Raw genomic sequence first — 56404 nt, 5'->3', positions numbered from 1 at the left:
ACAGCCGCGCCATTTCGGCGGGCGGCTTGATGTGGCGCTCGCCATTCGGCTCCGCCTCATGGCCCAGCGCATCGACGGTGGTGCGGAGGCGAATGGCGCTCAGCACATCGGCCAGGCGGCGGCGATCCGGGTGGTGGTAGCGGATGTCGCCGGTCGCCAGCAGCGCATCCCCCGCAATCGCCGCGAGTTCATCCAGCCGCTGCTGGTCACGGCCGAGATAGGGGCAGGATGCTGCGAGCAGCAGCGGCAAAGCGAGCCGCCCGCGCAGCGCCGCCGCATCCGCTCGCCACTGCCGGCCATCGAACGCCGCCGGTGGAATCGCGGCGAGCACGAACCCCTCGGCGGCGGCGAACAGGTTTTCCCGATCCAGCCAGCACTCCCCTTTCGGCGCCGGCATACGGCCTTGCGAGAGCAGGCTGGTCAGCCGCCCATAGCTGGCGCGGTCGGTCGGCCAGGCGTACCAGGCGCTGCCATCGGTCAGCACCAGTCGGCAGCCCACCGCGAAGCGCAGCCCTTCCTGCTTCGCGCCCACATGGCCGCGCACCACGCCGGCCAGGCTGTTGGTGTCGCACAGCCCCAGCCCCGCCAGCCCCAGCGCCGCCGCCGTCGCCGCCAGCTCCGCCGGGTGGGAGGCGCCGTCGAGGAAGGAGAAATGCGACCGCGCCGCAAGCTCCGCATACCCGATCGTCACGGCAGATAGCCATGCAGCCGCCAGCCGGAGGCGCCGCCGCGGCACACCAGCAGCCGCGTGCCGCAGGGCAACTCCACCCGATAGGCATCGCGCCGTTCCGCGCCAGGCTTGGCGCGCCACCATTCCGGCTCCAGCCGCAGCGGTCCCTCCGCCTGCAGCACGCGCTGGGATGTGCCGCGCCAGCGCAGGCTGGCGGGCGGGGCATCCGGCAGCAGGGCCACCACCTCCAGCGGTTTTGGGCGGCGCAGGCGCAGCAAAGGCTGTTCCGGGCGGGACCAGGCGGGCGGCGGCGGCGGCGGCACCGCCTGAGGGTCCAGCGCGGCGACGCTGCGTTCCGGCCAATGGCTCGCCACCGGCGCTACGCGCTGCACGCGCAGCCGCTGGCCGAGCCGGTCCAGCAATTCCGCAAGCGCCGCCCGGTCCTGCCGCGCGCCAAGGCCGAGATTGGTCTGGGCGCCTGTTTCCATCCGGTCCGTGGCGCGGGCCTCCAGCGCCATGCGTTCGAAGCCGAGATCGGGTTGCAGCCCGCCGAGTCCCTCCGCGAACAGCCGCTTCAGATGCGCCGGGTCGCGGTTCGGCTGGCCGGTGCCGATGACGACTTCCTGCACCGCCCCATCCACCCGCCAGGCGAGCAGCGCCAGCCGCCGCGCCCCCAGCCCCGCCAGGCGCAGTTTCGCACACAGCCCGGCCAGCAGCCGATCCAGCGCGGCATCGATGGCGGGACGGGTGATCAGCGGCTCCAGCAGGTCCAGCGATTCGAACAGCTCCGGCGCCGGCTGCACCGGCTGGATGGCATGCGGGCGGCGTCCGGTGACGGCATCCAAACTATCCAACAGCGCTTTGCCAAAACGCCGCGCCAGCGGGCCGCGCGGCTGGTCCAGCAGATCCCCCACCCGCCGCAGGCCGAGCCGCGCCAGTGCCTCCAGCGCCGCCGCCTCCAGCCGCAGCGCCGGGCCGAGCGGCAGCGGCGCGGCCAGCGCCGCCTCGATGCCGGAGATCGCGATGGGCTGGTCGGCGCGCGCACGGGCCAGTGCCGCCGCGGTGGCCGCCGCCCCGGCGATGGCGCCCTGCACGGAAAGGCCATTGTGCCGCAGCCGGTCCAGCGCATCGCCCAGCAGCGCGGCTTCTCCACCGAAAAGGTGGTCGCAGCCGGTGATGTCGAGGATCAGCCCCTCCGGCGGGTCGATCGCCGCCAGCGGCGTGTAGCGCCGCGCCCAGAGCGCCAGGCCGTGCAGCGCCCGTGCATCACCGGCCGCATCGGCCGGGCGCAGCAGCAGCGAGGGGGCGATGGCCTGGGCATCGGCCAGCGCCTGGCCGGGCGCCAGGCCGAGCGCCGCGGCCGCCACATCCACCGCCACCAGCAGGCGCCGGCTGCCGCTGGCCTCCCAGGTGGCGAGCGGCGAATCCCCCAGCCCTGGTTCCGCCCGGCGGATACGCGCCGTGGCGAGGTCCGGCAGATGCAGTGCCAGGAAGCGGCGGTTCATCGGCCGCGCCGGGCGCGCCGTACTTCAGCCGCCGGCGCCTCCGCCTCCTCCATGTCCAGCGTGCCGGAGGCCGCCCGCCAGGTCACCGCCCAGGGGCCGCCCGGCCGGCCGCCGCGGGCGCGCAGCAATTCCAACTGCCAACGCGGATCCTCCAGCCCATGCCCGCCGCCGGAAGGCAGCGGCCCGACGCGCCAATGGCTGGCCGCCGCGCTCGGGTCCGGATTCGGCGCATCCGGCCGCAGCACCAGGCCGAGCGCGCCGCCGGTCTCGGCCGCCAATTGCAGGCGGCGAGTCGCGGTCAGGTCCAGCCGCGCCGCATCCTCCGCCGCCAGCAGGGCGCCGGTGACGGCGGGGCAGCGCAGCGCTTCCTCCATCGCCCACAGCGCATCGGCCCAGCGCTCCGCCCGCACCAGCACCAGATTGGCCGGCGACAGGCCACAACGGGCGAGGCCGGGCGGCCAGGCCTGCAAACCCTCGGACCCGCCACTGGCAATCCACAGCACGGTGCCGCCGCTGCGGGCCAGCAGCACGGCGCAGAAGGCGGCCGCCGCGCCAGGTGAGATGGCCGCCACCTCATGCATCGCCGCCCGCGCCAGCCCACCGCCGGGCAGGGGAATGCCCGCGGCGACCGGCACCGGCTCCATCCCATGCCGGGCGCGGCCCAGCCCTTCCAGCCGCGCCACCCTCGCGCGCAGGGCAGCCAGGACGGTGGCCTGGTCGAGTGGGGCCGGGTCGAGTGGGGGCGGGTCCGGTGTCGTGGTCTGGGCGGGCTGCATCGCGCCGACGATGGCCGAGTGATCCGAACAAATCAAGAACAACCCAGCCGCCCAAAGCGCCGTTTCGGCGGCCCGGCTGGCGCGCGGCCTGCAGGATGGCGGGCAGGGTTTTGAAAGCGCTGGCATCCTGCCACGCCGCATCTGGCCGGATATATTTGCGCTGCCATTTTCGCATAACCCCGCGGGTGAGGCTGGACAGGGGGAAGCACAGCGTTGCGTTATGTGCAGCAAGGCCCGTGCCCGGCCTCCTGGAGAATCCGCCTTGTCGCTGGACCAGCTCGAATCCCGCCTGCGCCAGGACCTTGCCATGCTGAACCTGCCGCCGGCGAATTGGGTGCCGCAGCGGCCGGATGGGGCGCTGGATGTGCTGGTGCTGGGCGGCGGCATGCTCGGCCTGTCCGCCAGCTTCGCGCTGACGCGGCTCGGCATCACCCGCCACCGGGTGCTGGAAGCGGCGCCGGCGGGGCAGGAGGGGCCGTGGGTGACCTATGCGCGCATGCAGACGTTGCGATCGCCCAAGCACCTGGTGGGACCGGCGCAGGATATTCCCGCGCTCACCTTCCGCGCCTGGTACACGGCGCAGCGTGGCGAGGCTGGCTGGCAGGCGCTGGGCAAGATCCCGCGTGAGATGTGGCAGGACTACCTGATCTGGCTGCGCCGCGTGCTGGCGCTGCCGGTGACCAACGGCGTGACCGCCACCCGCATCCGCCGCGGCCGGGACGGATTGGTGGCGGTGGAGACGGAGGGTGCCGGCGTGGTGCTGGCGCGCCGCCTGGTGCTCGCCACCGGGCGGGACGGGCTGGGCGGGCCGCGGATGCCGGATTGGGCGCCGGCCAACCCCGGCCCGCGCATCCGCCACAGCCGGGATGCGGTGGATTTCACGGCGCTCGCCGGGCAGCGCGTGGCGGTGGTGGGCGCCAGCGCCTCCGCCGTGGACAATGCGGCGACGGCGCTGGAGCATGGCGCGGCGGAGGTGCATCTGCTGGTGCGCCGCGCCACGCTGCCGGTGCTGAACCGCTTCAAATCCATGGTGCATGCCGGCTTCACCCACGGCCTGCCGGGCCTCGATGATGCCGCGCGGCTGGAGGTGCTGAGGGCGGCCGGCGAGGGCGCCGTGGCGCCGCCGCGCGAATCGCTGCAACGCCTGGCCCGCCAGCCCGGCTTCCACCTGCATCTGTCCACGCCGGTGCGGTCCGTGGCGGAGGATGCGGATGGCGTCACGCTGCGCCTGCCGGGAGAGGATCTGCGCGTGGCCATGCTGATCCTCGGCACCGGCTTCGCCATCGATCTGTCGAAGCGGCCGGAACTGGCGGATCTGGCGCCAAGGGTGAAGCTGTGGTCGGACGTGCTGCAGCCGCCCGGTGGGCTCGGTGAATTCGCGCTGTATCCCTATCTCGGCCCGGGCTTCGAATTCCAGCAGCGTAGCGGTGGCACGCAGCCCTGGATCGCGCAGGTGCACGCCTTCGCCATCGGCGCCATCGCCAGCCTCGGCCTGATCAGCGGCGACATTCCCGGCGTCGGCGACGGCGCGCGGCGGCTGGCGGAAGCCATCGCACGATCGCTGTTCGTGGAGGATGCCGCGCATCATCTGTCAGCGGTGCGCGGCTATGCCGATCCGGAGTTGCTGGGCGACGAGGTTCCCGAATCGGCCTTGGTTGCCGCGCATGTCTGATTGGCTGGGCGGCGCCACCACACGCTTCGTCACCGGGGCAGGCGGCGTGAAGCTGGCGGTGGTGGAGGGCGGCCGTGCGGATGGCCCGCCGATCCTGTTCATCCACGGCTTCTCCCAGGCCGCGCTGTGCTGGACGCGGCAATTCACCGGCGCGCTGGCGCGGGATTTCCGGCTGGTGGCGTTTGATCTGCGCGGCCATGGCCATTCTGAGAAACCTGCGGAGGCCGAGGCCTATCGCAGCGCCGATCTCTGGGCGGATGACGTGGCGGCGGTGATCGCGGCGCTGGAACTGCACAGGCCGGTGCTGGTCGGCTGGTCCTTCGGCGGGCGCGTGCTGGGCGCCGTGGCGCGGCGGCATGGCGTGGCGGCGTTTGGCGGGCTGGTCTTCGTCGGCGCCATCAGCAAGGGCGGCGTGCCGGATGCCGCGCGCTTCCGCGGCACCACCGGCCCGATCCAGGCCGCCATGGCTTCCACGGACATGGCGGTGGCCGCCGACGCCACGCTGCGCTTTATCAGCGCCTGCACCGCCGCCCCGCTGCCGCCCGATCTGCAAAGGATGATGGACCTCACCAACGGCATGACGCCGCCCGCGGTGCGCGGTGCGATGATGGGCTGGCAGGTGGACCATGACGACCTGCTGCCGAACCTCAATGTACCGGCGCTGGTGATCCATGGCGTGCAGGATCAGGTGCTGCTGCCGGTGGCGGGCCGGCACATCGCGGAGCTTCTGCCAGGCGCGCAACTGCGCCTGTATGAGAGCAGCGGCCACGCACCCTTCCTTGAGGAACCGGCGCGCTTCGACGCCGACCTCGCTGCCTTCATCCGTGCGGATTGCATCTGACGCGCGGCGCCGCCGCTTCCCCGCCTGTACTCTTGGCCGATTCGCCGAATTGAAAGATGCCATGGCACAGCGTGATTTTTGAGAAATGATATCTTTAAGGAAGCCGCGATGCGCAGCGCGAAGCAACTATGAATGTACTATGCCGACATTGGCCGTGACGCGCGCGAATCCCGCGAAGCATCTTCCCCCGGCCCATGGCCGCGTCTAATGTTACTCAGGCGACGTCGCAGGAGCCTACCCAGTGACCCCTTCCACCCGCCGGGCCGTGGGCACAGTGCCGAACCTTCCTGCCGTGCCGACGCCCGCCGGAACCCGCGGTACCACGCGCGCCTTCGCGCTGGGGCGGGTCGCGCCGCTCAATCCGACCAGCGCCGTGCCGCTCTACCGGCAGCTTGCTGAACGTTTCGTCGCCATTCTCGCGCAGGGGCAGGACGCGCTGGTCGGGCAATCCCTGCCCACCGAATCGGAATGCATGGCGTATTTCGGCGTCAGCCGGCCCACCGTGCGCCAGGCCATGGCGCAGCTCGCCAGCCTTGGCCTGATCACGCGCGGCCGCGGGCGCGGCACCTTCGTCGCGCCGCGGCGGCTGGACCATAATCTGAGCCTCGCCTTCGAGGATCAGGCGCGCAACGCCCGCAAGCGCACCTCCTTCGCCCTGCTCGACCGTCACGCCATGCTGGCCTCCCCCGAGATTCGACAGGCGCTGTCGCTGCCGGAGGCGGCGGAGGTGGAGGTGGTGGAACGCCTGCGCCTGCTGGATGGGGAGGTCTTCGCCCATGAACTGCGCTACCTGCCCACCGATTTCGCGCGCCGGATCACCACGCGCATGCTGGAGCGCCATCCGGTCCACGCGCTGCTGCGCGCCGCGATCGGCGAGACACCGGACCGCATGCGTCTGATCGTTCGCAGCGTGGCGGCCGATGCGCGGATCGCCCGGCTGCTGAATGTGAAGCGCGGAACCCCTTTGCTGGAAAGCGAACATGTCTATCGCCTGGCATCCGGCGTGCCGGCGCTGTGCGGCTTCGTGCGCTTCCACGGCGACCGCTTCCAGTTCATCGCGGAAGCGGAAATCCATGCCACGACACAGCTTTAGCGACCATGTCTTCCGTATTTCCGCGTCGTCAGGCGGGCCCGCCTGACTTGAAATGCTGCTGATCGCCCAGCATCTCCGACCCCGGCACCACGCCGCGCGGCAGCCCGGCGACATGGGCGGCCAGTTCGCCCGGCCGGCACAGCCAGAAGCGGTCGCGATGGTTCATGATGTGGCGCAGCGCGGCGCGCAACGGGCGCAGGCGGAAGGGCTGGCCGACGACGAAGGTGTGCAGCACGATGCTGCAGACCAGCGGGCGGCGGGCCGATTGCTCCAGCATCTCGTCGAACTGGTCCACGATCATGTCGGCGAATTCGCGGCCGGTGTGCTGGCGGGTCACCATCGCCGGGCTGTCGTTCAGCTCGATCGAATAGGGCACGGACAGGATCGGCCCGGCGCGCGTCGCCAGCCAGTAGGGCTGGTCGTCCGACGGCAGGTCCATCATGTAGGTGAAGCCTTCTTCCCGCAGCAGATCGAGCGTGGCGGTGCTCTGCGCGAGATAGGGGCCGAGCCAGCCCTTGGGCGCGGTGCCGGCATGGCGCGTGATGACATCGCGGGTTTCGATGATCAGGCGGCGCTCATCCTCCTCCCACATCATGTCCTGACGTTCGGCATTGCTGCGACCATGGCCGATGAACTCGTCGCCGCGCTTCAGCAGCGCGGCGGTGATCTCCGGCATGTAGTCCAGCGCCGCGCTGTTGACGTTGTGCGCGCTGGGGATGTCGAGCTCATCCAGCATCTCCAGCATGTTCCACAGGCCGACGCGGTTGCCGTAGTCGCGCCAGGCGTAGTTGCGCGCGGATTGCGGCGCGTTGAGCTGCGCGCTGTCGTTGCCGAGCCCGGTGCGGTAGGCGAAATGCTCGATATTGTTGCAGATCACCACGGCCAGGCTGGCACCATTCGGCCAGCGATAGGTCGGGCGGGTGGTGATGGCGCTGGGCGCGTAGCGGCTGTGGCTGGGCAGTTTCATCGGGTGCATTCCTTGGCCGTGGTTCGACCAACGCTAGGAGGGGCGGGCGCCTGCGGCAATCGGCACATGTGACTTCCGGCGCCGGGCGGCGTAGGCAGGCGCCGATGATGCTCCCAGACCTGCCCGTCACCGAAGCGCTGCCACGCCTGACGGCGGCACTGCGCGAAGGCTCCAACGCCGTGCTGGTCGCGCCGCCTGGCGCCGGCAAGACCACGCTGGCGCCGCTCGCCCTGATGGCGGAGCCCTGGGCGCAGGGGGGAAAAATCCTGGTGCTGGAGCCGCGCCGCGTCGCCGCCCGCGCCGCCGCCCGCCGCATGGCCGATCTGATTGGGGAGGGTCAGCCCGGCGGCACCATCGGCCTGGCGACGCGCCTCGATCGCATGGTCTCGGACCGCACGCGGGTGGAGGTGGTGACGGAAGGGTTGCTGGTGCGCCGGCTGCAATCCGACCCGGGCCTCGATGGCGTCGCCGCCGTGCTGTTCGATGAGGCGCATGAGCGCAACCTGGACACCGACCTGGCACTCGCCTTCTGCCTCGACATGCAGCGGGCGCTGCGGCCTGAGCTGCGGCTGCTGGCGATGTCCGCCACGCTGGACGTTTCGCGATTTGTCGGGCTGCTCGGTGACTGTCCGCTGATCGAAAGCCTCGGCCGCGCCTGGCCGGTCCAGGTGGAGCACCGGCTGCGTGACCTGAAGGAGGCGCGGGACCTGCCGGAGGCCATGGCGGGTGCCATCCGCGATGCGTTGCGGGCGCATCCGGGCGATGTGCTGGCCTTCCTGCCTGGCTGGGGCGAGATCCGCCGCACTGCTGAACGCCTCTCGGGCATCGAGGCGGAGGTGCTGCCCTTGCATGGCGAGATGCCGCCGGCCGAGCAGGACCGGGCGCTGAACCCGTCGGACCGCCGCAAGGTCGTGCTGGCGACCTCGATCGCCGAAACCTCGCTCACCGTGCCCGGCGTGCGGATCGTGGTGGATGGCGGCTTCCGGCGCACGCCGCGGCTGGACCCGGCCAGCGGCCTGGCGCGGCTGGCCACCGTGCGGATCAGCCGCGCGGCGGCGGACCAGCGCGCCGGCCGCGCCGGGCGCACCGCGCCGGGCGTTGCGATCCGCCTGTGGTCGGAGGCGCTGCATCGCGGCCTGCCCTTGCAGGACCGGCCCGAGATCCTGGAGGCGGAGCTGTCTGGCCTCGCGCTGGATTGCGCCGCCTGGGGTGCCGCGCCCGCCGACCTGCCCTTCCTCGATCCGCCGCCGGCCGGGGCGCTGGCCGCGGCGCGGGCGCTGCTGGCGGACCTCGATGCGCTGGATGGCGCCGGGCGTATCACCGCCATGGGCCAATCCATGGCCCGCATGGGCACGCATCCACGGCTGGCGCGGATGCTGCTGGCCGCGGTGGATGAGGGGGAGAAGGCGTTGGCCGCCGACCTCGCCGCGCTGCTGGAGGAACGGGACCCGATCCGGGGTCGCGACCAGCCCTCGGACATCAACCTCCGCCTCGAATTGCTGCATGGCGGCGACCACCGGGATGCGGATCGCCCGACCATCCAGCGCATCCGCCGCGCCGGGGCGCTGCACCGGCGGCGGCTGAAGCTGCATGGCTCGGCGCTGCCGGGTGGTGCCGCCGGGCCGCTGCTGGCGGCGGGTTTTCCGGACCGGATCGCGGCCAAGCGCGGCAGCATGGATGGCGCCTTCCGGCTGGCATCGGGCCAGGGCGCACGCCTCGGCGCGACCGACCCGTTGTCCCGCGCCCCGCTGCTGGCCGTCGCCGACCTGGAATTGCAGGGCACGGAGGCGCGCATCCGCATGGCCGCGCCCTTGGACCGCGCCGCGCTGGAAGCCCGCTTCCCGGACCGGCTGCGCTGGGTGGAGGGCGCGGCCTTCGATGCCCGCGCCGGCGCCGTGCTTGCCCGCCGCCGCCTGATGTTCGGCCCGCTGGTGCTGGAGGATCACGCCCAGCCCAGCGCCGACCCTGCCGCCATCGCCGCGGCGCTGGCCGCCGCCGTGGCGGAACGTGGGCTGCGCGACCTCGACTGGTCCAATGCCGCGAAGCAGTTGCGCGCCCGCATCGGCTGGATGCGCCAGGCGGAGGGCGAGGCCTGGCCGGACCTGACCGACCCCGCCTTGGCCACGACCGCGGCGGACTGGCTGGCACAGCATCTGCATGGCCGCACCAAGCTGGCGGAGGTGAAGGCGCTGGACCTCGTTTCGGTGCTGCGCGGGATGCTGCCCTGGGACCAGCAGCGGCGGCTCGATACCGCGCTGCCGGCGCGGCTGGACCTGCCCGCTGGCCGCTCCGCCGCCATCGACTACGACCGCGATGTGCCGACGCTCGAAGCCCGCGCCCAGCATCTGTTCGGCCTGGAACGCCTGCCGCCGCTGGCTGGCGGTGCCGTGCCGTTGCAGGTGGCGTTGCTGTCCCCGGCGCAGCGGCCGGTGGCCATCACCGGCGACCTCGCCGGCTTCTGGCGCGGCGCCTGGGCGGATGTGCGGCGCGACATGCGCGGCCGCTACCCGCGCCACCCCTGGCCGGAGGATCCTTGGGCTGCCGAACCGCCGCCGCCGCGAAACTCTTGACCTGCCGCGCGCCATGGCGCCCGCTTGGCGCACAACCATATGCGGGGTCGCCCGTGCCCCATCGCCTCGGAGTCCGCATGCCCCTCGCGCTTCCTCGCCGCGCCTTCGCCGGCCTTGCCCTGCTGCCGCTGTTCGGCTGTGCCGCGCCGCCCGCCCAGGCGCAGCGGGGCGCGCTGCTGGCCCTGCCTGATTTCGCCGACCTGGCGGAACGCGTGCTGCCCGCGGTGGTCAGCATCTCCGTCACCTCCGAGGCGCGGGGGGAGATTCCGCCGGAACTGCGCGGCACGCCCTTCGAGCGCTATTTCCGCGACCGGCTGCGCAGCCGTGGCCAGCAGGTGATGGGGGCGGGGTCGGGCTTCGTCATCGACCCCTCCGGCCTTCTGGTCACCAACAACCATGTGATCGGCAATGCCAGCCGTGTGCAGGTGACCTTCCAGAACGGCCAGGAATATGCCGCCAGCCTGGTCGGCATGGATGAGCTGACCGACCTCGCCTTGCTGCGGATCGAGGCGCGGTCACCGCTGCCGGCGCTGGGCTGGGGCAGTTCGGCGGCGCTGCGAGTCGGCAATTGGGTACTGGCGGCGGGCAACCCCTTCGGGCTGGGCGGGTCCATCACCTCCGGCATCGTCTCCGCGCGGGGGCGGGAGATCGGGGCGGGGCCGTTTGATGATTTCATCCAGACCGATGCGCCGATCAACCCGGGCAATTCGGGCGGGCCGCTGTTCAACACGGCGGGGGAGGTGATCGGCATCAATACGGCCATCTATTCCCCCTCCGGCGCCTCCGCCGGCATCGGCTTCGCGGTGCCGTCGGATCTGGCACGCGGCGTGATCGACCAGCTTCGCAGCAGCGGAAGGGTGGAGCGGGGCTGGCTCGGGGTTTCCGTGCAGGATGCCGATTCGGCGGAGCCGGGCGGGCTGCGCCGTGGCGCGGCGGCGGCGGGCGGCGTGCTGGTGGCGGGGGTGGAGCGCGGCAGCCCGGCCTCCCGCGCCGGGCTGCGGCAGGGGGACCAGGTGCTGGCCATCAATGGCGGGGCGGTGGATACCAGCCGGGCGCTCGTGCGGGGCATCGCCGCGGTGGCGCCCGGGCAGACCGTGCGGCTGACCATCCTCCGCAACGGGCGGCCGATGGAATTGCCGGTGCAGGTCGGGCGGCGGCCGGCGCAGCCCCAGGGGTGATACCGGGGTTATGCCGGGTGATGCCGGGGTGATACCGGGGTTATGCCGGGTGATGCCGGGGTGATGCCGGGGTGATACCGGGTGATGCCGGGGTGATGCCGGGGTGATGCCGGGGTGATACCGGGTGATGCCGGGGTGATGCCGGTGTGATACCGGGTGCTGCGGCGGGGCCATGCCTGATCCGCATCCGGCGGCAGGTGACGCGGTGCGGCATCCCGCCCTATCGTGACATTCTCGCGCATTGCATTGGAACACCCATGCGGATCCTGCTGGTGGAGGACGACGCCGAAGTCGCCCGTTTCGTGAAGAAGGGGCTTCAGGAGGCCGGGCACACGGTGGAACACGCCGCCAATGGCCGCGATGGCCTGTTCCTGGCAGCCTCCGAGGGGTTCGACGTGCTGGTGCTGGACCGCATGTTGCCCGGCGGGGTGGATGGCGTGCGGCTGGTGGAGACCCTGCGCGGTCAGGGCAATCGCAGCCCCGTCCTGTTCCTGTCGGCGCTCACGGCCGTCGATGAGCGGGTGAAGGGCCTGAAGGCCGGCGGCGACGATTACCTGACCAAGCCCTTCGCCTTCGCCGAGCTGCTGGCGCGGGTGGAGGCGCTGGGCCGCCGCCCCTCCGCCGAGGTGCCGACGACGCGGCTGAAGGTGGCCGATCTGGAGCTCGACCTGCTGTCCCGCACCGTGACCCGCGCCGGCCGCAAGATCGAGGTGCAGCCGCGTGAATTTCGCCTGCTGGAGCATCTGATGCGCCATGCCGGCCAGGTGGTCACCCGCACCATGCTGCTGGAGAAAGTGTGGGACTATCATTTCGATCCGCAGACCAATGTGATCGACGTGCATGTCAGCCGGCTGCGGCACAAGCTGGACAAGGGCTTCGACAAGCCGCTGATTCACACCGTGCGCAATGCCGGCTACATGATCCGGGCGCAGGCCTGAATGTGCAAACGCCGGACCGGCCGGCATGACTCCCAACCTGGCGGAACTGCCGCTGATCGGCCTGTTGCGCAGCGCCTCGGGCCGCTTCGCGCTGCTGTTTACCGCGCTGTTCGCGGCAGCCGCCACCGCGGCGGCGGTGGTGCTGTGGTGGAATACCGCCGGCGCGCTGGACCGGCAGACCGATGCGGCGATCCGCGCCGATGCGGTGGCGTTGGCCGAGCGCCGCAATGATGCAGGGCTGCCCGGCCTCATCACCGCCATCGGCGACCGCCTGGCGCTCGATGTGCAGAATGAGGTGCTGTACCTGCTGGTCGCGCCGGACCGCCGCATCCTGGCCGGCAATCTGGGGGAATGGCCGGCACAGGCCGATGCCGATGCGCCCTGGATCCGCATGGCGCTGCTGCGCGATGGCGGGGAGAGTGAGGCGCGGCTGCTGCGGGTGGATCTCGGTGATGGCAATCGCCTGCTGGTCGGCCGCGACGTGGCGGAGAAGCTGCGGCTGCGCGCCTTGCTGAGTGAGGGCATCGCCTGGGCCGCCGCCTCCTCCGCCCTGATCGCCGTGCTCGGCGCCTGGCTGCTGCGCCGGGCGTTGGAGGACCGGTTGGCGCCGGTCTATGGCACGGCGGCGGCGATCAGCGGCGGCGACCTGTCCCGCCGCGTGCCGCTGTCGGACCGGCAGGATGAATTCGACCGCCTGGGCATGACCATGAACGCCATGCTCGACCGCATCGCGCAGTTGATGGAGGGCGTGCGTGGCGTCTCCGACGCCATCGCGCACGACCTTCGCACCCCGATCGCCCGCGCCCGCGCCAAGCTGGAGGAAAGCCTGGGCGCGGCGGCGGATGAGGCCGCGCTGCGGGCGGCGGTGGAACAGGGCATCACCGACCTCGATGACATCGCCCGCGTCTTCAAGGCGGTGCTCCGCATCGCGGAGGTGGAGGCCGGCGCCCGCCGCGCCGCCTTCGCGGCCTTCGACCTGGTGCCGATGCTGGCCGATGTGGTGGAACTGTACGGCGCCGCGGCGGAAGCCGGCGGGCAGACGCTGGACGGCACGCTGCCCGATACGCTGACCATGGTGGGGGACCGCGATCTGCTGTTGCAGGCGGTGGCGAACCTTCTGGACAACGCGCTGAAGTTCAACCCGGCGGGCGGCAGGGTGGTGCTGGAGACGCAACTGCAGGGCGGGCTGGTGGAAATCAGCGTGGCCGATGATGGGCCGGGCCTGGCGGTGGCGGACCGCGCCCGGGTGGGGGAGCGATTCTTCCGCACCGATGCGGCGCGCACCACGCCTGGCTCCGGCCTCGGCCTGTCCCTGGTCCGCGCGGTGGTGGCGCTGCATGGCGGGGAGGTGGATCTGGCGGACAGCAACCCGGGCAGCACCCCGCCCGGCCTGCGCGTGACGCTGCGGCTGCCGGCCGGCGCCCAGGCCCCGAACGCGACCTCGCCCGCGGCATGAGTTTCTGGCGGCCTGCGCTGGCCGCTTCGGCGACGGTCTTTGCCGGCATCGGACTGGCCCGCTTCGCCTATGTGCCGCTGTTTCCGGCCATGGTCGGCGCCGGGTGGGTGGATGGCGGCGGCGCCGGGCTGCTGGGGGCGGCGAATCTCGCGGGGTATCTGGCCGGGGTGCTGGGCGGGCGCGGCCTGGCGGCGCGGGTTGGCGTGCCGCGGGCGCTGGACGCCGGCATGGCGCTGGCGCTGCTGGCCTTCGCCGCCTGCGCGGTGCAGGGCGGGCTGTGGTGGTTCGTGCTGTGGCGCGGCCTGGCCGGGGCGGCGGGCGGGGTGCTGATGGCGCTCGCCGGGCCTGCCGCCCAGGCCAGCGTGGCGCCGGCCCAGCGCAGCATGGCCTCCGGCGTGGTGATGGCGGGTGCCGGCAGCGGCGTGGCGGCGGCGGGGCTGCTGGTGCCGATGCTGCTATGGGGCGGGCTGGCCTTCGCCTGGGCTGGGCTGGCGGTGGCCGTCGGGCTGCTGTGGATGGCGGCGCGGCCACACTGGCCCAACCCGCCGGCGCTGGCGGCGGCAGAAGTGGCGCAGGCGGTGCCGCGGGCGCTGCGGCTGCTGCTGGCCTATGGGCTTTCGGGCGCCGGGATGGTGGCGCCGATGGTCTATCTGGCGGATCTCGCCGTGCGCGGCCGTGGCTTGGCCGTCGAGGCCGCATCGCTGGTCTGGGTGCTGTTCGGCCTCGGCGCGGTGGCCGGCACGCTGCTGGGCGGGCGGGTCGCGGGGCGCATCGGCGGGCGGCGGGCGCTGCCGATCTGGCTCGGCGTGCAGGTTCTGGCGCTGGCACTCGCGCTGCTGCCCTGGTGGCCGGCGCTGCTGCTGGCGGCGCCCTTGGGCGGTTTCGCCGGCATCGGCGCGACGGCGGTGACGCTGGCGGCAGCGCGGGAGGTGGCGGGGGTGCAGGCCGGGGTGGTCTGGATCCGGGCAACGGCCTGCTACGCCGTGGCGCAGGCGGCGGTGGCCTTTGCACTGGCCGCCCTGTTCGCCGGGACCGGCGACAGCCATGCGGCGGTGTTCGGCGTGGGCCTGCTGCTGTCTGCCGCTTCCCTCATCGCCTCGCTCGCGCGCGGCAAAGAAATGGCGGGACCCCCGTGAAGGAGGCCCCGCCGAGTTTCGGATGCCGGCGGAATCGGGGGAGGCAGCCGGCATCCCGAGGGAGAGACAGGGTGCGGAAGCTCGGCAACCCCAGGACCGTTATGTCACCAAAATGGTTTCGCCTTTCTTGCCGGCGGCAGGAATTGCGTGGCCTTTTCGTGAAGCCGGTGCTGCCGTAAGCCCTCCCCGCGACTTGCAGGGGATGGCTGGCATGGATGGGGCGAATGGGATGCCGCGGGGCGGGTTGCCGCTGGCGGGCCTCCGGGTGGTGGAACTCGGCCACTATATCGCGGGTCCCTTTGCCACGCGGCTGCTGGCCGATCTCGGCGCCGAGGTCATCAAGATCGAACCGCCGGAGGGCGACCCGATCCGCGGCTGGGGCAGCCGGTACAATGGCCACCCGGTGTGGTTCAGCATCCATGGCCGCAACAAGATGTCCGTCACGCTGGATCTGAAATCCGCCGAGGGGCGCGCGCGCATCCTGAAGCTGGTGGGCCGCGCCGATGCGCTGGTGGAGAATTTCCGGCCCGGCTACCTGGAGCGCATCGGGCTGGGGCCGGAGGTGCTGCACCAGGCCAATCCGCGCCTCATCATCGCCCGCGTATCCGGCTACGGCCAGGATGGGCCGTACCGGGACAAGCCCGCCTTCGGCTCGATCGGGGAGGCGATGGGCGGTTTGCGCCACCTGACGGCTACCCCGGGCGTCACGGACCATCCGCCGCCGCGCTGCGGGGTGTCCATCAGCGACGACCTGGCGGGCATGTATGCGGCGCTGGCCGTGACCGCGGCCTGCTGGGGTATCAAGGGGAACCCGGACGCCCGCGGCCGCATCATCGATGTGGACCTGGTGGGCGCGGTGTTCAGCCTGATGGAGGGGATGCTGCCGGAATACGGGCTGACGGGTGCCATCCGCCAACCGGCGGGGTCCGCCATCCTGACGGCGGCGCCGACCAACACCTATCTCTGCGCGGATGGGAAATGGCTGTGCATCGGCGGCAATTCGGACCCCATCTTCAAGCGGCTCTGCAACGTCATCGGCAACCCTGCCATGGGCGTGGACCCGCGCTTCGCCGATAATCGCGGCCGCTGCGCCAATATGGCGGAGATCGATGCCGAGATCGGCCGCTGGACGCGCACGCTGCCCGCCGCGGAGGCCGAGGCGGTGATGGAGGCCGCCGACATTCCGTGCTCGCGCCTGTACGACATGCGCGACTGCGCCGAGGACCCGCATTTCCGCGCCCGGCAGACGGTGATGGAGGTGGAGGACCCGCTGATGGGCACCACCCTGCTGCACCCCGCCGCTCCCTTCCGCTTCGATGGTGTGACGCCGCGGGAGATGGTGCGCTGGACGGCCCCTGCCGTGGGCGCGCACAACGACCATGTCTTTGGTGAATTGCTGGGAGAGACCCGAGATGCATAGCGCCGTGATCTCGGAAGTCGCACCGCGCGACGGGCTGCAATCGATCGGCCCCTTCGTGCCGACGGAGACCAAGATCGAACTGGTCCGCCGGCTGCATGCGGCCGGGCTGCGGCGGATGGAAATCGGGTCCTTCGTCAGCCCGAAGGCGGTGCCGCAGATGGCCGATACCGGTGCGGTGCTGGAAGCGGCACTAGCCTTGCCCGGGCTGGAATGCACGGTGCTGGCGCCGAACCGGCGCGGGTTCGAGATGGCGAAGGCGGCCGGCGCGCATCGGGTCGGCGTCTTCATGTCGGTCACGGAAAGCCACAACAAGGCCAATGTGAATCGCAGCCGGATGGACAGTTTTCTCGATCTGTCGAGCATTGTCGCGGATGCCGTGGCAGCCGGGATGAAGGTGCGCTTCAACCTGTCCTGCGCCTTCCACTGCCCGTTCGAGGGTGTGGTGCCGGAGGAAGACGCGCTGGATTGGGTGGAGCGCGTGCAGGCGCTGGACCAGGGCATCGAGATCAGCATCTGCGACACCACCGGCAATGCCGCGCCCGACCAGGTGCGCCGGGTGCTGGCGCATGCGATCCGAAGCTGGCCGGACGCGGATGGCCGGCCGCGCTTCGCCTTCCACGGCCACGACACCTACGGCCTTGGCGTGGCGAATTGCGCCGCGGCGTGGGAGGCCGGTTGCCGGGTCTTTGATACTGCGGCGGGCGGTCTGGGTGGCTGCCCCTTCGCGCCGGGGGCCACGGGCAATGTGGCGACCGAGGACGTCGCCTGGCTGTTCCAGCGGATGGACGTTTCGACGGGCGTGGATTGGCCGGCGCTGCTGGCGGCCGCCGATTACGCGGCGGCGATTCCGGGCGCGCTGCCGGGCGGGCGGATGCGGGCGGTGCCGGCGGCGCGTTTGGCCGCGTAACGTCTCGCTTCCTGCCGGCGCCTTTGCTAGTTTCAAGGCCATGCGCGCCGTTCTTGCCATGCTGATGTTGCTGACGCTCGCGGCCTGTGGCGGCGGGCAGACCGCCGCGCTGACGCCGCTGCGGCCGCATCTGGGCGAGCCGATTTCCTGCGTGCCCTATGCCCGGGCGCGGTCCGGCATCGGGTTGTCCGGGGATGCCTGGCGGTGGTGGGACGCGGCGGCCGGGCGGTATGACCGCGGTGCGGCACCGCGGCCCGGCAGCGTGCTGGTCATCGGCCGCACGCCCCGCATGCGGGCAGGCCACGTCGCCGTGGTGGCCCGTGTGGTTGGCCGCCGCGAAATCCTGGTGGACCACGCCAATTGGGCGACGGGGGCGGCGCGCGGGCGGATCATGACGGGCCAGCGGGTGGTCGATGTCTCGCCCCGCAATGACTGGTCGCGCGTCCGGGTGTGGTATCCGCCCATTGGCGCGCTCGGGAATACCGAGTTTCCGGCACATGGCTTCATCCATGCCGGCCGCAGCTACGCCGGCGGCTGAAGGTCTTTCCGCACACGCACGCAGCGGGCATTCTCCGCCCCAACAAGCATCGAGGAACCCGCCATGACCCTGACCCGCCGCGGCCTGATGGCCGCCAGCCTCGCCACTGCCCCCATCCTGTCGGCGCGCGCGCAAGCGAACTGGCCGGAGCGCCCGGTGCGCTTCATCGTGCCCTTCCCGGCCGGCTCCAGCCCGGACCTGACCGGGCGCGTGGTCACGGCGCATCTGGCGACCGCGCTCGGTCAGCCGGTGGTGGTGGAGAACCGTGCCGGGGCGGGTGGCAATATCGGCACGGATGCGGTGGCCAAGGCGACGGATGGCCACACCATCGGCCTGTCGATCAACGGCCCACTTTCCACCGCGCCGGCGCTGTTCGCCAATCTGCCCTACGACCCGGTGCGGGACCTTAAGGCGGTGTCGCTGCTGGTGCGCGGGCCGCAATTCCTGGTGGTGAACAAGGACCTGCCGGCCACGGACCTCGCCAGCTTCGTGGCGCATGTGCGCGCCAATCCGGGCAAGCTGGCCTTTGGCACGGTGGGTCCGGGCTCGGGCGGGCATCTCGGCATGATCGACCTGATGGCCAAGGCCGGCGGGCTGGAGATGCTGCATGTGCCCTATCGCGGTTTCCCGGATGCGACACTGGACCTCGTCGCCGGACGCATCCAGGCGATGGTGGTGACCACCGCCGCGGTGATGGGCCAGGTGCGGGATGGCAGCATCCGGGCGCTGGCCGTGACGTCCAAGGACCGGTTCTGGCTGACGCCGGATGTGCCGACGCTGGCCGAACAGGGCATGGCGAATGCGGAATCCTATGGCTGGCAGATCATGGTGGCGCCGGCCAACACGCCGCCCGAGCGCATCGCCCGCTTGGCCGCGGAAGCGCAGAAGGGCCTGCGCGACCCCGCCGGGCGTCAGCGGCTGGAAACCGCGGGCTTCGAGGTGATGGCGACCGGCCCGGACGAGGCCGCCGCCTTCCTGGCGGAGGAAACGGATCGCTGGGGCGGCATGATCCGGCGCCTCGGCATCCGCATGGATGCCTAAGCGGACCATCCGCATGGATGCCTGAACGGCCATCCGCATGGATGCCTAATGCACCCGCGCGCGTCACCACGAACAGGTGACGCGCGCGGCTGACGCCCGCGCTGATCCACTGGCACTCGTAAAGAACTGCAAGCCGCCGATGCCGTTCGTCCTGTATACCCTACGGGAGAACGCCCATGTTCCTTCGCATCGACAAGCTGCAGACCGAATTGCCGCCGCCCAAGCGGCAGGATCCCAACGAGGCCGCCGCATTGCAGGAGCTGCTCGGCGGCAAGTATGGCGAGATGTCCACCCTCGGGAACTACCTGTTCCAGAGCTTCAACTTCCGCAGCAAATCCAAGCTGCGCCCCTTCTACAGCCTGGTCGCCAGCATCACGGCGGAGGAGCTGGGGCATCTGGAACTGGTCAGCAACGGCGTCGCCATGCTGAACAACGGCCCGGACAGCGAGGGTGACGACACCGGCGATGGCGGCGACATCTCCGGCGCGCCATTTGCCGACATGAAGGATATCCGCCTGGCGGCGGCCTTCTATTCCCATGGTGGCGGCTCCGTGCCGGTGAACAGCAACGGCCTGTCCTGGAACACGGACATGGTGACCACCACGGGCAATGTGGTGGTGGACCTGCTGCACAATTTCCACCTGGAATGCGGCGCGCGGCTGCACAAGCTGCGGGTGTATGAGACGGTGAAGGACCCGACCGCGCGGGAAGTCTGTGGCTACCTGCTGGTGCGCGGTTCCGTGCACGCGCACGCCTATGGGCTGGCGCTGCAGCAGCTGACCGGCGTGGACATCCACAAGATGTTGCCGACGCCGAACATCAACCTGGCGAACATCCCCGAATGCCAGAAGTATCTGGATGAGGGTTCGCACCGCCGGCTCTATCGCTTCAGCCCGAACGACTACAAGGAAATATCGTCGATCTGGGGCCAGGGCGAGACGGCGCTGCCGGGCGACCCGCCGGGTGAGCTGGAGGTGGTGGACGGCATGCCGGAGGGTGGCAAGATCCACCAGCTTGTTGGCGTACCCTCCGCCTTCACGCCGGATTATGCGCCGGAGGAGATGTTCGAGATCGCCCGGAAGCTGACCGCCAAGATCTGAATGGCGGCCTGACCAGTAGGGTCGGCACCCGCAAGGGTGGCCGGCCCTTTTTTATCAGCCGCGTTCGATGGCGGCCTTTTCGGCGTCCAGCGCATTGTCCACCGGCGGCTCGTTGCGGGTCTTCCACAGGGAGTAGAACACGCCGGAGGCGATCAGCGCCGCGGTGACGCCGAGCGAAATGGCCGGGTCCAGCTTGCCGAAGATCTGGTTCCAGAAGATTTTCGCGCCGATGAACACAAGCACCATGGCCAGTGCATACTTCAGGTAGTGGAAGCGGTGCACCATGGCCGACAGCGCGAAATACAGTGCGCGCAGGCCGAGGATCGCCATGATGTTGGCGGTGTAGACGATGAAGGTGTCCGTCGTGATGGCGAAGATCGCAGGCACGCTGTCCACCGCGAAGACCAGGTCCGCCAGGTTGATGACGACCAGCGCCAGGAACAGCGGCGTCGCCCAGGTGACGATCTTGCCGGTCTTCGGGTCCGGCTTGCGGACAAAGAACTTCTGGTCGTGCAGCTCGTCCGAGACCCGCATGTGGCGCCTCAGGAAGCGCACCACCGGGTTCTTCGAGATATCGGCATCGCCTTCCGGCACCACCATCATCTTGATGCCGGTGCCGATCAGGAAGGCGCCGAAGATGAACAGCAGCCACTCATATTCCTGTACCAGCGCCGCGCCGATGCCGATCATCAGGCCGCGCAGCACGATCACCGCCAGGATGCCCCAGAGCAGGGCGCGGTACTGGTATTTCCGGGGGATGGCGAAGAAGCCGAAGATCAGGCTGATGACGAAGACATTGTCGATCGACAGCGCCTTCTCGATGAAGAAGCCGGTGAAGAAGGTCACGCCGGCATGGGTGCCGTCTTCGGTCGTGATGTGCCCGGCCTCATAGGCCCACCAGATGGCGCCGCCATACAGCACGGCAAAGCTGATGTAGAAAACCGAGAGCCAGAGGCTCTCGCTGATGCCCATCTCCTTGTCCTTCTTGTTGAGGACGCCGAGATCGAAGGTGAGCAACGCCAGGACGATGGCGAGGAAGCCCAGCCACATCCAGACCGGTTTCCCGACCCATTCCAGCAGTAGAAATTCCATGAAATATTTGCTCCGGGTCATACGGAAGCCGCCGCCCTTGCGGGACGGGTTTTCTCAGCTTCACAAGGGACACCCCGGCGCGGGTGTCACGATCCGGGCCGGGGTCGTGGCAGGCTCTGGCGATCCGACATCGCGGGGGCGGCAGCGGGCTTGACGCACACAGCCGCCCGAGCCGCCAGAGGGGCCCGGATCAGGCGGCGACATGATCGTGGCCCGGTGGGTTTTCAACCCCCCAAGCGCCGCTATCGAAAAATAATGACGCCATCGGCTGGTCAGCGTGGCCGCCACCGGCCTATCGGCACCCGGGATTGCCGATAATCGGGCCTGCCCCGGTTGTCTCAGGCGATGCGGCAGGCCATGTCCGGTTTGCGGAAGACGCCGGGGCGGATTACTCTCCGGCCCGAGGCAATTCGGCCCCCTGCCACGGGCGGGCCACTCACGGGATCGAGGCGTCGCAATGGGTTCTTTCAGCATCTGGCATTGGCTTGTCGTTCTGCTCGTGATCCTGCTGCTGTTCGGCAGCGGCAAGATCAGCGGCCTGATGGGCGACGTTGCGAAGGGCATCAAGTCCTTCAAGGCCAACATCAAGGACGAAGAGGGCAAGGACGCCTCGATGGCGGCCGACCCCGCGGCGCAGACGCCGGTGCCTCCCTCCGGCACCATCGCAGCACCGGGCGCGCAGACCACAACGGCGCAGGCGGCGAACCCGTCCCGGCCGGCGGCCTGACGCGCACGGGCCGGATCCCTTCGCGGGTTCCGGCCGGCGCCCGCCCTGGTTTTCCCAGGCGCGGTTTGGTTATTGTCTGGCCTGATGGGCGGCATTAGTATCACGCCCCTGTGATGTGCGCCGTCCTGCAGCATGCGGCACGGCGTTGAGCGCCGGTTCCGCCTGACGGGACCGGCGTTTCGTTTGACTGCCAAACGGGGGGCGATAAAAATGCAACAGCCGGGACAGCCGGGACAGCCGGATTCGGCCGTCCCCCCAGTGGATGGTGGGCTGGCACGCGACGGGGCCGGGGCGCCTGCGACCGTCGCGCCAGTGGACGATACCGAATTCGCCTCCCTCCGCCGCAGCCTGGTGGGCTGGCAGGGCGCCCTCTGGAAATACACCGCGGCCGCCTTCGTGCTGTGGCACATGTGGATCCTGCTGGTTATGCCGGTGGACCCGACCGTGGCGCGCGCGGTGCACGTGTTCCTGGGCGCCATCCTCGGCTTCGCGCTGTTCGCCCCCACCGCCAGCCAAGCCGGCAAATCCGTCCCCTGGTACGACTTCCTGGTGATGATCCCCTGCCTGCTGATCGTCGCGCATTACGTGCTGGACGGCGACGGGATCGAGATGCGGAGCTTCATGGGCCCCAATACGCGGGACCTGGTGGTGGCTGCGGCCGGCATCCTGATCGTCATGGAATTCGCCCGCCGCAGCGCCGGCCTCGCCATGCCGATCATCGCCGGCACCTTCATCGCCTATTGCTTCGTCGGCCCCTGGATGCCGGGGTTGCTGTTCCACCGCGGCGTGCCGCTGGAGCAGGCGCTGGTGGAGCTGTTCAACAACAATGGCGTGCTGGGCACCATCGTGCAGGTGTCGTCCACCTTCATCATCATGTTCGTCACCTTCGCCGCCTTCCTCCAGGCCTCCCGCGCCGGGGAGTATTTCAACGATCTGGCGATGGGTCTGGTGGGCTGGGCGCGGGGCGGGCAGGCGAAGGTGGCGGTGGTCTCCTCCTTCATGTTCGGCACGGTCAGCGGCAGTTCGGTGGCCAATGTCGTCGCCTCGGGCACCTTCACCATCCCGATGATGCGCCGCGGCGGCTATGACCGGGAAACCGCGGGCGCGGTGGAAGCCACGGCCTCCACCGGCGGACAGTTGGCGCCGCCGGTGATGGGCGCGGGCGCCTTCATCATGTCCGAGGTGCTGGGCATGCCGTATACGGAGATCGCGCTGGCCGGCGTGATCCCGGCGCTGCTGTTCTACTTTGCCGTCTATACCCATTGCGACCTGCATGCGCGCAAGGCGCGGCTGTATGGCCTGCCCTGGAACGAGCTGCCGCGCCTTCTGGACCTCGCGCGCCGGGTCTACATGCTGGCCCCGCTGGTCGTGCTGATCACCGTGCTGCTGAGCGGCTATTCGCCCTTCCGCGCCGCGGCCTGGGGCATTGCCTCGGCGCTGATCATCATGACCGTAACCTTCCTGCTGCACCATCTGATGGTACAGCGCGCCGGCATCGTCCAGGCGCTGGTCGGCACGGTGGTGGATCTGTTCCGCGGCATTGTCGAGGCGCTGTCCGGCTCGGCGCGGGAGGTGATGCAGCTGATCGCCGTCTGCGCCACCGCGGGCATCGTTGCCGGCGTCATCGGCCTGACCGGCGTGGGTGGCCGCTTCGCCTCCCTGCTGCTGGAAGTGGCCTCCGGCCTGCCGCTTCTGGCCATGCTGTTCGCCATGCTCGTCGCGATCATCCTCGGCATGGGTGTGCCGACCACGGCGGCCTATGCCATCGCCGCCGCGGTGGTGGCGCCCGGGCTGATCCAGATGGGCGTGCCGGCGCTGTCCGCGCATATGTTCATCTTCTACTTCGCCGTGCTCTCGGCCATCACGCCACCTGTCGCACTCGCCTCCTTCGCGGCGGCGGGCATGGCGGGGGGCGATATGTGGAAGACCTCGCTGAAGGCGGTGAAGCTCGGGCTCGCCACCTTCATCGTGCCCTACATGTTCTGGATGTCGCCGGCGCTGCTCGGCCAGGGCGAGACGATGGAGGTGGCGCAGGCCGTGGCGACCGCCATGCTCGGCGTGTTCCTGCTGGCCTGCGCGACCGAGGGCTGGATGTTCAAGGCGGCCCTGCCATTGCCGCTGCGGGTGGTCTCCGGCGTCGCCGCCGTCGCGCTCATGGTGCCGGAAGCCTTCACCGACGTGGCGGGCCTGGTCGTCGGCCTCGGCCTCATCGCCTGGCAGTGGCGGCGGGAGCCGGCGGAGGGCGATAGGGTGCGCGCGCCGATGGGCCGCTGACTTCGATGCGGATGGAGGCGGCGGCGGCGCAGATCACCGCCGCCGGGCGACGGCTGGATGCGTTGGGCTGGGTGCCGGCGACGGCGGGCAATTTCTCCGTGCGGCTGGATGCGCGGCGACTCGCCGTGACCGTCTCCGGCCGCCACAAGGGTTTCCTCACCACCGAGGACGTCATGGTGGTGGATCTGGACGGGGTGGCGGAAAATCCGGCGCAGCGATCCTCCGCCGAGACCCTGCTGCATTGCGGCATCTATCGCCGTTTCCCGGAAGCCGGCGCCGTGCTGCATGGCCATTCCATCGCCAACACGGTGCTGTCCCGCGCGGCGGGGGATAGCCTGGTGCTGGCGGGCTATGAGTTGCTGAAGGTCTTCCCCGGCCTGCCCACCCATGAGGCAGAGGTGGCGGTGCCGGTGGTGCCGAACGACCAGGACATCGGCCGCATGCAGCGTGGCCTGGACGCCCTGTGGGACGGCATGGGCACCATCCCGCCCGGCTACTTGATCCGGGGCCACGGGTCCTATGTATGGGCGCCCGACATGCCCATGGCCCTGGCCCGCATGGAGGGGCTGGAATTCATGCTGCGCTGTGAACTGGAAGAGCAGCGTTGGGCGCTGGAAGAAAGGAACCTGCGATGAGCCGTCTGACTGTATGGGACGCCGCGACCAACGCGCAGATCGAGGTCACCGAGGACCCGGCCGCGATCGCCGCCGCGCTGTCCGCCATCGGTGTGCGCTTCGAGCGCTGGGATCTGGCCGACCTGCCCGCCGATGCCCCGGCCGAGGCGGTGCTGGAGGCCTATCGCCCCCGCCTCAATGCCTTCATGGGGGAGACCGGCGCGGGCACGGCGGATGTCATCAAGCTGACGCCCGACCATCCGCAGAAGGATGCGATGCGCGCGAAGTTCCTGTCCGAGCACAGCCATACCGAGGATGAGGTGCGCTTCTTCCACGCCGGCTCCGGCAATTTCGTGCTGCATGTCGGGGGGCCAGAGGGGGCAAGGGTGTTTGACGCGCATTGCACGGCGGGCGACCTGATCTCCGTGCCGGCGGACAGCAAGCATTGGTTCGATGCGGGCGAGAATCCGAATTTCGCGGTGCTGCGGGTGTTCACCGATACCTCCGGCTGGACGCCGCACTACACCGGCACCGACATGGCCGTGCGCTTCCCCGCCGCGACGGCATGACCCCGCGCCTGGTTCTGCCCAAGCTTATCCTCACCGATATCGAGGGCACCACCAGCGCCATCGCCTTCGTCAAGGACACGCTGTTTCCGTTTGCCCAGGCCGAGCTGGACGCCTTCCTGGCCGCGCGCGGTACGGAGCCGGAGGTGGCGGCGATCCTGGCCGAGGTCCCGGGGCCGGACCAGGCGGCGACGCTGCGTGGCTGGATGGCGGCGGATGCCAAGGTCACGGCACTGAAATCGCTGCAGGGGCATATCTGGGCGGCGGGCTTCGCCGATGGCCGGCTGCGCGGGCACCTCTGGCCGGATGTGGCGCCCTGCCTGCGCGCCTGGCATGCGGCGGGTGTGGCGCTCGCGGTCTATTCCTCCGGCTCCGTTGGCGCCCAGAAGCTGCTGTTCGGCCATTCGGCGGAGGGCGACCTGCTGCCGCTGTTCTCCGGCTTCTTCGACACCAAGGTCGGCGGCAAGCGGGACGCCGCCTCCTACGCCGCCATCGCGGCGCAGAAAGGGCAGGACCCGGCGCAGATCCTGTTCCTGTCCGATGTGGCGGAGGAGCTGGATGCGGCCGATGCCAGCGGGATGATGACCTGCCAGCTCATCCGCCCGCAGGACGGAACCGTGGCTTCCGGGCGACACCGGCGGGCCGCCGATTTCCCCGGCGTCGCGCGGCTGTTCAACCTGCCGCTGCCCGCGTGACAGGCGCCGCCGCGGCGGGCTAGATGACCCTGCCCCCGGGGCGCGGGAGTCAAACACAATATGATGACGAGTTACGCCGTCGATGACGGCCGCCTTGCCCTGCGCGACGGCGTTCTGCCGCGTGAAGAAATCGCCCGTGCGGTGTGGATCGACCTGCTGAACCCGACCCTGGAGGAGGAGCGGGCGGTGCAGGATGCGCTGCGGCTCGAGATTCCGACGCGGGAGGAAATGCAGGAGATCGAGAGCTCCTCCCGCCTGTATCGGGAGGAGGAAACACTGTTCCTGACCGCCAACTTCCTGCATGGCGTCGAGGGCGGCGACTACGGCTCCACCCCCATCACCTTCGTGCTCAGCAACCAGGCTCTCGTCACGGTGCGCTATGCCACGCCCAAGGCCTTCACCACCTTCGCCCTTCGCTGCCAGCGCACGCCGGCGATGGTGGCCTCGCCGGACGGGGTGATGCTGCATCTGTTCGAGCAGATCGTGGACCGGCTGGCGGATGTGCTGGAACGGCTGGGGGCGGATATGGACCGCGCCTCCAACGCCACCTTCCGCGGCGCCCGGGCCAAGACCAAGGCGTCGAAGACCCCCACCCTGGGCGGCGAGCATCTGCGGGAGACGTTGATCACCCTGGGCCTGGTGGGGGAGGTGACAACCCGCGCGTCCGAGACGCTGCTCGGCCTGTCGCGCATCCTGACCTTCGTGGGAGCGGAGAAATCACACGCCGTCCGCAAGGAGAACCAGGCTCTCATCAAGACGTTGGTGCGGGATGTGCGTAGCCTTGTGGACCATTCGAAGGTGCTGAACGACAAGGCACAATTCCTGCTGGACGCGGTGCTCGGCATCGTCAGCGTGGAACAGAGCAACATCATCAAGACCTTCACCGTGGCCTCCGTCGCGCTGATGCCGCCGACGCTGATCGCCAGCATCTACGGCATGAACTTTGCGAACATGCCGGAGCTCAACCAGGCCTGGGGCTACCCGGCGGCGCTCGGGCTGATGGTGGTCTCCGCCGTGCTGCCGATCGTCTATTTCAAGCAGAAGGGCTGGTTCTGATCCTGCCCTCCCTGCTCCTTGCGCTGCTGTTGCTGGTGGCCGCGGGGCAGGTGCAGGCCCAGCCTGCCTTGCCGCCCCCCACCCCGGCGCCGGTGGCCTGCCCGCCGCGCGGCGCGCCGCTGGTGCGCGTCACCATCTCGGACCCCGATGTGCGCGTGCTGGCCCCGGTCAGCGCGGATGAGCTGCGCCGCATGGCTGATGTGCCGGAGGAAGTCAGCCACGACACGGTGCTGCACCATCTGGGCCTGACCCTGTCGCGGGTGGAATGGCGCAGTGAGATCACCGTCCGCAGCCAGGGGCTCAGCGGCGGGCCGGTTTGCGGCGTTCCGTCCGAGGTGCGGCTCAGCCTGGTGCATGCCGAGCACAGCATCCGCCTGGCGCGGGAGGTTCCGCGCAACGGCTGCCTGGCGCGGGAGGTGCTGGCGCATGAGCGTCGCCATGCCGAGCTGAACCGCCGCACGCTACGCGACGCCGCCGATGGCCTGCGCCAGGCCGCACGCAGCTGGGCCGCGCGCGCCCGCGCCGAGGCACCCGATGCCGGCGCCGCCGCCCTGCTGCTGCAGGAGGATCTGACGGCGGCGGTGGAGCCGGTGCTGGCGCGGCTGCGCGCGGCGCGGGAGGCGGGGCACGATGCGATCGACACGCCGCAGGAATACCAGCGCCTCGGCCGCGTCTGCCCGACCGACCAGCGCCGGCTGAGTGCGCGTTTGCGCGCGCATTGACCGACCGCGCGGGCCTTGCTGCACTGAAATCATTCCCCCGTCCCAAGCCGAGGTGCCCCATGCCCGCCAGCCACCGCATTGCCGCCACGCCCGAGACCATCCGCTGGGGCGCCTTCGACGCCAGCTTCGGCCCCGTGGCCACCATCGCCAGCGGCGACCTGGTGGTGCTGGAATGCATCTCCGGCGCGCCGGAGGTAATGCCGAAGCCGGAGAGCGGGCTGACGGTGCCGCCGGCACTCGCCGCGTTCCATGCCTCCAAGCCGCCCCGCCTCGGCCCGCACATGCTGACCGGACCGGTGGCGGTGGAAGGCGCCGAGCCGGGCGACGCGCTGCGGATCGACATCGAGCAGATCGAGCTGGGCTGTGACTGGGGTTTTTGCGGATTTCGTCCCCTGTTCGGCACATTGCCTGAGGATTTTCCCTATCAGCGCATGTTGCACATCCCGGTGGACAAGGCGGCGATGACCGGCCACGTGCCGGTCGGGCCAGGCGTGACCCTGCCGCTCAGCCCCTTCTTCGGCGTGATGGGCGTGGCGCCGCCGCCGGCCTGGGGCGCGATTTCAACCAAGGAACCGCGGGCGCATGGCGGCAACATGGACAACAAGGAACTGACCGCGGGCACCTCGCTGTGGCTGCCGGTGCATGTCCCCGGCGGCAATTTCTCGGCCGGCGACGGCCATGGCGTGCAGGGTGATGGCGAGGTCTGCATCAATGCGTTGGAGATGTGCCTCACCGGCCATTTCCGCCTGACCCTGGAGAAGGGCGGTGGGGCCGCGGACCCGGCGCTGCGCTTCCCGCGCGCCGAGACGAAAACGCATTTCATCTCCATGGGGATGAATGAGGATCTCGATCTCGCAATGAAACAGGCGCTGCGGGAGATGATCAGCTTCATCGTGGCGCGCATGAACGTTTCGGCGGCCGACGCCTACCAGCTCTGCTCGCTGGCGGTGGATTTCCGGGTGACGCAGACGGTGAACGGGGAGAAGGGCGTTCATGGAATGCTGAAGAAAGGGTTGCTGTTCTGATACAATCTTCAGCCTTTCTTCGGTCCCTCCCCAGTCTGTCCACAGGAAACTTGCATCCGGGCGCATTCTACAACTTGTAGTCGCCCCCCGCGTTGCCCTACCGTATGTTGTGTCAGGCGGGGTTGTGGAGAGAGCGCATGGATTGGACTGCGGAGGCCATCGAGCGGCTTCGGGCGCTCTGGGCGGAAGGCCATTCGACGGCCGAGATCGGTCGCCGCATGGGCATCTCCAAGAATGCCGTGGTGGGCAAGGCGCATCGCCTCAACCTGTCCGCGCGCCCGAGCCCGATCCGGCGCGAGGCCGCGATGGAACGGCCGTCCCACGCCGCCCCGGCGCGTCTGCCGCGCCCCGTGGCGGTCGCGGCACGCAGCACATTGCCGGCGGCGGCGCCGGCCACCGGCGCCCTGCCGGCGGCCCCAGCCAGCCAGCCTGCGTCTGGCATGATCGCGCCGCGCGCGCCGATGGCCGCGCCGCAGCCTTCGGTGGTCCGCGCCTTCCCCCGCTTCGGCTCCGCGCGCAACTGCTGCTGGCCGATCGGCGAGCCGGGGACGCCGGATTTCCGCTTCTGCTCGGCCGAGGCGACGCCGGGCAAGCCCTACTGCACCCAGCACGCGGCCGTGGCCTATGTGAAGGCGCGCGACCGGCGTGAGGACGCGGCCTGATCCGGACCCGCCCCGCATGGGGGGCGGATAGGCTGGGGTCGGCGCTGGCATAGGGGCGTGCATGTCTCGGTCCCTTCAGGGCGTGCTGCTCCAACTTCTGGCGCTCGCGCTGTTTGTCGCGATGGATGCGCTGCTGAAGGTGCTGGTGGCGACCCACGCCGTGCCACAGCTCATGTTCGTGCGCTTCGTCTTCCACACGTTGCTGGTGATGGCGGCGCTGAAGCTGCTGACCGGCAAGGTGCCCTTCCGCAGCCGCGCGCCCGGCCTGCAGACCCTGCGCAGCCTGTGCCTGGCCACCGCCAATGCGGCGCTGTCCGTGGCGCTGATCCATATTCCCCTGGCCGACGCCACCGCGGTGGCCTTCGCCGCGCCGGTGCTGACCGTGGCGCTGGCGGCGGTCTGGCTGGGGGAGAAGGTCTCTCCCCGTCGCTGGCTTGGCTGCTGCATCGGCCTGGCCGGCGTGCTGGTAGCGCTTCGCCCGCCCTTCCTGACCGGGGAGCCGCTGCACTGGGCCATGCTGCTGCCGCTCGTGACCGCCGTGGCCAATACGATCTACCAGATCCTGACCCGCAAGCTGGCCGGGGTGGACGAGCCGCACACCACCTTCGTGCACACCTCGATCGCTGCCGCCGTCATCACCGGCCTGGCGCAGCCCTTCGTCTGGGTGACGCCGGGGCTGTGGGACTGGCCGCTGTTTGCCGCCCTCGGCCTGCTGGGTGGCGCCGGGCATTGCCTGCTGGTGCTGGCCTTCGCCCGCGCGCCGGCCTCCGTACTGGCGCCGATGTCCTATACGCAGCTGTTGTGGGCGGGACTGGCCGGGGTGCTGGTGTTCGGGGACTGGCCGGATGGTTGGACTGCCCTGGGGGCTGCCATCATCGCCGCCGGCGGAATCCTGGTGGCGCTGCCGGAACGACGCCGCGCGCCCCAGTGATGCAAAAGCCTGAAGCCGAGCCTGATGCCGAGCCTGATGGCAGTGACGTGATGCGCGCCTGGCGACCGCGTGGCGCCCACATGACGTTCGGATGTCATCAACAGGCTTGCGTAAACCGGCCCGAAAGGACTAGCCCATGCCCATCTCTGTAATTGGCCCGGCATGACCATCCGAACCGACACCCCCGACCGCGACCACCCGCGCACCGCACTCGATGCGGCAGGGGTGCGCGATGCCTACCGGCGCTGGGCCGGGGTGTATGACGCGGTCTTCGGCGGCGTCTCCGCCTTCGGCCGCCGCCGCGCGGTGGCGGAGGTGAACCGCCTGCCCGGCACCCGCGTGCTGGAAGTGGGCGTCGGCACCGGCCTAGCCTTGCCGCGCTACAACGGCGACAAGCGCGTCGTCGGTGTCGACCTGTCGCGGGAGATGCTGGAGAAGGCGGCCCTGCGGGTGCGCGCGGAGCGTCTGGGCCAGGTGGTCGGCCTGGCGGAGATGGATGCGGAGCACATGGCCTTCGCCGATGGCGCCTTCGACATCGCGGTGGCGATGTTCACCGCCAGCGTGGTGCCGGATGCCAAGCGCCTGTTCGGGGAAATGTCCCGGGTCGTGCGGCCCGGCGGGCACCTGCTGTTCGTCAATCACTTCGCGGCCGAGGATGGCCCGCGCTGGTGGGTGGAGCGCGCCATGGCGCCGCTGTCCCGCCTGCTCGGCTGGCACCCGGATTTCGCGCTGCGGGATTTGCTGGACCCGGATCTGGTGCAGGTGGAGGCGATGGAGGCCTGCAAGCCGGGCGGGCTGTTCACCCTGGTGCGGGTGCGGAACCTGCCGGAAGCGGGCCTGGCCTTCGCCGCCTGATTGTTCACCACGCCATGGTTCACGCCGGTGTTTCCTCCCCATTGAGGAATGGGGTGCCAGGATGCATGCGCGCAGTCCCGGCTTTCGGGATTTCGTAACCTTACCAATGATGCAGTGCCTGGTCAGGCTTGTGTAAGCGATGGGCGTCGTCACTTGTGCGGTGCAAGGGTGGACACTATGGTCCGCCCGCAGCGCGACCTGCCGCGGCGGCGGTGGAAGAGGCGCGCTTGGGACCTTGGGCGGGCGGGCTGCCCCTTGGTCTTGCGACAGACTCGGCGTGCGACGCGGTGCGCTGACGGGATGACAGGATGCGGCACGTGATCGGTGCGTTTCGGAAAATGACGGGTCGGGTTGCCGGCCTGCTGGGTCTGGCATGCCTCGCGGGGGCGCTGGCCGCCTTCGGCGTGCCGGCCGCGGCCCTGGCGCAGGAGGCGATGATCGGTGCGCCGCAGCCCTGGGGCATGGGGCTGCAGGCCTCCGGCGGGCCGATCAAGGACGCGATCTCGTCCTTCAACGCGCTGGTGTTCTGGATCATCGTTGCCATCACGATCTTCGTCGCGGCGCTGCTGGCCTATGTGGTCTGGCGCTTCCGGGCATCGGCGAACCCGAACCCCTCCCGCACCAGCCACAACACCACGCTCGAGATCGCCTGGACCGTGGTGCCGGTGCTGATCCTGGTGGTCATCGCGATCCCGTCCTTCCGGCTGATCTACTACCAGGACCGGACGGTGGATGCGGACCTCACGGTCAATGTGCAGGGCCGCCAGTGGTATTGGCACTATGGCTACCCGGACAACGGCAACTTCACCTTCGACAGCTACCCGGTGCAGACCGAAGACCTGCAGGCCGGGCAGATGCGGAACCTGGAAGTGGACAATCCGCTGGTCATTCCGGTGGGCGCCAATGTGCGGGTGCTGACCACCGGGCAGGACGTGATCCATTCCTTCTTCGTCCCGTCGCTCGGCGTGCAGCGCTACACCATCCCGGGCCGCACGCTGGAGACCTGGATGCGCGCCGACCGCCCCGGCACCTTCTATGGCCAGTGCAACCAGATCTGCGGTGTGAACCACTGGTTCATGCCGATCGTGGTCCGCGCCGTGCCGCAGGCGGAATATGAGGCCTGGGTTGCCCAGGCGCGGGCGAACTTCGCGCAGGGGCTGCCGCCGGGTCCGCCCGTGGCGCTCGCGGCCAGCAACGCCCCTGGCGCGCCGGCCGTTGCCACCCAGATCAACGTCGCCGAGGTCCGCCGGTAAGGCGGCCCCGAAGCCAACATCAGAAGCGGATACACCCCGATGGCGACCGCGGCACACGCGCACGACGATCATCACGATCACAAGCCGAACTTCGTGAACCGGTGGCTGTTTTCCACCAATCACAAGGATATCGGCACCCTCTACATCGGCTTCTCGCTGATTGCCGCGATCGTCGGCATCGGCCTGTCGCTGCTCATGCGGATCGAACTGCAAGAGCCGGGGATGCAGATCTTCGCCGATGGCCAGATGTGGAATGCCTATGTCTCGGCCCACGGGCTGATCATGGTGTTCTTCGTCATCATGCCGGCGCTGATCGGTGGCTTCGGCAACTGGTTCGTGCCGCTGATGATCGGCGCGCCGGACATGGCCTTCCCGCGCATGAACAACATCAGCTTCTGGCTGCTGGTGCCGGCCTTCCTGCTGCTCGGTGCCTCGCTTTTCGTGGGCGGTGGCGCGGGCGCGGGGTGGACCATCTATCCGCCGCTGTCAGATGACACCTACCAGCCAGGCCCCGCGATGGACATGGCGCTGTTCGGCCTGCATCTGGCTGGCGCTTCCTCCATCCTCGGCGCGGCCAACTTCATCACCACCATCTTCAACATGCGCGCCCCGGGCATGACGCTGCACAAGATGCCGCTGTTCGTGTGGTCCATGCTGGTCACCGCCTTCCTGCTGCTGCTGGCGGTGCCGGTGCTGGCGGGCGCGATCACCATGCTGATCACCGACCGCAACTTCGGCACGGCCTTCTTCGACCCGGCCGGCGGTGGCGACCCGGTGCTGTTCCAGCACCTGTTCTGGTTCTTCGGCCACCCCGAAGTCTACATCATGATCCTGCCGGCCTTCGGCATCGTCTCCCACGTCATTTCCACCTTCAGCCGCAAGCCGATCTTCGGCTATCTCGGCATGGCCTACGCCATGGTCGCGATCGGCGTGGTGGGCTTCATCGTGTGGGCGCACCACATGTTCACCTCGGGCATCGACGTGGACACACGGGCCTACTTCATGGCGGCGACGATGGTCATCGCCGTGCCGACCGGCATCAAGATCTTCTCCTGGATCGCCACCATGTGGGGCGGTTCGATGAAGTTCGACACGCCGATGTTGTTCGCCATCGGCTTCATCTTCCTGTTCACCATGGGTGGCGTGACGGGCGTTGTGCTGGCCAATGCCGGCCTGACGCAGATCCTGCACAACACCTACTACGTGGTGGCACACTTCCACTACGTGCTGTCGCTGGGCGCCGTGTTCGGCATCTACTGCGGAATCTACTACTGGCTCGGCAAGATGTCCGGCCGGCAGTACCCGGAAATGCTGGGCAAGATCCATTTCTGGCTCACCTTCATCGGCGTGAACCTGACCTTCTTCCCGATGCACTTCCTGGGCAACCAGGGCATGCCGCGCCGCTATCCGGATTATCCGGATGCCTTTACGGGCTGGAACTTCGTGGTCTCGATCGGGTCCTACATCTCTGTCGCTGCCTTCGTGATGTTCTTCTACGTGCTCTACGTGACCCTGACGCGCGGTGCGAAGGTTGCGGCGAACCCGTGGGGTGAGGGTGCAACGACGCTGGAGTGGCAGGTCAGCAGCCCGCCGCCCTTCCACTCCTTCGACGAACTTCCCCGCGTCCGGTAAGGCTTCATGAGCAGCACCACGATCCCCGTCGCCGGCCAGGTCACCAGCACCGGTAGCGACCTGTCCGAGGTCCGCGACTGGATCGCGTTGCTGAAACCGCGCGTGCTGACCCTGGTGGTGTTCACCGGCCTGATCGGGCTGCTGGTGGCACCCGGGTCCATCCACCCGGTGCTGGGGCTGACGGCGGTGCTCTGCATCACCCTCGGCGCCGGTGCCGCCGGTGCGCTGAACATGTGGTATGACCGCGACATCGACGCGATCATGCGCCGCACCCTGCGCCGGCCGATCCCGGCCGGGCGCATCGCGCCGAATGCGGCGCTGGGCTTCGGCATCGTGCTGTCCGTCACCTCCGTCGCCATGATGGGGCTGGCGACGAACTGGGTGGCGGCCGGATGGCTCGCCTTCTCGATCCTGTTCTACGTGGTGGTCTACACCGCCTGGCTGAAGCGCCGGACCAGCCAGAACATCGTCATCGGTGGCGCCGCCGGTGCCTTCCCGCCGATCATCGGCTGGGCCGCGGTGACCGGAGATGTCACGCTGGTGCCCTGGCTGCTGTTCACCATCGTCTTCGCCTGGACGCCGCCGCATTTCTGGGCGCTGTCGCTTTGGGCGCATGGCGACTACGCCCGCGCCGGCGTGCCGATGCTGCCGGTGGTGGAAGGCGCGCGGGAAACCCGCAAGCAGATCCTGGTGTACACGGTAGTGCTGGCGGTAGCCGGGCTGGCGCCGTGGTTCGTCGGCTTCGCCGGCCTGCCCTATGCTGCGGTGGCGACCGCGCTGGGCGGCGGCTTCCTGTACCATGCCATCCGCACCTGGCGGGAAGCGCAGGACGAAACCGGCCGCAGCCTGGTGCAGGATGCGGCGGCGCGGAAGACCTTCGCCTATTCGCTGATGTACCTGTTCATCCTGTTCGGCGCCCTGGCCATCGACCGTCTGGTGCTCGGATGACGCCGGAGGAGAAGCTGGCCTTCGAGAAGCGGCGTCGCGGCCGCAACTGGGCGATGCTCGGCGCGCTGATCGCGCTGGTGGTGCTCTTCTACTTCATCGCGACCGCACGTCTGATGCAGAGCTGAGGTCATGAACCCGGAACAGCGCAGCAACCTGGCCCGCCGCAACCGCCGCACCGTGCTGGCCGCCTTCACCGGCGTGGCAGGCATGGTGGGCGTGAGCTTCGCGGCCGTGCCGCTTTATGACCTGTTCTGCCGCGTCACCGGCTTCAACGGCACGCCGATGATCGGTGGCGGTGCCGCGCCGGGTGCCGGGGAGCAGGTGCTGACCATCCGCTTCAACGCCAATACCCAGCCCAACCTGCCCTGGCGGTTCGAGCCGGCGGTGCCCTCCCTGCGCCTGCGGGTGGGTGAGGAAGGTGTCGCCTTCTACAACGCCACCAGCACGGGGGAGGGTCCCTCCACCGGCATCTCGACCTACAATGTGACGCCGGAAGTGGTGGGCAAGTATTTCCAGAAGACCGCCTGCTTCTGCTTCGAGGAACAGACCCTCCAGCCCGGCCAGCAGGTGGACATGCCGCTGGCCTTCTGGGTGGACCCGGCAATCAGCCAGGACCCGAACACGCGGGACATCCGCACCATCACGGTCAGCTACACCTTCTTCCGCACCCTGCACGATGCGGAGCGCGCCGGCGCCTTGGCCAGCGCCGGCACCCATGTCGGACGACGGCCGGCGGCGACGCCGTAAGACTCTACCCCGCGACGGCAGGGGCTTGAAAACGCCGCCGCCTTCGAGGATTGATTTCGCGCAGCCCGCCAGGATGCGCGCAGACTGAACGGATACCAGGACGACCATGGCAAGCGAATTCGGCCACCCGACCTACAAGCATCCCTACCATCTGGTGGACCCGTCCCCCTGGCCGCTGGTCGGCGCCATGGCGGGCGGCGTGATGATGTTCGGCATCGTCATGATCGCGCATTACGCCAACTGGTGGGCGTTCGGCCTGGGCACGGTCGGCGTGCTGGCGACCATGTTCTTCTGGTGGCGCGACATCCTGAAGGAAAGCGCCACCGCCGGGCTGCATTCCCCGGTGGTGCGCCTCGGCCTGCGCTACGGCATGATCCTGTTCATCGCCTCCGAGGTGATGTTCTTCGTCGCCTTCTTCTGGGCCTATTTCCACTTCGCGCTGTTCCCGGATCATGTCTCGGGTTCCATCGCCGCCACCGCGGTGTGGCCGCCGGCCGGCACGCTGACCTTCGACCCCTTCGGCCTGCCGCTGTTGAACACGCTGATCCTGCTGCTGTCGGGCTGCACGGTCACCTGGGCGCATCACGCGCTGCTGGAGAATGACCGCAAGGGCCTGATCACCGGCCTGGCGCTGACCGTGTTCCTCGGTGCGTTCTTCACCTTCTTCCAGGTGGTGGAATACATGGAGGCGCCGTTCCCCTTCTCCGGCGGCGTCTATCCCTCCATCTTCTTCCTCGCCACCGGCTTCCACGGCTTCCATGTGATCGTCGGCACCATCTTCCTGGCCGTGTGCCTGATCCGCGCGCTGCGCGGCGGCTTCACGCCGGAGAAGCATTTCGGCTTCGAGGCGGCGGCCTGGTACTGGCACTTCGTGGACGTGGTCTGGCTGTTCCTGTTCGTCTCCATCTACTGGTGGGGCGCCGGCGAGATCATGCCGCACTGATCGGCACCCGCATGTCACACGCAACGACCCCGTCCGCCTCGGCGGGCGGGGTCGCGTCGTTTCGGGGCCATGGCCGTGGATGATGCCGGCATGACCGAAGGCCCGAAGTGGCGCCGGCTGGTGCTTCCCATACTGCTGATCCTGCCGGTGCTGGCGGTGCTGGTGGCGCTCGGCACCTGGCAGGTGCAGCGGATGGGGTGGAAGACCCAGCTGCTGGCCGAGATCGCCGCCGCCGAGGCCAACCCGGCCATCCCCATCCCCGCCATCCCGCAACCCTGGACGAAGGTCGCCGTCACCGGCCGCCTGGACCATGGGCGGGAGGCGCTGCTGGGTCTGGAGGTGCGCGGGGCGGTGCTCGGCACCCATCTTCTGGTGCCGCTGCTGCGGGAGGATGCGCCGGCGATCCTGGTGGATCGCGGCTGGATTCCGCTGGAGAGCCGCCTTCCGATCGCCCGCCCGGACGGCCCGGTGACGCTGGAGGGCTATGTGCGCCCGGGCGAGACCCTCGGCCTGTTCGCCGCGACGGATGATACCGCCGGGCGGCGCTTTTACAGCTTCGTGCCCTCGGCCATCGGTGCGGCGCTGGGGCTGGAGCAGGTGGCGCCCTATGGGCTGGTGGTGCTCGGCGCGGCGAACGGTCTCCCCGACCCGGCGCGCACCCTGCCGCGCCCGACCAACAGCCATCTTGGCTATGTCATCACCTGGTATGGGCTGGCGCTGTCCCTGCTCGGCGTCTTCGCCGTCTGGGCGCGCCGCCGCCTGAAGGACCCCGCATGACCGCCTATCAGCGCCTGACCGCCCGCTTCGCCCGCCTTGGCGCATTGGGGGAGGCGGCGGGGATGCTGCATTGGGATGCCAGCGCGATGATGCCGCCGGGTGGCGGCGTGGCGCGGGGCGAGCAGCTCGCGGCACTCGCCGGGCTGCGGCATGAATTGCTGGTCTCGCCGGAGGTTTCGCTCGATCTCGGCGACGCGAGCGGCGGCACCCCCTGGGAACAGGCCAATCTGGACCTGATGCGCCACGCCCATCTGCGCGCCACCGCCCTGCCGACAGCGCTGGTGGAGGCGGTGGAGCGGGCCAATTCGGCCTGCGAGAAGGTCTGGCGCCAGGCCAAGGCCGCCGCCGATTTCGACCTGGTGCGCCCCTATCTGACCGAAGTGGTGCGCCTGCAACGGGAAGTGGCGCAGGGGCTGGGGGAGGCGCTGGGCATGGCGCCCTATGACGCGCTGATGGATGGCTACCAGCGCGGCGTCACCGCCGCGGATGTGGACCCGGTCTTCGCGGCCTATGAAGCCTGGCTAGCCGAGGCGCTGCCGCGGGCGGAGGCGATCCAGGCCAGACGTGGCCCGGCCCTGCCATTGCCCGGCCCCTTCCCGGTGGCCGCCCAGCGCGACCTGTGCCGCGCCATGGCGCAGGCGGTGGGGCTGGATTTCGCCCATGCCCGGCTGGATGAAAGCCTGCACCCCTTCTGCGGCGGCACCCCCACCGATGTCCGCATCACGACCTTCTACGACGAGGCCAACGTCGCCAAGGCGCTGCTCGGCGTGCTGCATGAGACCGGTCACGCGATGTATGAGCGCGGCCTGCCCGAATCCTTCGCCCGCCAGCCGGTGGGGGAGGCGGCGGGGATGGCGGCGCATGAATCGCAATCCCTGATCGTCGAGATGCAGGCCTGCCGCTCCGATGCTTTCCTGCAGTTCCTCGGAACCCGCCTGCACGAGACCTTCGGCGGCGACGCGGCCCCCTACGCTGCCGCAAACCTCGGAAAACTGTGGCGGCGGGTGGAGCGTGGATTCATCCGCGTCGATGCGGATGAAATGACCTACCCCGCCCATGTCATCCTGCGCTTCCGCCTGGAACGCGCGATGATCGAGGGTGGGCTGGAGGTGGCGGAGCTGCCGGGGGCCTGGAACGATGGTCTCAAGAAGGCGCTCGGCATGACTCCGCCGCATGATTCGCTGGGCTGCCTGCAGGATATCCACTGGCATGACGGCGCCTTCGGCTACTTCCCCAGCTACACGCTGGGTGCCATGGCCGCCGCCCAGCTGATGGCGGCGCTGCGCCGGGCGGAACCGGAGCTGGACGCGCAACTCGCCCGCGGTGACATGGCACCGATGATGGCCTGGTTGCGGGACAAGGTGCATGGGCAGGGCGCCCGCCTTGGCTTCCAGGACCTGCTGCGCGCGGCCACCGGCAAGCCGCTTGATCCGGCCGATTTCACCGCGCATCTCTCGGCGCGCTACCTGGCCGGCTGAGCGCGGCAGCCTTTTCTGGCCGGTTGCATTCGTGCAAATCACCGCAACCTGCTAAAGTACCGCAATGAGTGCCATGGGGAGTCCGGGGGCGGTTGCCGCCGCGCCCGAAGCAAATCGTGCCCAATCTGGGCCCCACCGGACGACGCTCCGGCTGCGCGGCCATCTGGTCCTGCTGGTGCTGGCGGTGCTGCTGCCGGCGCTGGCCTTCGGCGCTGCGGCATCGTGGGATGCGCTGCGCAGCCGCAATGCGGCGGCCGAGGCGCGGCTGGTCGATACGGCGCAGGCAATGGCGGCCGCGATCGATGCCCATATCGCCGGGCATATCGCCGCCCTGACCGTGCTGGCCGCCTTCCCCCAGGCGGATGAGGCCGCCTTCGCCAACCTGGCCCGCAACACCGGCATCGCCTTCGGGGGCTGGGTCGTCGTCATGGACCGGGATGGGCGGCCGCTGCTCAACACGCATCCCCGCGCCGGCCCGCTGCCTGGCCCGGGCGGCGCCGTGGGGCCGGGCGGTGGCGGCAGGTGGGTGGAGCAGGTTTTTGCAACCGGCCTTCCGGTGGTCACGGACCTGGCCACCGGCCGCGCCTCGGGCGAGACGGTGGCCTTCGTCTTCGCACCCATGCTGCGGGGTGGCGCGGTCTGGCGCGTGGTGGGCATGCCGCTGCTGCCGGCGCGCCTGTCCGCCCTCCTGGCGCAGCGAGAGGTATCCGGGCCGGGCGCGGCCGCGCTGACCGATGCACGCGGCACGATGGTGGGGCATTCGCACGCCGCGGACCGGTTGGTCGGCCAGGTCCGGCCGCCGCGGGCGGAGGATGCCGAGCTTGGCCGCACCGGCATGCTGCGCGGCCGCAGCCTGCTGGATGGCGCGGCGCTCCGCACCGCCTTCCGCCGGCTGGACAGCGCGCCCGGCTGGATGGTGTGGGTGAATGAACCGGAAGCCGTCTTCGCCGCCAGCCGCCGTGGGCCGACCCTGGCGCTGGCGGGCGGCGGCGCCCTGGCGCTGCTGATCGGGCTGGCCATGGCCACCGCCCTGACCCGCCGCCTGCTGCGCCCGGTCGAGGCGCTGGTGGCGCATGCCGAGGCCGTGGCCGCCGGCCAGGTGCTGCCCTCCGCCCCTGTGGACCCCGCCAAGGTGCCGGAATTCGAACGCCTGCGCCTGGCGGTTGCGGCAGCGGAGGCCGCGCTGCGGGAAGGAGGGGAGGAGCTACGACGGGTGCAGCGGATCGGCCGCGTCGGTGGCTTCATGATCGATTTTCGCACCGGCGACAGCCGGCACTCCGCCGAATACCTCGATCTGCATGCCCAACCAGCCGCGACGGAGGGCGACTACCAGAGCTGGATCAGCGAATTGCACCCGGAGGACCGGGACCGCGCCGAGGCGCATTTCCTTCAGGTCATCGCCAGCGGCGCGACCACCACCAGCTACGCGCAGGATTACCGCGTGGTGACGCCGGCGGGCACGCGCTGGGTTTCCGCCCGCGCCGAGGTGGAGCGCGACACGCAGGGCCGTGCGTTGCGGATGATCGGCGCGCATGTCGATGTCACTGCACTCAAGCTTGCCGAACAGGCGTTGCGCGACAGCGAGGAACGCCTGCGCCTGGCGCTGGAGGCGGCGGAGCTCGGGGCGTGGGAGGTGGATCTCCAGCACGGCCGTGCCACGCGGACGGAGCGCACGCTGGAGATCTTCGGCTTCGAGTCCGAGGGCCAGTTCGGTGCCTACCCGTCCTGGCGCGACCGCATCCACCCCGACGACCGCAGCCGGCTCGAGCAGGCGGTGGAAACGGTGCGGAGCGGGGCGGCGGAACGCTACCAGGTGCAGTATCGCTTTCAGCGGCCGGATGGACCGTGGCGCTGGGTGGAAAGCCATGGCCGCGCGGCGGAGCGGGATGCCATGACGGGCGCGGCGCTGCGGCTGATCGGCACCACGCGTGACGTGACGGCGCAGCGGGAGGTGCAGGAACGCCAGGCGTTGCTGTCGCGGGAGTTGGACCACCGGGCGAAGAACGCCTTGACCGTGGTGCAGGCGGCATTGCGGCTGACGCCGCGGCACGATGCGGCGGCTTTCGCCGCCGCCATCGAGGGCCGGGTGATGGCGCTGTCCCGCGCGCATACGCTGCTGGCCGCGGCGCATTGGGCGGGGGCGGAGCTGCGATCCGTGTTGCAGGGGGAGCTGGCTGCCTTCCTTGCCCAATCCGGCCCGGTCGCGACCTTCGAAGGTCCCTCCCTGGCGCTGTCCCCGGCTGCGGTTCAGGCGCTGTCCATGGCCTTCCACGAATTGGCGACCAACGCCGCGAAATACGGCGCGCTATCGGTGCCGGCGGGGCAGGTGGCCGTGAGCTGGGCCATCGAGGAGGAAGCCGGGGTGGCGCGGCTGCATCTGCGCTGGGCGGAGACGGGCGGGCCGGAGACCGGCAGTAAGCCGCCGCATCGCGGCTTCGGCTCCTCCCTCCTCGAGGCGACGGTGTTGCGGCAGCTTGGCGGGCGGCTGGCCCAGGAATGGCGGGCGGAGGGGCTGCTCTGGCAGGCCTGGCTGCCGCTCAGCCGCGTCCAGGCGGTGGGCTGAACGACTTCAGTCGCAGCGCACCGACATGCCACCATCCACCACCAGCTCCGTCCCGGTGATGAAGCGCGCCTCCTCGGACGCCAGGAACAGCACCGCATTGGCGGTGTCCCGGCCATCGCCGGCGAAACCGAGCGGGATGCGGGACAGGCGCTGCTTGATCAGCGCATCGACATCGCCCCCGGCACGCTGGCCGGCCAGGCGCACCTCCACCATCGGCGTGTGCATCTGCCCCGGCACCACGGTGTTCGCGCGGATGCCCTTGGTCGCGTACTGGATGGCGACGACGCGGGAGAACTGGATGACGCCCGCCTTGGACGCCGCATAGGCGACCTGCGCCGCGCCGGTCCAGCGGATACCGGAGGTGGAGGCCAGGTTGACGATGGCGCCGCCGCCGGCCGCCTCCATCACCGGAATCACATGCTTGCAGGTCAGGAACACGCTTTTCAGATTGTGGTCGATCTGCGCGTCCCACACCTCCTCCGCCATTTCCACCGGGCCGCCGGCGGCGGAGCCGCCGACATTGTTCACCAGGATGTCGATGCGGCCGTGATCGGCCACGATGCGGGCGACGAGCTGCGCGATCGCCGCGCTGTCCGTCACGTTGCATTCGGCCGCGTGGAAGATGCCCTGCACCTCCGCCACCCGTTCGGTGGTTTCATCCATCGCCGCCATGTCACGATCGACGCCGATGACGGTGGCACCTTCCCGCGCGAAGCCGACCGCGATGCCGCGGCCATTGCCCCATCCGGTGCCGACGGACCCCGCGCCGGTGACGAGGACGATCTTGCCGGCGAAACGTGCGGACATGCGGGGGGCTCCGTTCTTGGACGAGCGCCGATAGCGGGCTTCTCCACCACGTGCAACACACTTCCATCCTGCGGATGAAGTTGCTAGGCTTTTCGGGTGAGGAAACCCAAGGATCTGCCCGCGCCCCCTCGGCGCGTGCCCGCGACGGTGCCTGAGGCGCTGGGTGCGGAAGGCAATGTGCGCGCGGTGGACCGTGCCCTGGCGCTGCTCGACGCCTTCCGGGAGGAGGACGGGCCGCTGCCGCTGGCGGATCTCGCCCGGCGCAGCGGGCTGCACCTGACCACGGCGCTGCGGCTGCTCGGCACGCTGGAAAGCCACGGCTTCGTCACCCGCCTGCCCGCCGGCGGCTATGTGCTGGGCGCCACCCTGCTGCTTCTGGGCGAACGCTTCCGGCGCAGCCTGCGCCTCGATGACCATGTGCGCCCGGCGCTGGAACGGCTGCGCGCGGAAAGCGGCGAGAGCGCCACCTTCTTCGTCCGCGACGGCGACCGCCGCCGCTGCCTGTTCCGCCTGGAAAGCCCGCATCCGGTGCGCGATTTCGCGCGGGTGGGGGAGATGCAGCCGCTCGGCATCGGCGCGCATGGCCGCGCGCTGATGGCGCTGGAGCCGCCGCCCGGTGACCGCCCGCGCCTGCCGATCATCAGCCGGGGCGAGCGGCTGCAGGATGTCGCGGCCATCGCCGCTCCGGTGCTGGGGGCGGAGGGGGTGGTGGCCGGCTCGATCGGCCTGACCCTGCCGCTGTATCGCTTCGATGCCGCCGCGGAGCGGCTCTGCACGACGCTGGTGCTGCGGGAGGCGCTGGCGGTGACCGCGGCGCTGGGCGGCACCCCCGCACCGATCGCCGCTTTGGGAGATTCTGCATGGCGCGACTGACCCTGCCCGAACCCGCCGACCGCACGCCGGAACAGGCGGAAGCCTGCGCGGAGGCCGCCTCCGGCATCCGTGGCCGCGTGCCGGCGCCGATGATCGCCTGGATCCGCAACCCGGAACTGGCGCGCCGGGCCCAAAAGCTGGGCGAGCTGCTGCGCTATCAGACCACGCTGGAGCCGAAGCTGAGCGAGCTCGCCATCCTTGTCACCGCCCGGCACTGGACCTCCCATTACGAATGGACGGTGCATAAGCGGGAAGGGCTGAAGGCGGGCATGGACCCGGAGGTGGTGGCCGCCATCGCAGCCCGCCGCGAACCCGCGCTGGCCGATGCGCGGGAGCGGGCGGTGTATGATGTGGCGCGCACGCTGATCGGCACCGCAAGGCTGCCGAAGGCGCTGCATGACCACGGCACCGCGGTGCTCGGCGAACGCGGCATGGTCGAGCTGGTGGCGCTGCTCGGCTATTATTCCATGGTCGCGCTGACGCTGAATGCCTTCGAGATCGGGCTTCCTGAAGCCCATGCCGCGGAACTGGAGGCGCAAGCATGAGCACGCATTACCTGCCGGTGCGCGAGGCCTGGCTGGCCTCGACGCAGGAAGACATCCTCGACCCCGGCCAGATGATCGTCGATCCGCACCACCATCTGTGGGAACGGCCTGGCTGGCGCTACCTGCTGGATGACATGCTGGCCGATATCCGCAGCGGCCACGACGTGCGCGCCACCGTCTTCGTGCAGGCCCGCGCCATGCACCGCGCGGGTGGCCCGGTGGAAATGCAGCCGGTGGGGGAAACGGAATTCGCCAATGGCATCGCCGCCATGTGCGCCAGCGGTGGCTATGGCGATGTGCGGGTCTGCGCCGGCATCGTCGGCCACGCCGATCTGCGGCTGGGCGATGGGGTGCGGCCAGTGTTGGAGGCGCATATCCGCGCCGGCGGCGACCGCTTCCGCGGCATCCGCCACACCGCCACCTGGGACCCGGAGCCGGCGCTGCTGAACCCGGCCTACACCCCGGCCGAGGACATGCTGGACAGCGCGGGCTTCCGCGCCGGCTTCGCGCATCTGGCGCCGCTTGGCCTCAGCTACGATGCCTGGCTGTATTTCCACCAGATCCCCCGCCTGACGGCGCTGGCGCGCGTCTTCCCCGGCACGCCGATCGTGCTCGACCATTGCGGCGGCATCCTGGGGATCGGCCGTTTCACCGGGAAGCGGGACGAGGTTTTCGCCGAATGGTCGCGCCACATGCGCGACCTGGCCACCTGCCCGAACGTCATGGTCAAGCTCGGCGGGTTGGGCATGCGGCTGCCGGGCTTCGGGCTGGAGCAGGGCGCGGCCGCGCCGAGCTCGGCCCAGCTGGCCGAGGCCTGGCGGCCATGGATGGAAGCCTGCATCGAAATCTTCGGCACCAGCCGCTGCATGTTCGAGAGCAACTTCCCCGTCGACAAGGGCGGCTTCGGCTACGTCGCCGGCTGGAACGCCTTCAAGCGCCTGGCCCAGGATGCAAGCGCGGCCGAGAAGGCCGACCTGTTCTGGCGCAGCGCCACCCGTTTCTACCGTCTGCCAATCAACGAAGGAGGAAATTCATGATCCGACGTATTGCCCTCGGCGCCCTGCTCGGCGCGCTCACCGTATTGCCCGCCATGGCGCAGCCAGCCTGGCCGGACCGGCCGATCCGCCTGGTCGTGCCCTTCGGCCCCGGCGGCCCGAGCGACATCGTCGCCCGCCTGCTGGTGCCGCATATCTCGGCCACGCTCGGCCAGCCGGTGGTGGTGGAAAACCGCGCCGGGGCCGGTGGCGTCACCGGCGTCGATGCCATCGCCCGCGCGGCGCCGGATGGCTATATCTTCGGCATGGGCAGCGCCGGCGGGCTGGCGATCTCGCCCGGCCTTGATCGCGGCACGCCCTATAATCCGCTGACGGATCTCGCGCCGATCACCCTCGGCGTGCTGGTGCCGGAGCCGCTGGTGGTGCCGGCGGCGAGCAACTTCCGCACGATCCAGGAGCTGATCGCAGGCGCCAAGGCGCGGCCGAGCGCGCTGAATTTCGGCTCCACCGGTTCGGGCAGCATGCCGCATCTGGCCGCCGAACAGCTTCGCGCCGCGGCGGGGCTCGACATCGTGCACATCTCCTACCGCTCGGGCGGTGCGCTGTCCCTCGCGATCCTGAGCAATGAGGTGCAGCTCGGCTTCGCCGACCTGCCGGTGCTGCTCGGCCATATCCGCGGCGGCACGATGCGGGCGCTGGCGGTGGGCACGCCGGAGCGCCTGTCCTGGATCCCGGATGTGCCGACGATGCGCGAAGTGGGCCTGCCGGGGGTGGATGCCAGCAACTGGCACGGCTTTGTCGCGCCGGCGCGTACGCCGGAGCCGATCCTGGTGGCGCTGCACCGCGCGGTGGCCGGCGCGTTGAACGACGCCGAGATCCGCCGCCAGCTCGACGCACAGGGCGCGATGCCGGGCGGCAACAGCCGCGCCGAATTCGGTGCCTTCATGCGCAGCGAGCTGGAGAAGTGGGGTGCGGTGATCCGCGCCAACAACATCACCGCGGATTGAGGCGAGGCTATTCCGCGCGGATATTCGCCGCGCGGATCACCGGCGCCAGCACCGTCTTCTCCCGCGCGATGACCGCGGCGAAATCGGCGGGGCTGCCGCCGCCGAGGATGGCGCCCTGCTGCGCCAGGCGGCCGCCGATCGCCGGGTCGCGCAGCGCCTCGCTCACCGTCGCGGCCAGGCGCTGCACGATGGCATCATCGGTGCCGGCCGGGGCGACCAGACCGAAGGCAGTGCCGAAGGTAAAGTCGATGCCCTGCTCCGCCATGGTCGGCACGTCCGGCAATTGTGCCAGCCGCGTGCCGGTGGCGGCCGCCAGGGCGCGCACCTGCCCGCCGGTGATCTGGCCCAGGATGTTCGGCAGGTTGTCGATGATCAAGTCGATCTGCCCGCCGACGAGATCCGTGATGGCCGCAGCCGCGCCGCGGTAGGGCACGTGCTGGATGTCGGTTCCCGTGGTCTGTTTGAACAGCTCCAGCGCCAGATGCAGGCTGGTGCCCGGCCCGGCGGAGCCGCCCGTCAGCGTGCCCGGCGCGGCTTTTGCAGCGGCGACCAGCGCGGCCACATCCCGCCACGGCCGCTGCGGCCCGACGCAGAGCACCTTGGGCGTGCTGATCAGCAGCACGATGGGGGCGAAGGCCGTTTGCGTGTCGAAGGGCATGGAGCGGTAGATGTACTGGTTCACCGCCACCGGCCCGAGCGAACTGGCCAGCAGCGTGTGACCATCTGGCGCCGCCTTCGCCACCGCATCCGCGCCGATGTTCCCACCCGCGCCGGCCCGGTTCTCCACCACGAAGGGCTGGCCGAAACGCTCCGTCAGGCGTGGTGACAAGGCGCGGGCCAGCGTGTCCACCAGCCCGCCGGGCGGGAAGGGCACCACGATGCGGACCGGGCGCGTGGGCCAGCTTTGTCCGAGGGCGGGCGTGGCGAGCAAGGTGGCGGCGGCGAGGGTGGCGCGGCGTGTGATCGGCATGGTCCGGTTTCTCCCTGGTCCGGCCCGTTTTGATCAGGCCTTGTGGTAGAGCGTGGGGATCGCCGCATCGACGACGACCTCCACCAGCATTGGTCCCTCCGCCTGGCACGCCTCGCGCAGCGCGGCATCCAGCGCATCCGGGTGGGTCACGCGGATGGCGGGGCAGCCCATGCCCTCCGCGATCCGCACGAAGTCGAGGCCGGGCAGGTCGATGCCGGGAATGTCGCGCACCTGCATCGCCTGGCCGATGGAGCGCATGGCTCCGTAGCCGCCATTGTTGATGACCACCGTCGTCACCTTCAGCCCGTGCTGCACGGCGGTCCACAGCGCCTGGGGCGAATACATCATGGACCCGTCGCCGATCAGGCAGACCACGCGCTGATCGGGCTTCGCCAGCGCCACGCCGATGGCGGCCGGCAGGCTGTAGCCGAGGCCGCCGCTCGCCATGGTGAAGAAGCTGCCCCAGCGTGTGCGCGGCATCTGCGCCTGCATGGCCGGGCGATGCGACGGCGCTTCCTCCACCAGGATCGCATCCGCGGGCATGGCCAGGTGCAGGCGATGCAGCAGCCAGGCGGCGGGGATGGGATCAGCGGGTTGCGGTGGTGGGGCGTCCCTGCGCGGCGCAGGCGCGGCGCGCGCCATGGCAGGCAGCGCCGCGTGCAGCGCGGGGATGGCGAAGCGCAGGCTCCCCAAAATGCTGGTGCCGGCGGGCGCGCTGGCCGCGGTTTCGCCATCCGCGGTCAGGTGGAAAATGGGCACGCCGCTGCGAAAGATCGCGACCTCGCCCGCCACATGGAAGGTGAAGACCGGCGCGCCGACCACCAGCACGCAATCATGGGGCGCCAGCGCGTCGGAGATCGCCTGCGGCGCGGCGGCGAGGAAACCGGCAAACAGCGGGTGATTTTCGGGGAAGGCGATGCGGCTGGCGAAGGGGCTGGTCAGCACCGGCGCACCGATCGCCTCCGCCAGGGTCACGAAGGCGCCGCCCATACCCTCCTGGTCCACCTCCGGCCCCGCCACCAGCACCGGCCTGCGCGACGCCGCCAAGGCCTGCGCGGCCTGGCCGATCAACGCCGGGTCGGGCGCCACATCGGCGGACAGGATGCGCGGAATGGGCGCCTCGCAGGGCCGTCCCCAATCATCGGCGGGGACCGAGACGAAGCACGGTCCGCAGGGGCGGCGCTGCGCGATCCGAAAGGCCTGGGCGATGGCGGCGGGCACATCCTCGGCCCGCGCCGGCTCGATGCTGAACTTCACATAGGGTTTCGGGAAGCTCGCCGCCTCCGTCGCGCCAAGGAAGGGCTGGTTCGGCAGCAGCGCGCGCACCTGCTGGCCCGCGGTGATGACCAGCGGCGCCTGGTTGCGCTGCGCGGTGAAGATATTGCCCAGCGCATGGCCGACGCCGGCGGCCGAGTGCAGGTTGACGAAGGCCGCCTGGCCGGTGGCGCGGGCGAAGCCATCCGCCATGCCCACCACGCAGGCTTCCTGCAGGCCGAGGATGTAGCGGAAATCACCCGGAAACCGGTCGAGGAACGGCATCTCGGTCGAGCCCGGATTGCCGAAGATGGTGGTGACGCCGAGCGACCGCAGCAGATCCAGCGTTGCCTGGCGCACCGTCGGCATGAATGGTCCCTGCTTCCCGGGGTTCCTCGGCGCCGAGCATAGGTGGCGCGCGCGCGGCGCCGCAAGCCGGCTCGGCAGGCGCGGGGAGAATGGGCTATGCCTGCGGGGCGCATCGGAGCAGGGCAGCATGGACAGCATCAGCATCGCACGGCCGGAGGATGTCGGCCTGTCCACCACCCGGCTTGCCCGCATCGATGCGTGGCGGGACGGGCTGGTGGCGGATGGCAAGCTGGCCGGCGCCACCACGCTGGTGATGCGCCACGGCCAGGTGGCGCACTGCGCCAGCAGCGGCCTGGCGGATCTGGCGCGCGGCGTGGCGATGACGCCCACGACCATCCACCGCATCTTTTCGATGACCAAGCCGCTCACCAGCGTCGCCATCATGATGCTGTATGAGGAAGGGCGCTTTCAACTCGACGACCCGATCAGTCGCTTCCTGCCGTACTTCGCCAACCAGCGTGTCTGCACCGGCGGGGCGCGCGGCAAGGTGGATACCGTGCCGGCGATGCGCGGCATCACCTTCCGGGATCTGCTGACGCATACATCGGGCCTCACCTACGGCTTCATGCAGGCCACGGCGGTGGATGCTATGTATCGCGACCAGGGCATCGATTTCGGCGGCGCGGAGACGTCGCTTGGCGAGGTGGTGGAGGCTCTGGCGAAACTGCCGCTGATCGCGGAGCCGGGCACGGCGTGGAATTACTCGGTGTCCACCGATGTGCTTGGCTATCTGGTGGAAGTTCTTTCCGGCCAGCCCTTCCCGGTGTTCCTGAAGCAGCGGCTGATCGACCCGCTCGGCATGGTGGATACGGATTTCCATGTGCGGGACGGGCAGGGCGCGCGTCTCGCGGCGAATTATGCGCTCGGCGCCGACCGCGCGCTGAAGCTGATCGATGACCCCGCCACCAGCCGCTACCTGACCCCGCGAAATGTGCATTCCGGCGGCGGCGGGCTGGTTTCCACCGCGGCGGATTACCTGCGCTTCTGCCGCATGCTGCTGAACAGGGGCGCGCTGGACGGCACGCGCTATCTCGGTCGCAAGACGGTGGAGCTGATGATGTCGAACCACCTGCGCGGTGACATGGCTGCGATGGGCCAGCCGCGCTGGTCCGAAAGCACGGCGGAGGGCATCGGTTTCGGCCTCGGCTTCTCCGTCACGCTGGATCCGGCGCGGGCGCAGATTCTCGGCACGCCGGGCGAATGCGCCTGGGGTGGCGCCGCCAGCACCGCCTTCTGGGTGGACCCGGCGGAGGATATGGCGGTGATCCTGCTGACCCAGCTCATGCCGTCTTCCACCTGGCCGCTGCGACGGGAGCTGCGGGTGCTGAGCTACCAGGCCGTGGTGGATTGAGCGGCTACAGGTTCCGCCGCGCTGCGCGCAGTGTCGGCAGGCCGATCCCCGTCGCCTCGAAGCCGCCATCCACGGCGATGACCTGGCCGGTCAGGTAGCTGGCGCGGTCGCCGCACAGGAACAGGATGGTCTCCGCCAGCTCGCTCTCCAGCCCGTAGCGGTTGAGCGGGATGGTGTCGTGGTAGTCGCGCCGGATTTCCGGCGTGTGCACCGCCTTCGCCATGGCGGTATCCACCGGCCCGGGCGCCACCGCATTCACGCGGATACCCATGCCCGCCAGCTCCACCGCCTGCTGCTTGGTCAGATGCGCCAGCGCGGCCTTGCTGGTCCCGTAGGCGACCCGCAAGGTGGAGGCGCGCAGGCCGGAGATGGAGGTGATGTTCACCACCGCCCCGCCACCGCCTTCCGCCATCAGCGGTGCCGCCGCCTGCACGGCCAGGAAGGGCGCGGTGAGGTTGACGGCCAGCACCCGCGCCCATTCCGCCGCGGTGGTGTCGAGCATCGGCTTGAACACGGCAGTGCCGGCATTGTTCACCAGCGCATCCAGCCGTCCGAAATGGGCGTGCGCGCGGTGGATGGCCGCCGACAGCGCGGGCGCATCGGCCACGTCGCAGGACAGCGCCAGAGTCGCGTCCGGTTGGGCGATGTCTGCCATTGCGGCATCGAGCAGCCCTGCCTCGATATCCAGCAGCGCCACGCGCCAGCCTTCCGCTAGGAAGCGTCGCGCCGTGGCCAGGCCGATGCCGCGGGCCGCGCCGGTGATCAGGACAACGCGCATCAGGCCCTCCCCCTCCGCAGGCAACCCGGCCGGCGTAGCGCGGTTGTGCCGCCACGCCGCAGCCTCGGCGGCTCACGTTGGAAGGATGCCTCACCCGATGCAAGCCTGGCTGCCGGAGTCCGTGTACGATTCCGATCTACGCTCGTAATATCCGAGACCCATATCTCCGAGACCATGACAGAGGGCGGCACGGAGGAGGCGGCGCCTGTCGTCGCGGCCGTCATCACCGGCATCGGCTTCATCGGTGCCGGCGCGATCATGATGGGTGGCAAGGAGATTCATGGCACGGCGACCGCGCCAGCATCTGGGCAACCGGCGCGATCGGGGCCGCGGTCGCGCTCGGCAGCTACCATGTGGCGGTGACAGTCTGCCTGTTCACCGCGGTGACGCTGTATTTGCTGACACCGCTGACGCGGCGAGCCGAGTCCGGGCCGGGCGCCGGCGAGGGGTGAAGCCGCCGCCTCTCAACCTTTGGCGCCGCAACCTGGCGCGTTCAGCTGGGCTTTTGCACCGACCATAGCGTCTCACTGACATCGAGGGGCATGCCGTAGCGCTTCGCCAGGGCCTCCGCCTCGGTCATCACATCTGGCCATTGCTGCGAATAATCATGCCCCGCCACCACCCCGCCAGGCCGGACGTGATCCGACCAGAATTTGATGTTTCTGGAAAGCAATGGGTTTGTATGGACTGCGTCTTCGACATACAGGTCGACAGGGCGTGACCAATCCTGCGCTATTTGTGGGCTGTATCCTTGCATCATCAGAATATTGGGGCAATCCGCGGTAAAGGCGCGGAAGGCATCCGGGCCAAATTCCGGGGCGGCGAAAGGCTTTTCAACCAACCGGACGATCCAGCCCGTCCTTTCCCATGGATCGATGCAGTATACGGTGACGCTGGGCGCACAATGCTGTGCCAGGTGCCAGGAGGATAATCCATATAGCGATCCGACCTCGACGATGACACCATTGGGCGGCACCGCGCGCGCCAGGGTTATCAACCGGCCTAGCTCCGCATCGGTCATCTGGCCCGGGATCGTGCGATCGATCCGAATTGCAGGTTCGGCTGGCGCGGCGGCACCAAGTCTGGTTTCCAGGGCTGCCATATGATCGTGCATGGCCGCAAGTTTGCTACCCTCGCCGACACCGCGATTGAAGTGGAGCAGTCCCCTGCGTTGCGTATCGGCTCGTGGCGTTTCACGTCCCAGATGCCGGACATGCGGTGTGAGAGTGCGGTAATCCCCGAGGCTCTGCTTCTGCAGCAGATAACTCAGGAAGGGCTGATCGCCGAGGCGCGGATTAAAATCCGCCTCCGATGCGGGGTAGCCCGACATGACAGCGCAGAGCTGACGAAATACAGGCATCGCGGCAGCCTTACTGGGAAACCCGAAGCATCCAGAGTTTATCGCGAGCAACGGCCTGTCAAAGGGCGGATGCTTTTCCAGCAGCGGTCGGCCAAACCAGACAGACGAAGTCTCAGCCATGTCCGTGACGGGGCGGTCCGCCAGAACATCCTGCGCTTGTCCGCCTTCCAGCGCGACATGGAAGCCGCCCCGGGCATTCATCGCTTCCAGCAGCGGCATTATTGGCGCGTCGCAGAGAATGTCGGTATCAAGGTAGAGGACTGGCTGGAAGGGTTCGATCGGCAAATCCGAAAGATCGTACCGGGCGGAGAGCATGGCCATGCGCTGCGCGCTTTGTGCCCCGGTATTGCGGGATACGAAAAGCATTCGCGGGATCAGTTCCAAGGGTATGAGGGAACGTAAGGCCGCTTTGGGCCTATCAGAGATTAGCAGGACATGACCCGAATACTCGCCGAAGGTTGCGATCGACCGCAATGCCACCGCGAGCTGATTGAACTGATCTTCCTCGCCGAAGGCACACAGGTAGATGAGGGGGCGAAACAAACGGGCGGTTTCGGCGCGCCAGCCTGAATGGACCACACGAAGCTGGCGCAGCATCCCGCCGGTACGGTCCAGCACGAAGTTGTCCTCATGGCGATCGAGCGCAATTTTCCAGGGGCCGAACCGCAGCCGGAAATCATCCGATACGCCGATATCCGCGGGCCGGACAAGGCGACCATCGGGCAGGGACCAGCTCTCCGCCGCAAGGTCGCAAGGTCGCAAAGCCGATCCTGCTCAAGCGGCAGGAAGCTTGTGGCCCCGATCTCATTCGATGCCGTGAAGGTGCCGTTCGGGAGCGCCGATAGCTTGTTGCCATCGCGAAGCACTTCGCAAAGGCGTCCACCCTCCACCGGGCGAGCCCACAGGCCCTGGATGTCGTCGGTGAGGCCAAAATCCGGGCGGATCCAAAAATTCCGCGGCGTGGAGCGGATGGGGCCATGGCCGAGATGGCCATCATTGCGCCGAAAAACCAGGGTGCCCAGCCGCGTGATCAGATGTCGCATGTCAGCTCCAATCCAGACGGTAAGCGGCGCCATCAGACAAAATGCAAGGGTATCTGGCGCCAGGCAAAACGCGAATACGCATGCTCCACCCCGCAGGATCGCATTCGTCAAGGTAGCGGCTTCTGCACGCGGGTTTGAGAAGTCTCCGCTGAGCGGCTGAACGCGTCGGCGGCACTGACCTGATCGTCGCCGCCTATCGCATGAGGTCGCCCACCGCCGTGCAAATGGCGTGGCACACCCGAAGACGGGGTCAGACCGGCAGGCGAAATGGTTGCGATGGTGTCCCCGGCGGGCGCCATTCAGTCAAACCAGCCTGCATCAGAGCGACGCAAGGCACCCCCAGAGCGCCGGCCTTAAGGCAAGTCGTAAGAAGCCTTTGCATCAGTATGTTCCACCCTGATACTGAATGACATTGCAGGCGCCGAGTGTGGGGGATAGTGTGGGGACTGTGGGGGATGGGCTTCCCTCGACACATACCCCGGAGCGGCGGCAATGGCTGGCAATCTCGACGCAAAGACGGTGGAAGCGGCAAAGAAGCGGGCCGCGCACTATCGCTTGTCAGATGGCGGCGGGCTGCTGCTGGAAGTGCGGCCGAGCGGGGCGCGTATGTGGCTTGTACGGCTGACGGTGGACGGAAAGCGGCGGGATGTGGGCCTGGGTGGCTATCCTGGCGTGAGCCTCAAGGAAGCGCGCGAGAAGGCGGCAGCGGCGCGCAAGATTGCAGCCGATGGCGGTGATCCGGTGGTGGAGCGCGAGCGGCTTGAGCGGGAACAGGCTGCGCAGCGCAAGGCCGCCGCCGAGGCCGAGACGCGGACATTCCGCACGGTGGCGCTGGCCTGTATTGAGGCGGAGGCGCCCGGCTGGAAGAATGAGCGGACGGAGCTTATCTGGCACAATTCGCTTGAGCGATGGGCCTTTCCTGAACTCGGCAAGATGCCGGTTGCCGAGGTGGATCGCGCTGCGGTGCTTCGTGCGGTGGGTGAGGTATGGCGCACTCGGCCGGCGACTGGGCGAAAGGTCGTGCGCCGCATCGCTGCCATCCTCCGCTATGCCGCCGCGCATGGCTGGCGCGCGAATGACAATCCGGCCGACGCGCGGATGCTCCGCTATGCCGGGCTTCCCGCGCTGGCGGGTGGCCGAAAGCAGCCTTCCTTGCCCTGGGCGCGGCTGCCGGCCTTCATGGCGGCGCTTGACGCCATGCCGGGGCTTGGGGCGCTGGCGCTGCGTCTTGTGGTGTTGACCGCGCTGCGCTCCGGTGAGGTGCGGAATGCCCGGTGGTCCTGGCTTTCGTTCGATGGTGTGCCGACGCTGACGGTCCCGGGCGAGGTAATGAAGGGCAAAAAGACAGGCGAAGTGATGCCGCATCGCGTGCCGCTTTCCGATGCGGCGCTTGAGACGCTGGCGCGGGCCTACGGAGAAGCAAACGGCACCACCGCGACCGTGGCCGAATTGCCGAAGCTGGCCGCCCTGGCGCGGGATGCCCTGATCTTTCCGAGCGCCAAGCGCACCACGCCGCTTTCTGATATGGCGCTTTCTGCCGTCATGCGGCGCATGAATGCCGACAAGCCGGAGGATGCACCGGCACCCTGGCGCGATGCTGACGGGCGCGTGGCGGTGCCGCACGGCTTCCGTGCCACCTTCTCGACATGGGTGGATGACACCCGCCCGCATGAGCGGGAGGCGGCTGAGAAGGCGCTGGCGCATGAGGTGGCGAACAAGGTGAGCGGGGCTTACCGGCGCTCCGACCTGTTCGATCGGCGCCAGCCGCTTATGCGCGATTGGGCGGAGCATTGCGGCAGCGGACCGAAGCGGCAGCAGGGCGCCCGGACTGCCGCATGATAGCGCTGGCGAGACGTGAAAAGCGGGGCTGTAAATTTATGTCTGGCAACGCTGGTAACGGTGGCAACAATGGCTGTTTTGTAGGGCCTTGCTGGCGTTGCCACCTCCAAATCGCCACTGGCAACGGTGGTAACGGGGAGCGCGAGGTGGCGGCGTAGGGGCGCAGAGATGGAGGTGAGGAACGAGATTTGACGTTGCGCGCGCATGCCGGCGATGCAAACTCAAGCCCCGCATCCACTGAGGCCACGCCGTGCGCTGTGTGATTTGCCTTGCCGTGTTGGTGTCCCTTTCCGGGGCGGTGCGGGCGCAACCTTTCGTGGCGTTTGGCAACGCAACGGCAGATTGCGGCGCGGTCGTCGCGGCTATTGCTGGTGAGCGGGCTGAGTGGGCGCGGCAGGGACAGACACAGCAAGCAAATCAGATTTATACGCGTGCTTACGCAGGGATATTCGGCGTAGTGACCGGCGTCATGACTGGCGCCAACTGGCAATCCACAACCCCAATTTTTGGACCAATGAATATTCTAAGCCGCATGCTATTTATCGAGCAGCATTGTACCCGGAATCCCCTGGATACGCTCATGTCGGCAATTTATGCTCTCGAAGCTGCCGAGAAGCAGCGTTAGCTTCCATTTATCGTTTGTGAGCGTCTGCGCGCCTCTCGCTCTGAAAAATGCCGCGCATATGCTATCTTCACACTCGGCGGGGCTAGGTTTGGCCGCCGAACGCCCGGATTCCGAACGGGCCGCCCCGCCGCATTTCATTCGGAACGCCCATCGGAGGCGCATGGATGTTTATCCCGGACGGCTACGTGTCGCTTAGCGGCGCCCTTGAATATGTCGCCCGGATGCGGGAGCCGGAAGCGGTGGAGACGCTGACGCCTGATGGCTTTGCATTTTTGGCGCGTGTGGATGCTGCCTTGCGCCCGCGCATCGCGCCACCGGCTGCGCCTATCCGTTCAATCCGTGCGGGTCCATCGCTCGGCCCGGTGCGCGACCTCCGCCCTGCCGATCCCATGCCCGCCACCACCGCACAACCGTCGCCCGAAGCGAAGGCGGAAATAGAGGCGCGATTGAAGCTGTGGGGCGAGGCGCGGCAGAAGCTGGCCGGGGCGCGGGTCAATGCGCGTGCCGATCTTGTGCAGGCGCTCATCTCCGGCAGCGTAAGGGCGGCAGCGGTGCGCGAGGATGGAATCCTTGTCACGATGGAAGCGGCTGCTTGGCGCTCACTGTTCTCGCGCCCGCCGATGCGTGACCTCCGACCGTTTGCAGAAGCGATAGAGGGCCGCACCGTGCCGGTAGGTTCCAAGCCGAACGGGGCTCCGGCCGCGTGGGGACAACCAATCATCGCAAAAGCCGACCTAGCCGGCTGGTGCGGCGCACCCGCAGAAACTGAGCCGTGCGAGCGCCCGCAATGCTGGCGTGGCACCGCCGCACTGCAAGGCGAAACCCCAACCAAAGCACAAGGCGCAATACTCGGTGGCATAGCAAGTGAGCGGCGCTTGGAGAGGTGGCTTGTGGAGGCCATGACTGCCGAACCGAACAACCCCGTCCCAAAACTCGAAATGCGTAGCCGTGCGACGCAGTATCCCGAAATCTCAGTTTCTGAGCGGGGGTTCGAGCGCGCGTGGGCCGCGGCAGTCAAAGTGTCGAAGGCGGTGGCTTGGGCAACCCCTGGGCGCCGGAAATCGTCGCAGTAATCGCAGCCATAATCGCCGCACCTAATCGCCTCGCCAGCTTTATCGCGGCAGGATTTTATCCCGTATTCTCAAGGCCCATCCATGGCGCAGAGCGAGGCACTTCCGCCCGCTGAGCGTCATGAGGTGGCACCTTGGCTTCCCAGAAAA

The 56404-nt window shown here is 69.4% G+C and carries 52 protein-coding genes (1 of these 52 cut by a window edge); 42 read left to right on the top strand and 10 right to left on the bottom strand.

What is annotated here, in order from left to right; all coding sequences use genetic code 11:
* The 3 genes in view from ACFHNC_RS19980 to ACFHNC_RS19970 are tightly spaced (each overlapping or abutting the next) and all read right to left on the bottom strand, a layout consistent with a single transcriptional unit that may run on beyond the window.
* Positions 1–691, bottom strand: partial view of an error-prone DNA polymerase gene (locus ACFHNC_RS19980; protein ID WP_437171004.1) — the 5' portion only. Its footprint begins 2585 nt before the window's first position; only the first 691 of its 3276 coding nucleotides appear in the window; it begins with the start codon at positions 689–691; its stop codon lies beyond the left edge, outside the window.
* Positions 688–2175, bottom strand: coding sequence for a Y-family DNA polymerase (locus tag ACFHNC_RS19975; RefSeq protein ID WP_437171003.1), 1488 nt, complete (start codon positions 2173–2175; stop codon positions 688–690). The genes ACFHNC_RS19980 and ACFHNC_RS19975 overlap by 4 nt, the downstream gene beginning before the upstream one ends.
* A complete protein-coding gene (locus ACFHNC_RS19970) occupies positions 2172–2951 on the bottom strand; it encodes an ImuA family protein (RefSeq protein ID WP_437171002.1) in 780 nt (259 codons plus the stop codon). Before ACFHNC_RS19970 ends, ACFHNC_RS19975 begins: the two co-directional genes overlap by 4 nt.
* A gap of 262 nt (positions 2952–3213) precedes the next feature.
* Here ACFHNC_RS19970 and ACFHNC_RS19965 point away from each other — a divergent pair, with 262 nt between their 5' ends.
* From ACFHNC_RS19965 to ACFHNC_RS19955, 3 genes are all read left to right on the top strand, one after another.
* Positions 3214–4623 carry an NAD(P)-binding domain-containing protein gene (locus tag ACFHNC_RS19965; protein WP_437171001.1) on the top strand — a complete coding sequence of 470 codons (1410 nt, stop codon included), beginning with the start codon at positions 3214–3216 and terminating at the stop codon, positions 4621–4623.
* A complete protein-coding gene (locus tag ACFHNC_RS19960) occupies positions 4616–5464 on the top strand; it encodes an alpha/beta fold hydrolase (RefSeq protein WP_437171000.1) in 849 nt (282 codons plus the stop codon). The genes ACFHNC_RS19965 and ACFHNC_RS19960 overlap by 8 nt, the downstream gene beginning before the upstream one ends.
* A gap of 241 nt (positions 5465–5705) precedes the next feature.
* Positions 5706–6557: a GntR family transcriptional regulator gene (locus tag ACFHNC_RS19955; RefSeq protein WP_437170999.1), complete on the top strand. Its 852-nt coding sequence runs from the start codon at positions 5706–5708 to the stop codon at positions 6555–6557.
* Positions 6558–6585: 28 nt separating this feature from the next.
* Here ACFHNC_RS19955 and ACFHNC_RS19950 read toward each other — a convergent pair whose 3' ends face one another.
* Positions 6586–7524, bottom strand: coding sequence for a polysaccharide deacetylase family protein (locus ACFHNC_RS19950; RefSeq protein WP_437170998.1), 939 nt, complete (start codon positions 7522–7524; stop codon positions 6586–6588).
* 107 nt (positions 7525–7631) lie between these two features.
* Between ACFHNC_RS19950 and hrpB the strand changes: the two genes are divergently transcribed.
* From hrpB to ACFHNC_RS19900, 10 genes are all read left to right on the top strand, one after another.
* Entirely contained in the window at positions 7632–10094 is a 2463-nt protein-coding gene (hrpB, locus tag ACFHNC_RS19945; RefSeq protein ID WP_437171031.1) for an ATP-dependent helicase HrpB, read from the top strand.
* Between the two features lie 77 nt (positions 10095–10171).
* Complete coding sequence (locus ACFHNC_RS19940) at positions 10172–11272, top strand: trypsin-like peptidase domain-containing protein (protein ID WP_437170997.1); 1101 nt, start codon at positions 10172–10174, stop codon at positions 11270–11272.
* A 257-nt stretch (positions 11273–11529) separates the two neighbouring features.
* Positions 11530–12210, top strand: a complete 681-nt coding sequence (locus ACFHNC_RS19935) for a winged helix-turn-helix domain-containing protein (protein WP_437170996.1) — start codon at positions 11530–11532, stop codon at positions 12208–12210.
* Between the two features lie 25 nt (positions 12211–12235).
* Complete coding sequence (locus ACFHNC_RS19930) at positions 12236–13666, top strand: ATP-binding protein (RefSeq protein WP_437170995.1); 1431 nt, start codon at positions 12236–12238, stop codon at positions 13664–13666.
* Positions 13663–14802: a YbfB/YjiJ family MFS transporter gene (locus tag ACFHNC_RS19925; RefSeq protein ID WP_437170994.1), complete on the top strand. Its 1140-nt coding sequence runs from the start codon at positions 13663–13665 to the stop codon at positions 14800–14802. The genes ACFHNC_RS19930 and ACFHNC_RS19925 overlap by 4 nt, the downstream gene beginning before the upstream one ends.
* Positions 14803–15013: 211 nt before the next feature.
* Complete coding sequence (locus ACFHNC_RS19920; RefSeq protein ID WP_437170993.1) at positions 15014–16222, top strand: CaiB/BaiF CoA transferase family protein; 1209 nt, start codon at positions 15014–15016, stop codon at positions 16220–16222.
* Positions 16215–17129: a hydroxymethylglutaryl-CoA lyase gene (locus ACFHNC_RS19915; protein ID WP_437170992.1), complete on the top strand. Its 915-nt coding sequence runs from the start codon at positions 16215–16217 to the stop codon at positions 17127–17129. Before ACFHNC_RS19920 ends, ACFHNC_RS19915 begins: the two co-directional genes overlap by 8 nt.
* A gap of 40 nt (positions 17130–17169) precedes the next feature.
* Positions 17170–17667: a CHAP domain-containing protein gene (locus ACFHNC_RS19910; protein ID WP_437170991.1), complete on the top strand. Its 498-nt coding sequence runs from the start codon at positions 17170–17172 to the stop codon at positions 17665–17667.
* Between the two features lie 63 nt (positions 17668–17730).
* Positions 17731–18708, top strand: coding sequence for a Bug family tripartite tricarboxylate transporter substrate binding protein (locus ACFHNC_RS19905; RefSeq protein ID WP_437170990.1), 978 nt, complete (start codon positions 17731–17733; stop codon positions 18706–18708).
* A gap of 176 nt (positions 18709–18884) precedes the next feature.
* Positions 18885–19808 carry a manganese catalase family protein gene (locus ACFHNC_RS19900; protein WP_437170989.1) on the top strand — a complete coding sequence of 308 codons (924 nt, stop codon included), beginning with the start codon at positions 18885–18887 and terminating at the stop codon, positions 19806–19808.
* Positions 19809–19862: 54 nt separating this feature from the next.
* Here ACFHNC_RS19900 and ACFHNC_RS19895 read toward each other — a convergent pair whose 3' ends face one another.
* Positions 19863–20900: a TerC family protein gene (locus ACFHNC_RS19895; RefSeq protein WP_437170988.1), complete on the bottom strand. Its 1038-nt coding sequence runs from the start codon at positions 20898–20900 to the stop codon at positions 19863–19865.
* A gap of 457 nt (positions 20901–21357) precedes the next feature.
* Between ACFHNC_RS19895 and ACFHNC_RS19890 the strand changes: the two genes are divergently transcribed.
* The 20 genes from ACFHNC_RS19890 (at position 21358) to ACFHNC_RS19795 (ending at position 41368) form a co-directional block, all read left to right on the top strand.
* Complete coding sequence (locus ACFHNC_RS19890) at positions 21358–21627, top strand: twin-arginine translocase TatA/TatE family subunit (RefSeq protein ID WP_437170987.1); 270 nt, start codon at positions 21358–21360, stop codon at positions 21625–21627.
* Positions 21628–21837: 210 nt separating this feature from the next.
* A complete protein-coding gene (locus ACFHNC_RS19885) occupies positions 21838–23901 on the top strand; it encodes a TRAP transporter permease (protein WP_437170986.1) in 2064 nt (687 codons plus the stop codon).
* Positions 23902–23906: 5 nt separating this feature from the next.
* Entirely contained in the window at positions 23907–24536 is a 630-nt protein-coding gene (locus ACFHNC_RS19880) for a methylthioribulose 1-phosphate dehydratase (RefSeq protein ID WP_437170985.1), read from the top strand.
* Complete coding sequence (locus ACFHNC_RS19875) at positions 24533–25084, top strand: 1,2-dihydroxy-3-keto-5-methylthiopentene dioxygenase (protein ID WP_437170984.1); 552 nt, start codon at positions 24533–24535, stop codon at positions 25082–25084. Before ACFHNC_RS19880 ends, ACFHNC_RS19875 begins: the two co-directional genes overlap by 4 nt.
* Positions 25081–25776, top strand: coding sequence for an acireductone synthase (gene mtnC, locus ACFHNC_RS19870; protein ID WP_437170983.1), 696 nt, complete (start codon positions 25081–25083; stop codon positions 25774–25776). The genes ACFHNC_RS19875 and mtnC overlap by 4 nt, the downstream gene beginning before the upstream one ends.
* 60 nt (positions 25777–25836) lie before the next feature.
* Positions 25837–26832: a magnesium transporter CorA family protein gene (locus ACFHNC_RS19865; protein WP_437170982.1), complete on the top strand. Its 996-nt coding sequence runs from the start codon at positions 25837–25839 to the stop codon at positions 26830–26832.
* Positions 26833–26900: 68 nt separating this feature from the next.
* Complete coding sequence (locus tag ACFHNC_RS19860; protein WP_437170981.1) at positions 26901–27554, top strand: hypothetical protein; 654 nt, start codon at positions 26901–26903, stop codon at positions 27552–27554.
* Positions 27555–27613: 59 nt separating this feature from the next.
* Positions 27614–28579, top strand: a complete 966-nt coding sequence (locus ACFHNC_RS19855) for an acetamidase/formamidase family protein (RefSeq protein WP_437170980.1) — start codon at positions 27614–27616, stop codon at positions 28577–28579.
* A 137-nt stretch (positions 28580–28716) separates the two neighbouring features.
* Positions 28717–29241, top strand: a complete 525-nt coding sequence (locus tag ACFHNC_RS19850; RefSeq protein ID WP_437170979.1) for a GcrA family cell cycle regulator — start codon at positions 28717–28719, stop codon at positions 29239–29241.
* A gap of 61 nt (positions 29242–29302) precedes the next feature.
* The gene (locus ACFHNC_RS19845) at positions 29303–30172 is read left to right on the top strand and encodes a DMT family transporter (protein ID WP_437170978.1); all 870 of its coding nucleotides are present in this window, start codon (positions 29303–29305) and stop codon (positions 30170–30172) included.
* Between the two features lie 162 nt (positions 30173–30334).
* Positions 30335–31027, top strand: coding sequence for a class I SAM-dependent methyltransferase (locus tag ACFHNC_RS19840; protein WP_437170977.1), 693 nt, complete (start codon positions 30335–30337; stop codon positions 31025–31027).
* Between the two features lie 338 nt (positions 31028–31365).
* Positions 31366–32280 carry a cytochrome c oxidase subunit II gene (coxB, locus tag ACFHNC_RS19835; RefSeq protein WP_437170976.1) on the top strand — a complete coding sequence of 305 codons (915 nt, stop codon included), beginning with the start codon at positions 31366–31368 and terminating at the stop codon, positions 32278–32280.
* Between the two features lie 39 nt (positions 32281–32319).
* A complete protein-coding gene (gene ctaD / locus ACFHNC_RS19830; protein WP_437170975.1) occupies positions 32320–33912 on the top strand; it encodes a cytochrome c oxidase subunit I in 1593 nt (530 codons plus the stop codon).
* A 6-nt stretch (positions 33913–33918) separates the two neighbouring features.
* Complete coding sequence (locus ACFHNC_RS19825; protein WP_437170974.1) at positions 33919–34860, top strand: heme o synthase; 942 nt, start codon at positions 33919–33921, stop codon at positions 34858–34860.
* Positions 34857–34985: a hypothetical protein gene (locus tag ACFHNC_RS19820; RefSeq protein WP_437170973.1), complete on the top strand. Its 129-nt coding sequence runs from the start codon at positions 34857–34859 to the stop codon at positions 34983–34985. The genes ACFHNC_RS19825 and ACFHNC_RS19820 overlap by 4 nt, the downstream gene beginning before the upstream one ends.
* Positions 34986–34989: 4 nt before the next feature.
* Positions 34990–35607, top strand: coding sequence for a cytochrome c oxidase assembly protein (locus ACFHNC_RS19815; protein ID WP_437170972.1), 618 nt, complete (start codon positions 34990–34992; stop codon positions 35605–35607).
* Positions 35608–35713: 106 nt separating this feature from the next.
* Positions 35714–36550: a cytochrome c oxidase subunit 3 gene (locus ACFHNC_RS19810; protein WP_437170971.1), complete on the top strand. Its 837-nt coding sequence runs from the start codon at positions 35714–35716 to the stop codon at positions 36548–36550.
* A 90-nt stretch (positions 36551–36640) separates the two neighbouring features.
* Entirely contained in the window at positions 36641–37327 is a 687-nt protein-coding gene (locus ACFHNC_RS19805) for an SURF1 family protein (protein ID WP_437170970.1), read from the top strand.
* Positions 37324–38805, top strand: a complete 1482-nt coding sequence (locus ACFHNC_RS19800; protein ID WP_437170969.1) for a carboxypeptidase M32 — start codon at positions 37324–37326, stop codon at positions 38803–38805. The genes ACFHNC_RS19805 and ACFHNC_RS19800 overlap by 4 nt, the downstream gene beginning before the upstream one ends.
* 73 nt (positions 38806–38878) lie before the next feature.
* The gene (locus ACFHNC_RS19795; RefSeq protein WP_437170968.1) at positions 38879–41368 is read left to right on the top strand and encodes a PAS domain-containing protein; all 2490 of its coding nucleotides are present in this window, start codon (positions 38879–38881) and stop codon (positions 41366–41368) included.
* A 6-nt stretch (positions 41369–41374) separates the two neighbouring features.
* Here ACFHNC_RS19795 and ACFHNC_RS19790 read toward each other — a convergent pair whose 3' ends face one another.
* The gene (locus ACFHNC_RS19790; RefSeq protein ID WP_437170967.1) at positions 41375–42175 is read right to left on the bottom strand and encodes an SDR family NAD(P)-dependent oxidoreductase; all 801 of its coding nucleotides are present in this window, start codon (positions 42173–42175) and stop codon (positions 41375–41377) included.
* A 96-nt stretch (positions 42176–42271) separates the two neighbouring features.
* Here ACFHNC_RS19790 and ACFHNC_RS19785 point away from each other — a divergent pair, with 96 nt between their 5' ends.
* Genes ACFHNC_RS19785 through ACFHNC_RS19770 form a run of 4 tightly spaced genes read left to right on the top strand, consistent with a single transcriptional unit; the run spans position 42272 to position 45595 of the window.
* Positions 42272–43048, top strand: a complete 777-nt coding sequence (locus ACFHNC_RS19785) for an IclR family transcriptional regulator (RefSeq protein WP_437170966.1) — start codon at positions 42272–42274, stop codon at positions 43046–43048.
* Positions 43036–43593: a carboxymuconolactone decarboxylase family protein gene (locus tag ACFHNC_RS19780; protein WP_437170965.1), complete on the top strand. Its 558-nt coding sequence runs from the start codon at positions 43036–43038 to the stop codon at positions 43591–43593. Before ACFHNC_RS19785 ends, ACFHNC_RS19780 begins: the two co-directional genes overlap by 13 nt.
* Complete coding sequence (locus ACFHNC_RS19775; RefSeq protein ID WP_437170964.1) at positions 43590–44630, top strand: amidohydrolase family protein; 1041 nt, start codon at positions 43590–43592, stop codon at positions 44628–44630. Before ACFHNC_RS19780 ends, ACFHNC_RS19775 begins: the two co-directional genes overlap by 4 nt.
* Positions 44627–45595 carry a Bug family tripartite tricarboxylate transporter substrate binding protein gene (locus tag ACFHNC_RS19770; protein WP_437170963.1) on the top strand — a complete coding sequence of 323 codons (969 nt, stop codon included), beginning with the start codon at positions 44627–44629 and terminating at the stop codon, positions 45593–45595. The genes ACFHNC_RS19775 and ACFHNC_RS19770 overlap by 4 nt, the downstream gene beginning before the upstream one ends.
* A gap of 7 nt (positions 45596–45602) precedes the next feature.
* Here the strand turns inward: ACFHNC_RS19770 and ACFHNC_RS19765 are convergent, their stop codons facing one another.
* Positions 45603–46565 carry a Bug family tripartite tricarboxylate transporter substrate binding protein gene (locus ACFHNC_RS19765; RefSeq protein ID WP_437170962.1) on the bottom strand — a complete coding sequence of 321 codons (963 nt, stop codon included), beginning with the start codon at positions 46563–46565 and terminating at the stop codon, positions 45603–45605.
* A gap of 33 nt (positions 46566–46598) precedes the next feature.
* On the bottom strand, positions 46599–48188 hold the full coding sequence (gene mdlC, locus ACFHNC_RS19760; protein WP_437170961.1) for a benzoylformate decarboxylase: 1590 nt from the start codon (positions 48186–48188) through the stop codon (positions 46599–46601).
* 127 nt (positions 48189–48315) lie between these two features.
* On the opposite strand from mdlC, the gene ACFHNC_RS19755 reads away from it, so the two are divergent.
* Positions 48316–49539: a serine hydrolase domain-containing protein gene (locus ACFHNC_RS19755; RefSeq protein WP_437170960.1), complete on the top strand. Its 1224-nt coding sequence runs from the start codon at positions 48316–48318 to the stop codon at positions 49537–49539.
* Between the two features lie 4 nt (positions 49540–49543).
* On the opposite strand, the gene ACFHNC_RS19750 is transcribed toward ACFHNC_RS19755, so the two are convergent.
* Entirely contained in the window at positions 49544–50317 is a 774-nt protein-coding gene (locus tag ACFHNC_RS19750) for an SDR family NAD(P)-dependent oxidoreductase (RefSeq protein ID WP_437170959.1), read from the bottom strand.
* A gap of 493 nt (positions 50318–50810) precedes the next feature.
* A complete protein-coding gene (locus ACFHNC_RS19745) occupies positions 50811–52439 on the bottom strand; it encodes a class I SAM-dependent methyltransferase (protein ID WP_437170958.1) in 1629 nt (542 codons plus the stop codon).
* A 215-nt stretch (positions 52440–52654) separates the two neighbouring features.
* On the opposite strand from ACFHNC_RS19745, the gene ACFHNC_RS19740 reads away from it, so the two are divergent.
* The 4 genes from ACFHNC_RS19740 (at position 52655) to ACFHNC_RS19725 (ending at position 56257) form a co-directional block, all read left to right on the top strand.
* Positions 52655–52858, top strand: coding sequence for a hypothetical protein (locus ACFHNC_RS19740; protein ID WP_437170957.1), 204 nt, complete (start codon positions 52655–52657; stop codon positions 52856–52858).
* A 354-nt stretch (positions 52859–53212) separates the two neighbouring features.
* Positions 53213–54559, top strand: a complete 1347-nt coding sequence (locus tag ACFHNC_RS19735) for a tyrosine-type recombinase/integrase (RefSeq protein WP_437170956.1) — start codon at positions 53213–53215, stop codon at positions 54557–54559.
* 274 nt (positions 54560–54833) lie between these two features.
* A complete protein-coding gene (locus ACFHNC_RS19730) occupies positions 54834–55184 on the top strand; it encodes a hypothetical protein (protein ID WP_437170955.1) in 351 nt (116 codons plus the stop codon).
* A gap of 164 nt (positions 55185–55348) precedes the next feature.
* A complete protein-coding gene (locus ACFHNC_RS19725; protein ID WP_437170954.1) occupies positions 55349–56257 on the top strand; it encodes a hypothetical protein in 909 nt (302 codons plus the stop codon).
* Positions 56258–56404: the final 147 nt, after the last annotated feature.

This window comes from Falsiroseomonas sp. E2-1-a4, assembly GCF_051433165.1.
GTDB lineage: Bacteria > Pseudomonadota > Alphaproteobacteria > Acetobacterales > Acetobacteraceae > Falsiroseomonas.
This window is presented reverse-complemented; position numbering and strand designations above follow the sequence as displayed.

Coding starts and splice junctions, on each gene's coding strand:
- ACFHNC_RS19975 (WP_437171003.1), bottom strand. CDS start 2,175: ATGAACCGCCGCTTCCTGGCACTGCATCTGCCGGACCTCGCCACGGCG.
- ACFHNC_RS19970 (WP_437171002.1), bottom strand. CDS start 2,951: ATGCAGCCCGCCCAGACCACGACACCGGACCCGCCCCCACTCGACCCG.
- ACFHNC_RS19960 (WP_437171000.1), top strand. CDS start 4,616: ATGTCTGATTGGCTGGGCGGCGCCACCACACGCTTCGTCACCGGGGCA.
- ACFHNC_RS19950 (WP_437170998.1), bottom strand. CDS start 7,524: ATGAAACTGCCCAGCCACAGCCGCTACGCGCCCAGCGCCATCACCACC.
- hrpB (WP_437171031.1), top strand. CDS start 7,632: ATGCTCCCAGACCTGCCCGTCACCGAAGCGCTGCCACGCCTGACGGCG.
- ACFHNC_RS19940 (WP_437170997.1), top strand. CDS start 10,172: ATGCCCCTCGCGCTTCCTCGCCGCGCCTTCGCCGGCCTTGCCCTGCTG.
- ACFHNC_RS19935 (WP_437170996.1), top strand. CDS start 11,530: ATGCGGATCCTGCTGGTGGAGGACGACGCCGAAGTCGCCCGTTTCGTG.
- ACFHNC_RS19930 (WP_437170995.1), top strand. CDS start 12,236: ATGACTCCCAACCTGGCGGAACTGCCGCTGATCGGCCTGTTGCGCAGC.
- ACFHNC_RS19925 (WP_437170994.1), top strand. CDS start 13,663: ATGAGTTTCTGGCGGCCTGCGCTGGCCGCTTCGGCGACGGTCTTTGCC.
- ACFHNC_RS19920 (WP_437170993.1), top strand. CDS start 15,014: ATGGATGGGGCGAATGGGATGCCGCGGGGCGGGTTGCCGCTGGCGGGC.
- ACFHNC_RS19915 (WP_437170992.1), top strand. CDS start 16,215: ATGCATAGCGCCGTGATCTCGGAAGTCGCACCGCGCGACGGGCTGCAA.
- ACFHNC_RS19910 (WP_437170991.1), top strand. CDS start 17,170: ATGCGCGCCGTTCTTGCCATGCTGATGTTGCTGACGCTCGCGGCCTGT.
- ACFHNC_RS19905 (WP_437170990.1), top strand. CDS start 17,731: ATGACCCTGACCCGCCGCGGCCTGATGGCCGCCAGCCTCGCCACTGCC.
- ACFHNC_RS19900 (WP_437170989.1), top strand. CDS start 18,885: ATGTTCCTTCGCATCGACAAGCTGCAGACCGAATTGCCGCCGCCCAAG.
- ACFHNC_RS19895 (WP_437170988.1), bottom strand. CDS start 20,900: ATGGAATTTCTACTGCTGGAATGGGTCGGGAAACCGGTCTGGATGTGG.
- ACFHNC_RS19890 (WP_437170987.1), top strand. CDS start 21,358: ATGGGTTCTTTCAGCATCTGGCATTGGCTTGTCGTTCTGCTCGTGATC.
- ACFHNC_RS19885 (WP_437170986.1), top strand. CDS start 21,838: ATGCAACAGCCGGGACAGCCGGGACAGCCGGATTCGGCCGTCCCCCCA.
- ACFHNC_RS19880 (WP_437170985.1), top strand. CDS start 23,907: ATGCGGATGGAGGCGGCGGCGGCGCAGATCACCGCCGCCGGGCGACGG.
- ACFHNC_RS19875 (WP_437170984.1), top strand. CDS start 24,533: ATGAGCCGTCTGACTGTATGGGACGCCGCGACCAACGCGCAGATCGAG.
- mtnC (WP_437170983.1), top strand. CDS start 25,081: ATGACCCCGCGCCTGGTTCTGCCCAAGCTTATCCTCACCGATATCGAG.
- ACFHNC_RS19865 (WP_437170982.1), top strand. CDS start 25,837: ATGATGACGAGTTACGCCGTCGATGACGGCCGCCTTGCCCTGCGCGAC.
- ACFHNC_RS19855 (WP_437170980.1), top strand. CDS start 27,614: ATGCCCGCCAGCCACCGCATTGCCGCCACGCCCGAGACCATCCGCTGG.
- ACFHNC_RS19850 (WP_437170979.1), top strand. CDS start 28,717: ATGGATTGGACTGCGGAGGCCATCGAGCGGCTTCGGGCGCTCTGGGCG.
- ACFHNC_RS19845 (WP_437170978.1), top strand. CDS start 29,303: ATGTCTCGGTCCCTTCAGGGCGTGCTGCTCCAACTTCTGGCGCTCGCG.
- ACFHNC_RS19840 (WP_437170977.1), top strand. CDS start 30,335: ATGACCATCCGAACCGACACCCCCGACCGCGACCACCCGCGCACCGCA.
- coxB (WP_437170976.1), top strand. CDS start 31,366: ATGACGGGTCGGGTTGCCGGCCTGCTGGGTCTGGCATGCCTCGCGGGG.
- ctaD (WP_437170975.1), top strand. CDS start 32,320: ATGGCGACCGCGGCACACGCGCACGACGATCATCACGATCACAAGCCG.
- ACFHNC_RS19825 (WP_437170974.1), top strand. CDS start 33,919: ATGAGCAGCACCACGATCCCCGTCGCCGGCCAGGTCACCAGCACCGGT.
- ACFHNC_RS19820 (WP_437170973.1), top strand. CDS start 34,857: ATGACGCCGGAGGAGAAGCTGGCCTTCGAGAAGCGGCGTCGCGGCCGC.
- ACFHNC_RS19815 (WP_437170972.1), top strand. CDS start 34,990: ATGAACCCGGAACAGCGCAGCAACCTGGCCCGCCGCAACCGCCGCACC.
- ACFHNC_RS19810 (WP_437170971.1), top strand. CDS start 35,714: ATGGCAAGCGAATTCGGCCACCCGACCTACAAGCATCCCTACCATCTG.
- ACFHNC_RS19805 (WP_437170970.1), top strand. CDS start 36,641: ATGACCGAAGGCCCGAAGTGGCGCCGGCTGGTGCTTCCCATACTGCTG.
- ACFHNC_RS19800 (WP_437170969.1), top strand. CDS start 37,324: ATGACCGCCTATCAGCGCCTGACCGCCCGCTTCGCCCGCCTTGGCGCA.
- ACFHNC_RS19795 (WP_437170968.1), top strand. CDS start 38,879: ATGGGGAGTCCGGGGGCGGTTGCCGCCGCGCCCGAAGCAAATCGTGCC.
- ACFHNC_RS19790 (WP_437170967.1), bottom strand. CDS start 42,175: ATGTCCGCACGTTTCGCCGGCAAGATCGTCCTCGTCACCGGCGCGGGG.
- ACFHNC_RS19780 (WP_437170965.1), top strand. CDS start 43,036: ATGGCGCGACTGACCCTGCCCGAACCCGCCGACCGCACGCCGGAACAG.
- ACFHNC_RS19775 (WP_437170964.1), top strand. CDS start 43,590: ATGAGCACGCATTACCTGCCGGTGCGCGAGGCCTGGCTGGCCTCGACG.
- ACFHNC_RS19770 (WP_437170963.1), top strand. CDS start 44,627: ATGATCCGACGTATTGCCCTCGGCGCCCTGCTCGGCGCGCTCACCGTA.
- ACFHNC_RS19765 (WP_437170962.1), bottom strand. CDS start 46,565: ATGCCGATCACACGCCGCGCCACCCTCGCCGCCGCCACCTTGCTCGCC.
- mdlC (WP_437170961.1), bottom strand. CDS start 48,188: ATGCCGACGGTGCGCCAGGCAACGCTGGATCTGCTGCGGTCGCTCGGC.
- ACFHNC_RS19755 (WP_437170960.1), top strand. CDS start 48,316: ATGGACAGCATCAGCATCGCACGGCCGGAGGATGTCGGCCTGTCCACC.
- ACFHNC_RS19750 (WP_437170959.1), bottom strand. CDS start 50,317: ATGCGCGTTGTCCTGATCACCGGCGCGGCCCGCGGCATCGGCCTGGCC.
- ACFHNC_RS19740 (WP_437170957.1), top strand. CDS start 52,655: ATGGCCGAGATGGCCATCATTGCGCCGAAAAACCAGGGTGCCCAGCCG.
- ACFHNC_RS19735 (WP_437170956.1), top strand. CDS start 53,213: ATGGCTGGCAATCTCGACGCAAAGACGGTGGAAGCGGCAAAGAAGCGG.
- ACFHNC_RS19725 (WP_437170954.1), top strand. CDS start 55,349: ATGTTTATCCCGGACGGCTACGTGTCGCTTAGCGGCGCCCTTGAATAT.